We start from the raw sequence: 48344 nt of genomic DNA, 5'->3' as shown, positions 1-48344 counted from the left end.
GGGGGGGGGCGCGCCCCGCCCCCCCCGCGACCTCACCCCGCCGCGCCGTCTGCGGCCCGGCGCCCCCGCCCGGCCCACTTCGGAATACAGGTCGACGCCGTTGATCCGGTGATAAGTCATGTGGTCCTGCCGTGGGGTTGGTGCTGGAAGTTTGGGGCGGTCATCGACGGGAGGTTTGGTCGCGACACTGCCGCAAGGCACGACAGCGGCCCAACGCAATCACCAGTGCAACAGAGGACCCAAGGACAGGGACCACCACAGACGCGCCAAACACCAGCATTAGTCGGTGATTCGCCCATCCTAGATCACGGCCTGCCAACCACGGACGACGGCGTGAGACCGTGCGTTTACCGCGGCTGTTCAGGTGCCGGTTCCTGCCAGCCGCCGCGGTGCGTCATGGACGGCGGCACCGGCTCCGGTGCCCGCCAGAGGACGATGAGCAGGGTCGCGATCGGGCCCAGCAGGATCGAGATGAGGAACCAGTTCCAGCGTGAGCGGTTCTTCTGTTCCGCCAGGCCTGCGTTAATCAGGGCGAGGGTAAACCAGAATGTACCGGAGCTGACGTAGTTATCCATCGGGCTACCCAATCACACGTGGCGGCGGAACGCCTCGAATAGCGTCCGGCCGTTCACGCGGACAACGACGCCGGCACCTGGCTCGGTGCGCAGCCGAACCGCTGCCGGAAGGCCCGGGCGAACGTGCCGGGGTCCAGGAACCCGGAAGCAAGGCACGCTGTCTGCACGGCATGGCCCCGCACCAGGAGCTCACGGGCGTGCTCCAGCCGGACCCGCCGGATTTCTGCTGCCGGGGACGTTCCGGTTTCAGCGAACAGCGCCTGGACGGACCGGACCGAGAGGTGCGCAGCGGCGGCAAGCTCCGCCGTCGTGAACTGCGGGTCAGTGAAGCGGGTGCTGATGGTGCGGCACAGCGACTCGCGCAGTTCCGCACGGGCCTGCGCCGGCGACGTGCGCACCCCGGGGCCCCGGCGGCGCAGTTCCCGGACTATCCTGGCCTCCGCTCGCGGCTCGGGACTGAAACTCAGCAGGGTGGCGTGGCCTTCTGAGATGCTGCGTGTGGACCAGCGGACCGGACGGGTGTCCCCCTCGCGGGTGACAAACCACTCTGTTGCAGGTTCCGATCCGGCGGATCCGACAATCGGGCACTCGTGTTCGGGGTACGGGGTTCCGTCCGGACGGCGGCAGTGCAGCAGGTCATGGCTGGGACCGCCAACGACGTCGTCGTCTCCCCGGTAGCCGAGGAACCGGATCGCTTCACGGTTGGCGAGCGCCACGAGACCGTGTGAATCAATGACCCACAGCGGTACGGGTGCTTCGCGGACCACCTGCGCCAGCAGATCCATTTCCTGCCCTTTCCCTCGGCTCTCACACGGCCCCCAGTTCAACACCCTAGGAACCCTGAAAGGCGGTTCCGTTGCCTGGTTGTTTCAGGCAGGTAAAAGGCCGTGCTGGCTGCGTTTTTTGCTGGATGGGCTGCGCAAAAAGCCTGACGCGCCGCTTCCGGGCGCTCCTAGTTTGGGTTCAAGGCAAGTGCCTGCAGAACCACGTACGAGGAGATCGAACATGACGAACTGGAACACCAACCGCGACCAGGCCACGCTGAAGGTCCGCACCGCCGTCGCCCGTTCGGAGTCTTCCTGGGCGCAGCTTGCAGAGCAGCTGGACCGGCCGCTGCTGTGGACCATTGCAGCGCTTCTCGGCTCGCATCCCGTACCGGCCGAACTGGCTGAAAAGGCCGGTGAACTGCTGGACCTCGATGAGGAAACCGTCCTTGCCCTGCAGGAACAGCCGTACCGGATTGCCGGGGACTCACTCAAGGACGACCCCACGATCTACCGCTTCTACGAACTGCTGGCCGTCTACGGCCCGGCGCTGAAGGAAGCCATCCACGAGGAATTCGGCGACGGCATCATGAGCGCCATTAACTGCAACGTGGAGCTGACCCGCCGCGAGGATCCCGAAGGGGACCGCGTGCGCGTGATCATCGACGGCAAGTTCCTGAAGTACCAGTGGTAGGGGGCCCGCTATGAGCTATGTGATTCCCAAGGACTTCGCGGTCCGGATGATCGACGCCGGACACTCCAAGGTGATGCTCTCCACCCGGGACACCCTGATCCGCAGCTATATGGCCGGCGCCATCCTGGCCCTGGCGGCGGCATTTGCCGTCACGGTCAGTACGCAGACCGGGTCGCCGCTGCTGGGTGCGGTGCTGTTCCCCATCGGTTTCTGCATGCTCTACCTGATGGGCTTTGACCTGCTGACCGGTGTGTTCACCCTGGTGCCGCTGGCCTGGCTGGACAAGCGGCCGGGCGTCACCTGGAATTCGATGCTGCGCAACTGGGGGCTCGTGTTCGTCGGGAATTTCGCCGGTGCACTGACCACTGCCCTCCTGATGGCGATCGTCTGGACCTACGGGTTTTCGTCCGAGGTCAGCGAGGTGGGCCAGGCGATCGGGCACCTCGGCGAAGGACGGACCGTGGGCTACGCGGAGCACGGAGCGGCCGGCATGCTCACCCTGTTTGTGCGCGGCGTGCTGTGCAACTGGATGGTCTCCACCGGCGTCGTCGGTGCCATGATGTCCGACAGCCTGCCCGGCAAGGTAATCGCCATGTGGATGCCGATCATGCTCTTCTTCTACATGGGCTTTGAGCACTCGGTGGTGAACATGTTCCTGTTCCCGATCGGCCTGATGCTTGGCGGCGAATTCACCCTGATGGACTACCTGATCTGGAACGAGATCCCCACCGTGCTCGGCAACCTGGTGGGCGGCCTGACGTTCGTTGGCCTGATGATCTACGGGACACACGCCCGAACCGCGCCGGGACGCCAGTTCGCGGCAAAGATGAAGGTCTAGGTTCGCTGGAACGACGACGGCGGCGGGGGGGGCGGGGGGGGGGGGGGCTGGGGGGGGGCGGGCGGGGCCCGCCCCCGCTTTTCCCGGCGCCCGCAGAATCGGAGCTTAGCCCCTGACATGGGCGTATATACCAAGGGGGCTTTGCATCCGGACCGGTGCTGGGGTTGGATTGTGGGACCGCCCGCCCGTTTATCCGGAGGACAGCACCGTGACACAGCCCAGCACTGAAACAAGTACTGAAACTGAGGAAGACGCCGCCCCGGGGATGCTTGCCCCTGCCGAAGACCGGCGGGTGCTGCTGCGAAAACGTATTGGGCTGGGGCTCGGCGTCCTGCTGGCAGCAGTGATCTACCTGATCATGCCGCAGGATGTACCCCAGCCCGCCCGAGCGACAGCAGCCATCGCCGTGCTGATGGCGGTCTGGTGGATGACCGAAGCCATTCCGCTGGCAGCGACGGCGCTTCTTCCGCTCCTGCTGTTTCCGGCCCTGGGCGTGTCCACCATCAAGGAAACGGCCCCTCCCTACGCCGATCCGATCATCTTCCTGTTCATGGGCGGCTTCTTCCTCGCCCTGGCCCTGCAGCGGTGGAACCTTCACCGCCGGATAGCGCTGGCCACGGTGCTGCTGGTGGGCACCAAACCCAAACAGCTGATTGCCGGCTTTATGATCGCCACCGGCTTCCTGAGCATGTGGGTATCCAACACGGCAACGGCAGTAATGATGCTGCCCATCGGCATTTCCGTGCTGACCCTGGTAGCCAACCTCAACGAAGAGAAAAAGGCGCCGCGGAATTTCAGCATTGCGCTGATGCTCGGCATCGCATATTCAGCATCGATCGGCTCTCTCGGCACGATTATCGGCACCCCGCCCAACGCCCTGATGGTCGGCTACATGGCGGACGCGCATGATGTGAACATCGGCTTCGGGCAGTGGATGCTGGTCGGCGTGCCGCTGGCCGTCATCTTCATGACGCTGGCCTGGTATCTGCTGACCTTTGTCATCTTCAAACCGGAAATCACGGAGATTCCCGGCGGCAAGGAAATGATCCGCGGCGAGTACAAGCGCCTGGGCCGGATGTCAGTGGGCGAAAAGCAGGTGCTTGCCATCTTCGTCCTCGCCGCCGCCTCCTGGATCACGGTTCCGCTGCTGTGGCCGGATTCCTACTTCGCGGACGCTGTGATCGCCATGGGAGTGGCCATTCTGCTCTTTGTCATCCCGGCAAACATAAAGAAGGGTGTTCCCCTGCTGGACTGGTCCAGCGCCAAGGAGCTTCCGTGGGACATCCTGATCCTTTTCGGCGGCGGCCTGGCCCTGTCTTCCCGCTTCACCGCCAGCGGCCTCAGCGAATGGATCGGAACCAAGGTGTCCGGGCTGGAAACCCTTCCACTCGTGCTGATCGTGCTGGCCATAGCGGCACTGGTGCTGGGACTGACCGAACTCACCAGCAACACCGCGACGGCGGCAACCTTCCTGCCGCTGATCGGCGGCGTCGCGCTTGGCCTGGGCATCGATCCGCTGCTCCTGGTCATTCCCGTTGCCATCGCTGCCACCTGCGCGTTTATGCTGCCGGTCGCCACCCCGCCGAACGCCATTGCTTTCTCCTCCGGCCACGTTCAAATAGCAGACATGGTCAAGGCAGGCGTCTGGCTGAACCTCATCGCCCTGGTGCTAACCACCCTGGTGACCTTCACTCTGGCCGTCTGGGTCTTCGGGATCGTGTACTAGGAAGAACACTGACACCCATAAACGCCCGGAAAGAGTCCGCGGCAAGGAGGGCGGCAGCTTCGCTGCACCTGTAAATGCCGCCGACGCCGGTGCTAGCGTGGGGCACGGATTGATTCGCTGTGGGGCCGCAGGCCCTGCGGAAGGAGATCGTCATGACCCGGAAACTCCACGAATTTGCTGACCTGTACCGGCGCAGCGGCCCCTGGTGCGTCGCTTACATCGACGCTTCCGCAGGGAATGTGGACAGCCTGGAAGCCGCCGAGGTCCGCCCCGGCGACGTCAGGAAAGCGCTGGCTCAACAGGGTGCACCACCGGAGGACCAGGAAGCGGCGGAAACCGCGGTGCTTCCCGCTGAGGGGTTTCCTTCCCCCGTCTCCCGCTACCTCCTCGTCCAGCAGGGCACGGTGGCGTTAAACGAACTCCTGCCCGGAGAGCTGGTACTGCCGGAGCGGGTCTCGGTGGATCCGATTCCCGATCTGCTGCCGCTGCTCAAGCACCGCCCCGAGGAACTGCCCTACATTGTTGCGGAAGTCTCGCGGGAGGACGCGGAGATCCGCCTGCTCTTCGTCGGCCGCGAAGAGTCCTCCGTCGAGGATGTGGAGGGCGAGAAGGAAGACATCACCAAGTTGCCCGCCGGCGGCTGGTCACAGGACAAGTTCCAGCGGCAGACCGAGCAGGTCTGGAAGCGCAACGCGGACCAGGTCGCGGAGCAGATCGACCGGGTTGTGGACAGCAGCGGAGCCAGGCTGATCGTGCTTGCCGGCGACGTCCGGGCGCGGGGACTGGTGCGGGACCAGCTCACCGAAGCCCACAAGCCGCTGGTCAGCATGATCGATTCCCATATGCCGGTGGCCGGTGCCGGCCGCAGGGCTTTCGAGGACAAAGTCCAGGAGCGCATTGCCCTGCTGTGGGCTACAGAGCAGGAACAGATCATGGATCGGCTGGCTCAGCAGCAGGGACAGGCCAACCCGGAGTCTGTCACCGGTTTAGGAGGGGTGCTGACTGCCCTCCAGCAAGCCCAGGTGGAACTCCTGATCCTCAATGACACAGCGCTGGCAGACCACCATCTGCTGGCACTCGGAGCCGAACCCTGGGTGGCCAGCGCCCCGGAGCAGTCCCTCGGCGCTGAGGTCCTGGGCCAGGTCCCTGCCCCGGCAGCTATGATCCGTGCGGCTGCCCTGACCGATGCCAGTCTTCTGCTGGTGCCCGACGGCGTCCTCCCCCACGGTGTCGACGCTGCTGCCCTGCTGCGCTGGCCCACCGGCCCTGAGGCGCCGGGGAGCTGACCGGGTGTTCACCTTGGTGGGAGGCGTGATCTGGAACGAGATCCCCACTGTGCTTGGCAAGCTGGTGGGCGGGCCTGGCGAGAGCACTGCCAGTGCTGGAGGGACGGGGTTTGCCGTTACGCCTGCAGGGCAGCACGGGCGAAGTCCCGTTCCTGCGGGGTAGTGTCCGTTGCCGGCAGTCCCACATAGCCGCCAAAGAACCCGAGGTTCAGCAGGATCTGCCGGGGCCCGCGGAGAAGTTCCTGGACGGATGTGCGCGGCAGCCTGGTTCCGGCGCTGGTGGCCCAGCCGAGCATGCTCAGGCCGAATGAGACCGCTTCCACCACGTTGCTCCATGCAGTCCTCTTTCCTGCCGCGGCCTCAAGGAGGAGCAGCAGGGCAGCGTCCAGTTCGGCCTCGTGCCGGTGCCGGTGTGGCAGGGACCGGGCTAGGAAGAGCCACAGGCCAACCGGGTCATCAAGCAGTCGTTTGCCGGCAGCCGTGAGGACAAGCCGGCCCTTGAACTTGCGGATCAGGCCAAGCTCCTGAGCGCTCTCGCGCAGCTTAAGGACGGGTACGGTTTGCACCTCACGGTTGGCCTTGCCGATCCAGCTCCGGTCCCACCCGAGATCCGTCATCGCTGATTGGACCAGAGACGGAGGCAGCCAGCCTGCCGACGTCAGGGAAACGCCGTCGTTCCCTATGCGCCGGATGAGCCAGAGATACGCAGCGGTCATCGCTTCGGCGGTATCCGGGTCCACCAGAGCTGGTTGGTCGACGCCGGCACTGGCCACGTAGGCCAGGAACTCACGCCGGGCGCCCGGAAGCACCCGATGCGCCAACCCCTGGATCGCCGACGCTTCCGGCCCCACGAACAGCTCCTCTGCGAACAGGTGCCGCAAAGCATCATTGCCGGCGTCGAGGCCCGGTTCTTCCGGGTCGAAGCCGTTCCACGGACCGATTACCCCAGCCACCCACTCTTTGGCCTCGTGGTGATCGCCGCGTCCCGGGTCGGCCAGCGCCGTGAGGAGATCCTGGTAACCGTGAATCCCGCCGGAGTCTTCAAGGGGTGCCCTCCGCGAGCCTTCGACCAGGCGGGCCACGGGATCGCCGGCCAGGGCGGGGCGGCTTCCGGTGAGTTCGAGGCGATGAGTCCAGCCGTCTCCGAAATCGTATTCGTAAAACAAGTGCCTGTTCCCGGCAGTGAGCACGTCGCCCAAAACCCACTCAGACTCGGGGAGGGCGTCCTCGTGGTCTTCCACGATGGCCTCCGGGACCCAGCGCCGCGGTTCGCGCCGCGTCCCCTTGAGCGCGGACGGCGGAATGTTGGGGTCCGTGTCAGTGAAGTAATGCAAGTGGGTATCCTGCCAGCCCACGGCGGCTTGGATCACTTGGTGGAAACTGCCCAGGGTCAGTGATGAGTCGACTTCCAGGAGCCGCCAGATGCTCGGCTCACTGTCCGCGACCGTGACTCTCACCTGCAGCAAGCTCCGGTCACGGCCCTCAGTTTCTCGTGTCATCACAGCACCATCCTGCCAGTAGCCGCACCTCATCCCGGGCAATGGACGGTATGGACTGCCCGCGCCCTTCACACCTGAACTCCATGTTTGCGGGGCCAGCCGACGCCGCCCGGCCCCTTCCGGTGCGAACGGTTCAGCTGGTGGCGGCCGCCCTGGAAATGACCTCGGCGAGGTCGCGGGGACGGCTCCACATCGGCCAGTGCCCGGTGGGGAGGTCGAGGATCTCCACGTCCGTGAGCTCCGCGGTTTCGGCGAACATGGGGTGTCCCGAGCGGGCCAGCTCCATCATCTGCGCGCCCGGAATCGAGCAGCACACCAGCGTGGTGGGGATCTGGCGGCGGGCATCGTTGGACAGGTCGAGCCGCTCGCGCAGCACGGGACCGGGCTCCGGAACGGCCCGAGTGCGGAACCGGTCGAGGACCTCATCGCTCAGCCCCTCCAGGCTCGCCTGCTGTCCCAACTCATCGAAGGCCGGCAGCGGCAGCTCGGCTGCATCTTCCGGGAAGCCGGGCAGGAAGACGCTTCCCGGCCCTACCGGCCCGGAGTCGACCCACACCATCCGGTGGATCAGCTCGGGGTGCCGGTCCAGCACCAGGCTGACCGGGAAGTTGGCGCCGCTGTGCGCCACAAGGGTGACCGGCTCACCGAGGCGGGTGACGACGTCGGTAATCGCCGCTGCCTGCTCCTCGAGGGTCCGTGTTGTGCGGGCGGGATCTTCGGGGTCGAGTCCGGGCAGGGTCAGCGCGGTCGCCGCGGCGTTCCCAGCAGTGAGGTGTTCGAGGACTTCGTCCCAGGCCCAGGCGCTCAGCCAGTGGCCGGCGATCAGGACGATGGGGCTCTTCGTAGTGTTCATGTTCCTACCTTCACCCCTCGGATGGGCAGGAGTATGTCACTATTTATGTCATGAATTTTCAGGCGACCGCATGAAGCGGACCGAGCGGCTTGTAGCCCTCTCCGAGACGCTGCGGCGCAGCGGCAACCGGGGCTGCTCAGCGGAGAAACTGGCCCAAGAGTTCGGAGTCTCCGTGCGGACGGTCAAGCGGGACCTCGACGCGCTGGAGAACAGCGGGGCACCCATCTGGTCCCGCCCGGGTCCCGGCGGAGGCTACGGTCTGGCGAGTGGCGGCGCCCTTCCTCCGGTCACCCTCTCCCCTTCCCAGGCGGTGGCCCTGATGGCCGCTGTCTCGGCGGCGTCGGACGCTCCCTACGCTGACCTGGCGGCAGCCGGCGTCCGGAAAATCCTGGACGTCCTGGACCCGCGCACCCGGGCCCGGGCCGATGAACTGGCTTCCCGCGTCTGGGTCAACGCCCCGCCCGCTTCCTCCCGGGCGATCCGGTCCGCCCTGGAGGAAGCGATGGCAGACCAGCGGGTGGTGCGCATCCGCTACACCGCCAAGGACGGCGCGGTGACCACGCGCGACGTCGAACCCATCCTGTTCGCTTCCACCAGCGGCCGGTGGTTCCTGGTGGGATGGTGCAGGCTGCGGAACGGCATCCGGTGGTTCACCGTCTCCAGCATCGAACGGGCGAGTGTCACTGCTATGGCATGCACCGGGCACACCGTCGAGGAGGTCGGCGAACCTCCGGCTAATGCGCGGCCGGTGCACGGGCGGTAGGTTGGTCCTAAGCACCAGCGGTCAGGACTGCAGGATCCATGCCGCACTGTCCGGCGGCAGCATCCCGTCCGGGGTCAGCAGTTCAGACGCCAGCAGGACGTTCCCTTCAGGAAGCCGGCAGGGCTCATCACCCATGGCCACGGCAAGCAGAACATGCTCCCCCCGCGCGCAGATGAGCAGGCCGTTGTCTTCGACGCGCCAGTCGCAGGCATCGCCCGGTGTGAAGATTTCCTTGTCGATCAGCTGTCCGCGCAGTCTCAGCGCATCTCGGACGAAGTGCAGCGTTGACTGCGGATCCTTCCGGTGCGCCTCGACCGACAGCGTTCCCCAGGAGGGCGGTGTCGGCAGCCAGGGGTCTGACGCGGAGTCGGGGGAAAAACCGTAGGAGCCATCGGGTTTCATGGTCCAGGGCAGCGGCACGCGGGCGCCGTCGCGGGACACCCCGCCGCGGGCCCACATGGGGTCGGCCCGGGCGCCGAGCGGCACCTCGACGTCGGGCAGATTCAGTTCCTGGCCCTGGTAGATGTACGCGCCGCCGGGCAGTCCCAGGATGGTGAGCAGACCGGCACGCGCGCGGCGGGCCCCGCGTTCGCCCCCGCCGAACCGGGTCACGGAGCGGCTGATGTCATGGTTCTCCAGTGCCCAGGTAGGCGGCGCGCCGTGGGACCGGCGGGCAGCTTCAAGCTCACGGCCGACGGCGGCCCACGCAGCGGCGTCCCAGTCCAGCTTCACGAAGGCGAATGCGAAGGCCTGATGCATCTCGTCCGGCCGGGTGTAGCGGGCGGCCCGGTCCGGTTCCAGGTTCACCTCGCCGACGAGAATCCGGTCCGGGGTATAGGAGTCCGTCAGGCGGCGCCACCGGCGGTAGACCTCGTGCACTTCCTCCTGGTCGGAGACCTGCGGGTTGGAACGCAGGCCGTTGACCACGGTGCCGGTGCTCGCCGTGTCGGGCAGGCCCTCGGCCTTGAACAGTGCGTGCGCGACGTCGATCCGCAGGCCGTCCACACCCTTGTCCAGCCAGAACCGGAGCACGTCCTCGAAGTAGTCCCCTACCGCCGGGTTGCGCCAGTTCCAGTCCGGCTGCTCCGGTGAAAAGAGATGCAGATACCACTGGCGGTCCGTATCAGAGCCGGGGTTCGCGCGGCTCCAGGCGGCACCGCCGAAGACGCTTTGCCAGTTGTTCGGCGGGGCGCCGCCGTCGTGCCCGTCCTCGAAGTGGAACATGGCCCGCTCAGGCGACCCCGGCCCGGCTGCCAGGGCTGCCTGGAACAGCGGATGCTCCGAGGAGCAGTGGTTGGGCACCACGTCCAGGATGATCCGCAGTCCCAGCCCGTGGGCAGATTCGAGCAGTTGATCGAACTGTTCCATCGTGCCGAACAGCGGATCGACGCCGCAGTAGTCGCTGACGTCATACCCCTGGTCGATCTGGGGGGACGGCTGGAACGGGGTGATCCAGATGCCGTCCACGCCCAGTGAGGCAATGTACGGCAGCCGTTCCAGCAGGCCGGCCAGGTCGCCGACGCCGTCGCCGTCGCCGTCGGCGAAGGACCGCGGGTACACCTGGTAGATGACGGCGTCCTGCCACCAGCCGGGGCGCGGCCCGGGTGCTGCGGAATGGGTCATTTGGTGCCTCCGGAGGTGAGTCCCTCAACGATGCGGCGCTGGAAGATCAGGACCATGATCACCAGCGGAACGGTGACGATCACACCCGCTGCCATCTGCTCGCCGAAGGGCGCCTGGAACTCCGTGGCGCCGGTGAACTTGGAGATGGCAACGGTGGCGGTCTGCAGTTCCGGGTCGTTGATCATGGACAAGGCGATGATGAATTCGTTCCAGCTGTGGATGAAGGTGAGGATCGCCGTCGTGAAGACCCCGGGGGCTGCCAGCGGCAGAAGGATCTTCCGGAACGCCTGCCACTTGGTACAGCCGTCAATCATTGCTGCTTCCTCCAGATCGAAGGGCAGCGCCTTCATAAAGGTCGTGAGGTTCCAGACGGCCAGGGGAATGGCAAAGGACAGGTTGGGCACGATCATCGCCTGGTAGGTGTTGATCCATCCTATGTCCGTGAACAGGCGCAGCAGCGGCACGACCACGGAGATGCCCGGGAACATTGAGGTCGCTATGACCAGGCCAAGGATCACGGACTTGAACCTGAAATTCAGCCGGGAGATGGCATACGCCGCGAAGATCCCCAGGACCAGGGCCAGCGTCGTGGTGATCCCGGCGACGATCAGGCTGTTCAGGAGGGCCCGGCCGAACAGCGTGGACCCGTCGAAGACCTTGAGGTAGTTCTCCATGGAGAACGGCTGGGGAAGAAGGGAGTTGTCGAAGATGTCCGAGGTGCGGCGGAGGCTGGAGACGAGCATCCAGTAGAACGGCGAGAGGCAGTACACGAAGATCGCTGCAAGCCCGGCGTATGTGAGGTAGCTCTGCCAGCCGCGTTTTTTCGGTGTCCGCTGCGGCGCTTTGTCCGGGGTGTCAGTGCGGGTGAGGACGGGAATCTGGGTCATGAGCGTGCCTTTGCCTTCCGGGAGGCCTTGCGGAGGTTGCGCATCTCCTTGGTGCCCGCGACGTCCGCGCCGAGCAGTTTCACGAAGACGATCGCGACCAGGGCCACGTAGAGGAACAGGATGATGGCGAATGCCGACGCCGAGCCGTAGCGCAGCTGGTTTGACTCATCCCAGGCGAGCATGGACAGCGTTTCCACGGATTGCTTGCCCGGGCCTATCAGCACGAACGGCAGGTCAAACATCCGCAGGGCATCGAGGAGCCGGAACAGGACGGCGACCAGCAGCGTGGGTTTCACAAGCGGCAGGGTGATCGAGCCGAGCTGCCGCCACCAGCCGGCGCCGTCGATGCGGGCAGCCTCGTAGACCTCGCCCGGTATGACCTGCATTCCGGCCAGGACAAGCAGTCCGATGAACGGCGCTGTCTTCCACACTTCGGCGATGATCACTGCGGCCTTTGCCTGGAAACCCTCGGCGGTCCAGAGGATTTCCGTGCCGATCAGGGTGTTGGCGATGCCGTCCGACTGGAAGATCCAGCGCCACAGCAGGCCGGAGACGGCAGTGGGCACGGCCCAGGGAATGAGGATGCTTGCGCGCAGAATTCCCCTGCCGCGGAAAGCGCGGTTCATGGCAAGCGCCAGGGCCAGGCCCAGGACGGTTTCAAGCGCCACGGTGGTGAAGGTGAAGAAGGTGGTGTTGGCGAGGGCGTTCAGGAACCGCTGTCCTGACTCCCCGGCGAGGAGATCGGTGTAGTTGGCCAGCCCGACGAAGCTCTCGCCTTCAGCGACGAAGCCGTCCTCATCCAGTCCGGATTCCTCCCGGAAGAGCGACTGGTAGAGGGCGGAGACGAGCGGGTAGGCGATGACCAGGGCCAGGACCAACAGGGTTGGGGAGAGCAGCAGCGCCGCCATCCTGCCTTCCCCGGCGGTGCGGGTGCCGGGCTTGCGTTTTTCGGGGGGCTGGCCGTCGGGACGGCGCGGAGGCGCAGCAGTGCTGGTACTCATGGCGTTCCTCACTGGGCGGGGTCTGGGAGTTTTGGCTGCGGAGGCGGGGGGGGGGGCGGGGGGCGCGCCCCCCCCCCCCCCCCCCCCCCCCCCCCCCGTCGTGCCTAGTCGGCTGCGAGCGCTTCGAGCTTGGCCTGCATATCGGCGAGGGCGGTCTCCGGGTCCTTCTCCCCGGTGAGCGCTGCGTATGCCTCTTCCTGAATGGCCGTCGTCGTGGCGCCGTATTGGACCACCTGGGGACGTGCCTGCGCGTTCTCCAGCGATTCCAGCAGCGTCGGGTAGAACGGGCGGTTTTCGACGACGGCGGGATCTTCCAGCAGCGAGGGGTAGACGGGAGCGCGGGAGCTCTTGTCCAGGCGGGCCTTTGACTCTTCCTCACTGGTGAAGAACTGAATGAACTCCAGGGCGGTGGCCTTGTTTTCGGTGAACGGCGAGACGGCGAGGTTCCGGCCGCCCAGTGTGGAGACGCCGGGGTTGTCGCCGATGCCGGGAACCGAACTCATGCCGAATTTGTCCACGACGGCGCTGGAACCGTCCGTGGCGGTCAGCGAGGAGTAGACGAACGGCCAGTTGCGCAGGAACACCAGGTCGCCTTCCTGGAAAGCGCGGCGGCCCTGTTCCTCGAGGTAGGTGATGGCGTCGCTGGGAACGAGGCCGTCGTTGAACGCCTCGGTGAGCTGGCTGAGGCCCGCGAGGGCTTCCGGGGTGTCCACCGTCGGGGCGCCGTCGTCGTCGAAAAGCTGGCCGCCGGCCGAGCCGACGGCTTCGGTGAAGTTCACCGTCAGGGCCTCGTTCTTGTCGAACTGTCCCGCGTAGCAGGACATTCCTTCCGCCTCGGGAAGGGCCAGCACCTTCTCGCACGCCGCCGTCATCTCTTCCCAGGTGGTGGGCGGAGCTTCGATGCCCGCCGCCTGCAGCAGATCCGTGCGGTAGTAGAGGAGAGCGCCGTCCGTGTAATACGGGGCTCCGTAGAGGGTGTCGCGGTAGGTTGCCGTCTCCACGGCCGCAGGCACCATCGAGTCCGTGGGCAGTGCATCCTCCGGCAGCGGCAGGATCCATCGGTTCGCGGCGAATTCGGAGGTCCAGACGACGTCGAGATTCAGCACGCTGAAGGTGTCCGACTCGATCTGGGCGTTCTGCACCAGCTGCTGGCGCTGCTGGTCTGCCGAATCGGGGAGCTCGATGAACGTCACCTGTTCATCCGGGTGCTCGGCGTTCCATTTGTCGATGGTGTCCTGGGCGGCGCCGGACGCGTCCCGGGAGGAGACGTAGTTGATGGGTCCCCGGCCCTCGAACGCGGCGGCTGCGTCCTGCTGCGCTTCGGGTTCCTCGCTGCTGCCGCCGCAGCCGGTGACGGCGAGGGCGGAGATGGTCAGTACTGCCGTTCCGAGAAGAATCCGTCGATTGTGGCGTCGTTGCCTCATGCTGTGCTCCTTGTAGTGGCGAGTGGTGCTTGGCTAGTTCGGGTGCTGGCTGGGCTGGTTCCGGCTGCCGGGCGGGCCGGTAGATCCGCGGGCAATGATGGAGTGCGGGAGAATCCGGGGGCCGAGGTCGCGGGCGCGCATGATTTTGCCAACGGCCGTCCTGCCCATCTCCTCCAGCGGCTGGGCGACGGTGCTGAGCGGCGGGTGGACGTGCTGGGCCGTGGAGGTGTTGTCGAAGCCGAGCACCGAGACGTCCTCCGGAACGCGCTGGCCGCGCTCCTGCAGTTCATTGACGGCAGCGGCGGCCATTTCGTCGCTGACGGCGAAGACGGCAGTGAGATCCGGCTCCTGCCGGAGCAGCTCTTCCAGGGCGGGTGCGCCGCTGTCATAGAAGAACGTGCCGTGGGCGATGACGGGTGCCTGTCGAGCCTCGGCCATGGCCCGCTCGTAGCCGCGCTGCCGGGGGTGGGCAACAAATACCGACGACGGGTCCCCGGCGAGCAGGCCGATGCGCCGGTGCCCGAGGGAGAGCAGGTACCGGGTTGCGTCGTAGGCCGCCCGCTCGTCGTCGATGGAGACGCTGGGTGACCCTGACTTGTCGCTGATGGCGACGGAGATCAATGGAATGTTCGGACCGAGCGACTGCCGCATTTCATCCGTGATGACGGCGGAAATCAGGATCACGCCCGCTGCCCGGTAGGTTCGGAGCGTCCGCAGGTAGCCGTCAATGAAGACTGATTTCAGTCCGGTGCGGCCGAGCATCACGGCGTATCCCTGTTCACGTGCTGCTTCCTCGACGCCGCGCATGACCTGAGATGCCAGCGCATCGGACACCATGGGTGCGAGCAGCCCGATTACGGAGGTCTGTCGCGTCTTCAGTCCGCGGGCCATGAAGTCGGTCTCGTAGTTGAGCTGGCGTACGGCCTCTTCGACGCGGCGCCGTGTCTCGTCGGAATAGCCCACCAGACCGTTGACGACACGCGAAACGGTTGCCGGAGACACTCCGGCATGCTTCGCGACGTCCCTGATCGTTGCCATGCCCCTTCTCTCTGCGTTGACTGCGTGGGCGCAAACGGTTTACGTAAACGGTTGCGCGATCTGCGTCACACCCTAGAGGGAGATTTCCGGGATCCATGATGTTTCGTAAACGCCGTGTGAAAGCCGGCGGACATGGCGACATAAGGCAGAACCGGGCTGGCGGTTCAGCCCGCCCATTCAGTCCAGCCCTTCGAAGACATCACCCAGCACGGGCGCTCCAAGCGGTCTGGGCGGCCAGGCCTGAACCAGCGATTCGACGCCGACCATGCGGTTCCAGCGGGCGTCCTCCTCCGCATCCGGCGGCACCCCGGGCGAGATCACGTGGCGCTGCGTCCGGTGCTGCAGCAGTCCCGCCACAATCCGGTCCGCGACGCTGCTGACATCCACCTCGATGCCAATCTCTTCGTCCGGAACGGGGTTCACGTCATACATCCGGCCAGCTTCCCACGGCTTCAGGCCGCGCCGGATCCGTCCGCTGTTCCAGCGTTCCCAGGTGGAGCGGCGGACGCAGCCGTGCAGCAGGCGCTGCAGGCCCGGACCGCCGCCGGCACGCAGACGGGTAAACGCGGCGTCGGTAGCGGCTCCCACGGAAATGTGGTCGGGATGCGCGGTGAGTCCTTCCGGACCAAAGGTGGCGACGACGTCGGGCCGTTCCTGCGCCAGGATTCCGCCGATGCGTTCCACCAGCTCGGCAAACGGCACCCGGTCCACACCGCCGTCGTCGTAGTCCAGCCATTCGTGCCGGTCCGGCGGCCGGCCGTGCGCGATCCACGCAGCGTCCATCTCCCGACGGCGGATACTGCCGAGATCCTCGGTGACCGGCGGATAGGCGGGATCGATAAGTCCGGCGCAGCCGTCGGTCGCGTGGATCAGGACGAACCGGAAGCCGGGATCGTGCTCGTGCAGGGCCACGGTTCCGGCGAGGCCGTAGGCGTCGTCATCTGGGTGGGCAACGATCAGGGCCAGGCTGCGGGCCATACCGGCACCTGTGCTCCGGCGTCCGGGCGTCAGGTCAGATCGGTGATCTTCGCACCGGCGTTGGAGCGGACGGATTCCACTCCCTTCAGCGCCGAGGCCTTCGATTTATAGCTTTCGGATGAAGCGATAATCTCTCCGTTGCCAGCCTTCAGACGGAGCCTGAATCCGCCGGCCTTGTCCTGATAGACCTCGAATTTGCCTGCCATGGCTGCCTCGCTTGGGTTTGGTCCGGTACGTCCATTCAGCGATTGCCGTTCGGGGAAGTCAACCCGTCCCGGAAAGTTCTCGATGCGCCGAGCCCCGCGGTGCGGGGCATCACCCGGACCCTCCCTTTCCAACACTCCCGACGATAGAGTGAGATGCAGGAAACGTCGGGAGCCGCCGCAGGAGGAGAGCCATGACAGTCCCTTCAGTCCCGGACCGGGACGCCCTGGTCCACCTCATCGAATCGTCCCTGGACGAGACCGAGGCCGGCGTCGATCTGTTGCTGGAGGTCCTCGCGCGCCGCACCCACACGGCCGCCCCCGCTCTAGGAGCCGTCATCAACGCGCAGCGCAGCCTGGAGGCACTCCGCCCGGCGCTTGCCTCCCTGCCCGCCGGGGCAAGCGCGGAGCTGGTCCAAGGTGCCATGGCTACGGAGAATGCCTGGCGTTCAATGGAGCAGGAGTTTGGCCTGCTCAGCGCCCAAGAGGCGTCCCGGACACTCGGCTCCCGGGCGAAAGGCCGCAGCACGCTCGCTCACGACCGCCGTGAGACCGGACAGCTGCTCGGGGTCCGCCGCGGCAACGCCGTCCTGTATCCCGGATTCCAGTTCAACAGCCACGGGGAAGTCCATGACGTGATTCCCGCACTGATTCAGGTGGCCCGCCAGGCGCGGCGCAGCGATGAGGACCTGGCCCAGTGGATTTGCCTGCCCTCGGGGTACCTGGACGGAGACCGGCCCGTGGAGCGGCTGCAGGATGCCGATGAGGTGCTGGCAGCGGCCCGGGGGCACTTCGGAGTGCAGTGGTGACCGGTCCTTCCGGGCCGCTGACAGCTGACACGTACACCCTGGAGACAGGAACACACCTCTACCGGTTGTTCACCAACACTCCGGGCAGGCACGCGGGAACCTTCAACCCAGGGCTCGGAGCTCCCACCCGGTTCGCGTTCTTTGGAGATCCGGCAGTTCCTGTCCTGCATGCCGGCGAATCAGAAATCGCTGAGATCTCCGAGACGCTGCTGCATGAAACTCCTGTTGGTGGCGGGGCGCTGCTGCCGGGTGACTACGTCAACAAGGTGATGGGGCGTCTGGTCCTTCAGCGTCCGCTCCGGCTGGCATCGTTCATGGGCACGGGATTCCGGGTCATGGGCGCCTCCGCGGAAGACATCACCCGGACGCCGGCGAGCCGCTACGCAGAGACGGTCCGGTGGGCCGAAGCCGCTCACGATGCCGGTTTGGAGGGCATCGCCTGGATGAGCCGGCAGTGTGACACGGAGAAGGCTTACGTGTTCTTCGGGGACCGCGCGAATGAGGATGATTTCGAAGTGGACCCTGCCTACGGGCGGGCGTTCGCACTGCCGAACGACGCCGACTGGCTCACTCGGCTCTGCTCCCCGCTGAGGATTGAGGTGCGCCGGTAGATTAACCCCATGACTTTCCCGGGGGCCGTGCTCGATATTTCCAACCTGTCCGTAGGCTACGGCGGAATGCCGGTCTGCGGTCCGATCACGGCACGCGCCGACGCAGGCGAGATCCTCGGCGTCGTTGGCTTCAACGGTGCCGGCAAGTCCACGGCCGCCCGCACCATCGCCGGGAAGCAGCAGATGCTCGACGGCGAGGTCCGGGTCCACGGGCTGCCGGTCAACGAGGACGCGGTCCCGTTCCGCCGGCAGGTCGCCGCACTGTTCGATGAGGACGCGTTCTTCCCTTCCCTGTCCCTGCGCGAGCACCTGCAGCTGGTCGCCCGCGGCCATTCGGTCCCGGATCCGGACGCCGCCGTCGACGCCGAGCTGGACTTCTTCGCCCTGCAGGAGAGGGCCGACGCCGTCCCCGCCTCCGTCTCCTCCGGCCAGCGCCGCCGGCTGTTGCTGGCATCCGCGCTGATCCGGCCATCATCGCTGCTGATTCTCGATGAACCGGAGCAGCGTCTGGACCCCGCCATGCGCGAACGTGTGGGGGAACGCATCCAGGCCTATGCCGACGACGGCGGGACGGTCCTGCTGGTCACCCACGATCCGGCGCTGCTGCTGGCCACCGCGCAGCGGTGCCTGCTGATTGACGACGACGTCCGGGAGATCGCGCCCGAGCGCGCCGCCGCGGAAATCGCCGGACGCTGACCCATGACCGCCGACACCGTCCAGGCCCATCCCTCCTTCGACCCGGTCCGCTACACCCGGCAGGCCTCCCGGGCCTTTTCCCGCGGCCGGACCCGGTTCCGGGATGCTTTCGTCGACGTCTACACCGCCCTACTGGCGCTGGGAACCATCGCCGCGCTGGCTGCCGGGCTCGTCCTGGCCCTGCGCGAGCAGGTCGCCCAGGCCTGGAACGTCGGTTCCGGACGCACCCTGGTAGCGCCGCCGTCGTTCGCCCTGCCCGACGGCACGGCAGCGACCGTGCTGGTGTTCGCGGCCCTGGCGGCGGTGATGGTGATCGCCCGGAAACTGGGTCCCGCGGCGGTCAGCGGTCCCGAAGGGTACTGGTGGCTGGGCCTGCCGCTGGAGCGGCGGCCGATGGTGGCCGGCCGGCTGGTCCGGCGCCTGCTGCTGGTGTGGGCGGGTGCGTCCGTGCTGTATCTGCCGTTCGGGTTTTTGATGGACCTGGAGACCAGTGTTCGGGGACAAGTCCTGGCGGCTGCGACGTTTGGGGTGGCTGCTGTCTGTGCCGTGCTGCTCGCGGGTTTGCAGCAGGCCCGGCCGGCTCCGCAGTCGGCGGCTGAGCGGCGCAGCGGCAGCCTTCCCGGCCTGCTGGTGCTGGCGCTCCTGAGCCTGGTCACGGTGCGGGTTGCCGCGGGGTCCTGGGTGCTGGCGGTCGGCAGCCTGGGTGTCACCGTTGCGCTCGGACTGCTCGTGTTCGCCCGGCTGGACCGGATCCCGGGCCGGGAGCTGATCCGCGGCGGCGCGGTGTCCGGGCACACCGGTGCCGCGGTGTACCTGATGGATCTCAATGAGGTGGGCCGCGCGCTTTCGACAGAGCCCGACGGCGTTGCTTCCGCCCGTGCTGCGCGCTGGTATGCGCGGGGCGGGCGGACGCCGTTTGGTGCCCTGCTGCGCGCGGATACGGCGGCGTTCCTGCGGACCCGCGGCCTGTGGGTCCGTCCGGTGCTGGTGCTGGCGGTGTTCGTGGTCGTGTTGCTGGCCGGCGGGGCGCAGCCTCCGCTGGTGCAGCTGGGGATGATTGCAGCGGCTGTGTTTGCGGCGGTTCCGGCGCTGGGTGCGGTGGCGCGGCGGACGGCGATCATGCCGGGCCTGGACATGCTGCTGCCGCTGTCGGTGTCCGTCGTGCTTCTGAGCCGCATGGCCCTGCCTGCCGCCGCGCTGACGCTGTGGACGGCGGTGTTGTGTGCGGTGCTGGTGCTGCTCGGTGCGGGTAGCCCGGCGCTGATTGCTCTGGGTGCTCTGGCTGGTGTGGGTTTTGGTGCGTCGGCGGTGCGGGGCGCCTACCGGCCGCAACCCGACTGGACCGTCCCTCCGATCGACACCCCGTTCGGTCCGATGCCCCGCGCGCAGGCCGGGACGATGATCCGCGGTTTCGACACGACGCTGCTGGCGCTGGTTCCGCTGTTGCTCGGACTGTTCCTGGGGTATGTGCCCGGAGTGCTGTTGCTGGCGCAGGCTGGTTTCTCGGCCGTTTGTGTTCTTGTGGTGATGTATTCACAGCCCAGATAAAACCCGGATAGGTTCCCTTTGGCAATCAATGTCGCCGCGATGTAGCTGGCGGATTCACGCAAATTGCCGTTGCTTGATATTCGGTCCACCTGCCTCACAGACGGAGTTGAGCAGGCTTCTGCTGATGCCGCAGGTGTCCTGTTGTCCGGATGCGACTCGCGGGCGACTCCCACTCAGGATGCCGTGATCACGGGGCTGGCGGTATTACCCAGACACTCCGGCCAACGATCAAGGGAGCGCAACTAGCCGGGTTCAACGCCATCATCAAATTGAACGAAGCTTTGCTCACCGCCGTACAACACCGGCTAGCGGACGTACTCAGATCGTTCCAAAATTTCCACGCCATGTCGCAGAAGCCTTCGAAGCTGAGTATGCAACTATATGGTCTAGCAATCTCTAACGCAGCACCGAGGACCACCGAAAATAAAGACAGGAATGGCATGTCCAAGGATCTTATGTCGGGTGCCGGGAATCTGGTTTGGCACTACTGTGACGGTGCGGCCCTCAAGAACGCCTTAAACAGTAGAGTGCTTTGGGCAAGTTCAGCCGCCTATATGAACGACTCGAAAGAACTGATGAGCGGTAATGAGGTATTGGCTGACCGCCTCCGGGAGGTTCAGACCGAATTTCCGGAACTCCAGGCTCAGGCTCTCTTGGATACTGTGGGGACGTACTCTTCCTCACGCGAAAGCAAGTTCATCCTGTCCGCTTCAAACGACCCTGACAGCCTCACGCTGTGGCGCTACTACGGCAGGGAACAAGTGAGTTTTGCAATCGGACTCGACAGAGACGTAGACCTGCATGTTCAGCCCCAGAACCTCAGGGACGCCCATCCGTTCCCCCCTTCTGGCTATTACGATGGACCCAGGAACCCGGACGGGACCCTGGAACTTGATCCCGATCGGGAGTCTGAAAACGCAGACCCATGGGTCGATGTTATCTATGACCCTTCCGATCAGGAAGCGTTCATCAAAGAGAAGCTAGATCGCATTATCGACGAGCTTCAGACCCCGAACGGTGGTCAGCAAAAGTTCCGGTTCCGCCGGTTCTTTGCACATATGGCCCTTCAGTCCGCCCTGAGCACGATCAAAGACAGCGGATTCCGAGATGAAAAAGAGGCTCGAATAATAGCGGAGGTAACTCCGTCATGGAAATATGTTCTCCATCGTCCAGGCCGCTTTGGAATGATCCCGTACGTTGAACTTGCCGCGAGTACGCCGCCTCCGCGTTCCAAAGCCGAAACAGACGAAGGAGACGGGCTCCCGGCAAGGCTTCCCATTCGGCAGATAAACATTGGTCCGACGCCTTACCCGGAGGAAGCCAAGTTTGGGCTGGAGCAGTTGCTCTCATTCCTGGGATATCACGATGTCAAGGTTGCGGTTAGCGAGATCCCTTACCGCTAGTTGGGCCTCTTGGACGAGCGGGGATGGCTCAGACTGCAACCGCATTGACGGCATCCCTCACGAGAAAGTGCTGCTCAGACTGTGAGTATGCCACGAGGTCGGGCACTTCCTTCCAAACCTCTTTGGCTATCTCCAGCGCAGGCCTCGCTGACTCTTGTCGCGGCTCCTCATATACAACCCGCAGCTGGACATCAGGAGAAATAGACAGGGGCGGCTGCCCTCTCGATTCGAGTATTCCTCCGCGCCGTCGTAGGCGGTCCATATGCGCCACCCAGGCTTGTATTTCCGTCGACACCTTGTCAACGTCAGACAAGTTGAAAGACCAAGCATTCGTAATCTGTTCTACCGCGTTATCGGTAATCGCAAAGTTGGCGGTTCGAGGGATTGTGCCAACACGTATTTGTGGGCGCGAACGTAGGGCCACGCCACTGTCTGGCAACACGCGCCGCAGTTCGGTCGAAACGAAATTGCTTACCCGCGTGCCAAAAAGCTCTCGAGGCTTTACCTGCGGATCTGCAATTAAGTGCTCGAATAACATCGAAAGTCCAGCCGCAGCTGAGTCAGCTTCCATTGGGTAGGGAGCAGATATCTGCACTGCGTTGTTTAGCCGAGAGGCTATCCGGGAGATGGCTGCTGCACTTAAGCTGTGCTCAGAGTCGGCCAGAAGCACCAATGAGGGTTCAGAACGAGGGGCTCCTCCTGCCCGGAGAGTTCCGACCATTTTTTCGAGCTCTCCGAGCCAATATTTCGCGATCGTGGGGTCACCCCCGAGGCGGCTGGCTCGCTGCAGGTTGCTAACAGGGCGAAACGCCCAGTCATGCCCATCTTTACCGACGAGCAAAGCAATGTTTACGAATTCACCGCGTATAGGGTCCGGCACGTACCGGACGACCCAATATTGGTAGAACATCACTTCACCCCTTCCTCATTACTAAGCTTTGGCTGCCCTTGCTGCTTCCGTCGCAAGTGCGCGCATTCTGGTAACGACGTGTTTTCTTCGGTAGTGGAGCCACCACGCTAGTGTCTCCAAAAGGCTATCCGGAACGCCCCATGCTACGGGCACACTGGCAACGGCGTCTATGAAGTCGGTTACTGATAACAACGCAAGATCGTCCGCAACACCGAGAAAAGCTCCTGGATCCATTCCGCGAACAGACCCATACCATGGCCTCTTCTGGTTGACGGTGACTTCCAAGTCGGCAGGCGTCAGGGGCGCCGGCTCTCCTCCCGTAATCCAGTATCCGTGATCGAAGGACCAGACTTGCTCTTCTCCCGAGCGGTCATACAACCACTGGCCGTCTTCGCCGTAACAGAGTTCCCATAAGGCGATAAACCGGGGTTGTCGGGCGGCGTTGCCATCTCTGGCCGCTGAGTCCAACACTGTTCTTTCCTGGCATGTGCCAAGGAGAAGCGAGCCGTGCGCCACGCCAGCCTGAATGCCGGAGGACAGCAATTCTGGGTGACGAAGCAGAGATGGGGGAACCTCAACCAGCATGGACGGCCGCATCGGTGCGGAAAGTTTTCTGGCCAGCGCCTCAACCACTCGCTCGGCGATTAGAGAATCGATGCCGTGAGCGTTGCCTAGATACTTGACCCAGTATGAGTTCCCGTCGGTCGCAAGGCCCAAAAATGGAAGTGATCCTGTGTCCGCCACTTTTGCGACGGCGAAGATTTGCGTCTCGACGGATGGTCTCGGGTGACCCGACAAAAGGCCTGACCAACTCTCTTTCAGCAAGTAGCTGCTCTGTCCCCCAACGCCCATCTCTCCGTGCCTTTTCTTCGTATAGTCGATGTCCGAGCTTCGTTCCCCCTCAAGGAATGGTTTCCCGGGTAGGTAATCGTCGCACGGGTGTAGATGCTTGTCAGATCACACACCGCTCAGCACAGCACAGCATCGAAACCTATTGTGCACGCTCATAGTTCTTTTTTACCGTCACTCACGCGCATCTCCAGCCCCTTGACGTGACCCACTCCACAAGGCACACTGGATCGTATACGATTTCGTACTTGATCCAGGAGTGAGATGTCCACGAGCAGCACCGCCACATCGGAGACACTGGCACAGACCGGCAAGGTCATCGCCGTCCACATCAACTACCCCAGCCGGGCAGCAGAGCGCGGACGCACCCCGGAACAGCCCTCCTACTTCCTGAAGCCCAGCTCCTCCCTCGCCCTCACCGGCGGCACCGTGGAGCGCCCGGCCGGCTGCGAACTGCTCGGCTTCGAAGGCGAAATCGCCCTGATCATCGGCACGACCGCCCGCCGCGTCTCCGTCGAAGACGCCTGGAGCTACGTCAGCGGCGTCACCGCCAGCAACGACCTCGGCGTGTACGACCTCCGCTGGGCAGACAAGGGATCCAACCTCCGCTCCAAGGGCGGCGACGGCTTCACCCCCGTAGGCCCGGCCATCCTCGACGCCGCCTCCGTAGACCCCGCAGCCCTGCGCGTCCGCACCTGGGTCAACGGCGAACTCGCGCAGGATGACACCACCGCAGACCTGCTCTTCCCCTTCGCGCAGCTGGTCGCCGACCTCTCCCAGCTGCTCACCCTCGAACCCGGGGACATGATCCTCACCGGCACCCCCGCCGGCGCCTCCGTGGCCGTCCCGGGCGACGTCGTCGAAATCGAGGTGGACTCCCCCTCCACAGGGCAGACCACCGGGCGCCTGACCACCACCGTCACCGAAGGCACGACGCCGCTGGCTGCCTTCGGCGCGCAGCCCAAGATCGATGACAAGCAGCGCGAAGAAGCGTGGGGCTCCGCCGAGAAGGCGGGCCTCGCGCCCGCGGAGGAACCGACGCCGGCCCTCACCCCGGAGCTGAAGGCCAAGCTTGAATCCGTCGCCACCGCCACGCTCAGCTCGCAGATGCGCGCCCGCGGCCTGAACAACGTCTCCATCGACGGCCTCACCGGCACCAAGACCGGCCGCAAGGTTGTCGGCACCGCCCGCACCCTGCGCTACGTGCCCAACCGCGAAGACCTCTTCAAGACCCACGGCGGCGGCTACAACGCCCAGAAACGCGCCATCGACTCCGTCCGCGAAGGTGAAGTCCTGGTCATGGAAGCACGCGGCGAAAAGGGCACCGGCACCCTGGGCGACATCCTCGCCCTGCGCGCCATGCACAACGGCGCCGCCGCCATCATCACCGACGGCGGCGTCCGCGACTACTCCACAGTCGCCAGCTTCGACCTGCCCGTCTACTGCGCCAACCCGCACCCGGCAGTGCTCGGCCGCCGGCACATCCCCTGGGACACGGACATCACCATCGCCTGCGGCGGCTCCACCGTCCAGCCCGGAGACATCATCGTGGCCGACGACGACGGCATCCTGGTCATCCCGCCGGCCATCGCCGAGGAACTGGTGGAAGCCTGCATTAAGCAGGAACACCAGGAAGAGTTCATCGCCGAAATGGTCAAGGCCGGCCACGGCGTCGACGGCCTCTACCCGATGAACGCGGCGTGGAAGGAAAAGTACCAGGCCTGGGCGGCGGAACAGGCGTGAGCACTCAGTCCAAAGACGGGACAGTCAGCAAGGCCGAACAGGCCTACCAGACCGTCCAGTCGAAGATCGCCTCCGGTGAATACGGCCCCGGGTACCGCCTGGTACTCGGCCGGATCGCCGCGGACCTGGGCTGCTCCGCCGTCCCGGTCCGGGAGGCAATCCGCCGGCTGGAGGCCGAAGGGCTGGTCCGGTTCGAGCGGAACGTCGGCGCCACCGTCACCGGCATCGACCCCACCGAGTACCTCTACACCATGCAGACCCTGAGCCTGGTGGAAGGGTACGCGACGGCGCTCTCCGCACCGCTCGTCACGGCAGAGGACCTGGCGCGGGCCAAGGCAATCAACGCAGAAATGCGCGACTGCCTGGAGCACTTCGATCCGGTCCGGTTCACCGCCCTGAACCGGGACTTCCACTCCGCCCTGTTCACCAACTGCCCCAATCCGCACATCCTGGACCTGGTCCACCGCGGCTGGAACCGGCTGGGAGCCCTGCGCTCCTCCACCTTCAGCTACGTTCCCGGCCGGGCCCAGGACTCCGTTGCCGAGCACGAGCGCCTGCTCGAACTGATCGAGGCAAAGGCCGACGCCGGCACCATCGAGGCCGCGGCCCGCGCCCACCGGGTCGCCACGCTCGAGGCCTACCTGAAGCACACCCCCAACACCACCAGCTAACCCCCAACCCCCTCAATGACCGCAGCATCAAAGGAGAAGCCCATGGCTGAGCACAACATTCCGGAAAACCTGCCCACGCACCTCCAGCACTTCATCAACGGTGAGTTCGTGGATTCGGTCAACGGTGCCACGTTCGACGTGCAGGAACCGGTATCGAATGAAAACTACGCCACGGTTGCTTCAGCGCAGCCGGAAGACGTCGACCGCGCGGTGGCCTCCGCCAAGGACGCCTTCAAGAACGGCCCGTGGTCCACCATGCTGCCGCGGGAGCGGTCCCGGGTGCTGCACAAGATCGCCGACATCGTCGAATCACGAGATGAAGAACTCGCCCTCCTTGAGAGCTACGACTCCGGCCTGCCCATCACCCAGGCCAAGGGCCAGGCCCGCCGTGCAGCCGAGAACTTCCGCTTCTTCGCAGACCTCATCGTTTCGCAGGAAGACAACGCGTTCAAGGTGCCGGGACGCCAGATCAACTACGTGAACCGCAAGCCGATCGGCGTCGCCGGCCTGATCACCCCCTGGAACGTTCCGTTTATGCAGGAATCCTGGAAGCTTGCCCCGGCCATCGCCACCGGCAACACCGTAGTCATGAAGCCGGCCAGCTACACCCCGCTCTCCGCTGTGCTGTGGCCGGAGATCTTCCGTGAGGCAGGCCTGCCGGACGGCGTCTTCAACCTGATCTTCGGGTCCGGCAGCGTCGCCGGCGACTACCTCGTGAAGCACCCCGATGTGCCGATCATTTCCTTCACCGGCGACAGCTCCACCGGCGCCACCATCTCCACTGCAGCCGCGCCCCAGTTCAAGAGCCTCTCGCTCGAGCTCGGCGGCAAGAGCCCGGCCGTCGTCTTCGCCGACGCGGACCTCGAGGCTGCCCTTGATGCCACCGTCTTCGGAGTGTTCAGCCTGAACGGCGAACGCTGCACCGCCGGCAGCCGTGTGCTCGTCCAGCGTGAGATCTACGACGACTTCGTGGCCGCCTTCGCCGAGCGCGCGAAGAACATCCGGGTGGGGCTTCCGAGCGACCCCGCCACCGAGGTTGGTTCACTCGTGCACCCGAACCACTTTGACAAGGTCATGAGCTACATCGAGATCGGCAAGACCGAAGGCCGTCTCCTGGCCGGCGGCGGCCGGGCCGAGGGCTTCCCCACCGGCAACTACGTGGCACCGACCGTCTTCGCCGACGTGAAGCCGGACGCGCGGATCTTCCAGGAGGAAATCTTCGGCCCCGTCGTGGCGATCACCCCCTTCGACACCGACGAAGAGGCGCTTCAGCTCGCGAACGACACCAAGTACGGGCTCGCCGCCTACGTCTGGACCTCGAACCTGAAGCGCGCACACAACTTCGCACACGCGATCGAGTCCGGCATGGTGTGGCTGAACTCCAACAACGTGCGCGACCTCCGCACCCCGTTCGGCGGCGTCAAAGCCTCCGGCCTCGGACGCGAGGGCGGTTACCGCTCTGTTGACTTCTACACCACGCAGCAGTCGATCCAGATCACCCTCAACGAGGCCCACTCCCCGCGCTTCGGCGCAGACGACGCCGCCAAGATCGACGCCTAGATCCCCCCGCACTCTGTTCGAAGGAGAACCCATGAACGCCAACCCCATTCCCAAGCCGTCCATCAACCCGCCGGACATCGTCCGCTGCGCCTACATGGAACTGGTGGTCACCGACCTGGCCAAGTCCCGCGAGTTCTACGTGGACGTCCTGGGCCTGCACGTGACCGAAGAAGATGAGAACGCCATCTACCTGCGCTCCCTCGAGGAGTTCATCCACCACAACCTGGTGCTGCGCAAGGGACCCGTCGCCGCCGTCGCGTCCTTCGCCTACCGCGTGCGCACCCCGGAAGACGTGGACATCGCTGAGGCCTACTACAAGGAAATGGGCTGCCGCACCGAGCGCCGCGCCAACGGCTTCACCAAGGGCGTGGGCGACTCCGTCCGCGTGGAAGACCCGCTGGGCTTCCCGTACGAGTTCTTCTACCACGTTGACCACGTGGAGCGCCTGACCCAGCGCTACGACCTCTACTCGGCCGGCGAGCTCGTCCGCCTGGACCACTTCAACCAGGTCACCCCGGATGTCCCCCGCGGCCGCGCCTACCTGGAGAACCTGGGCTTCCGCGTCTCCGAGGACATCAAGGATTCCGACGGCGTGACCTACGCTGCGTGGATGCACCGCAAGCACACCGTGCATGACACCGCCCTCACCGGCGGCGACGGCCCCCGCATGCACCACGTCGCGTTCGCGACGCATGAGAAGCACAACATCATCCAGATCTGCGACAAGATGGGCGCCCTGCGCATCTCCGACCGGATCGAGCGCGGCCCCGGACGCCACGGCGTCTCCAACGCGTTCTACCTCTACATCCTGGATCCGGACGACCACCGCATCGAGATCTACACCCAGGACTACTACACCGGCGACCCGGACAACCCCACCATCACCTGGGACGTGCACGACAACCAGCGCCGCGATTGGTGGGGCAACCCCGTGGTTCCGTCCTGGTACACCGAGGCCTCCCTGGTCCTGGACCTGGATGGCAACCCGCAGGAAGTCATTGCCCGCACCGAGTCCTCCGAAATGGAAGTGACCATCGGCGCTGACGGCTTCTCCTACACCCGCGGCGACGCCACGGACTTCAAGGTCGGTTCGCAGCTCTAGGGTTTCGCGTTCGAAGTAAGCACCGCGTACGACGGCGGGAGGGACAGCTTTAGCTGTCCCTCCCGTTTTCGTTGGGCTGCGGCCCCCGGGCCTGCCCGCCCTTCCCACGTTCTGTTACTGCTGTCACCGGGTGTGACCACTCCTGGCAACAACTGTCACGGAGAGTGGGAAGGGCGGGCACGGTAGCCGCGCGTGGCGGGCCATCCCGCTCCTGGTATCAGGATCCGGGGGTAACCGCAGCGACGCAGAAAGGCCAAGCTGACCGGCCCAGTGTTTTTATTCCATCACCGGTTCCGCTCCGTTTTGTGGCATTCGCTCCGGTTTGCGGGGCCGAATCTGTCCCAAACCGGAGCGAACCCGGAGTCCCGCGCCCGCCCTTCCCACGTTCTGTTACTGCTGTCACCGGGTGGGACCACTCCTGGTAACAACTGTCACGGAGAGTGGGAAGGGTGGGCACGACACCGTCATCGCGGCGGCCGGAGCTGGCGAACGACGGCGGGAGGGACGGCTTTTGGCTGTCCCTCCCGTTTTCGTTAAGGTTCGGGGTGCGGCAGGCCCCAGCCTCAGCGAGCGTTGAAGCCCGCATCCACGGGGAGGGTAACACCGGTGATGTACCGGGCGTCGTCGCTCACCAGGAAAGCAACCGCGTTGGAGATATCCCTCGCCTCGACCCAGGGAACAGGAATAAGGTTCTGAACGGCGTCGCCGCTTCCCGGGTTGTCGGCGAACAGTTTCTCGATGATCGGATTCTGGATCATTTTGGTCGCCACTCCCGTCGGGTGGATCGAGTTGACGCGGATGTTCTGCGGGCTCAGCCAGTTGGCGAACGATCTCATGAGCCCCACGACTCCGTGTTTGGCGGCGGCATAACCGGTTCCGCCGGCACCACCGTTGCCTCCGGTTCCCTTGAGTCCCTGGGTGGAACTTGTCAGCACGATGGACCCCGCCTGCTTGGTGATGAGGCTTGGCACAGCAGCCATCACCGTGTTGTAGACACCTGTGAGGTTGACATCGACTACATCGGCAAAAGGCTGCTCACGATCGCCGCTCAGTCCCAGGGGAGCGATGCCCGCATTAGCCAGGATGATGTCGATGGGTCCGATAGCAACTTCGCCTTCCTTCACCGCCTTCTCGAGGGCGGCGAGATCACGGACGTCAGCCTGCTGGGCGAAGATGCGGCGGTCGAGAGCTTCGACGAGGCGCACTGTTTCGTCCAGGTCTTCGGGGGTGGCCATGTCATATTCGACTGACGCGATCTGGCTGCAGATGTCGACAGCAATGATGTCGGCACCCTCCTCCGCCAGCTTGAGAGCGTGGCTTCGGCCCTGGCCCCGTGCCGCACCGGTGATGAACGCAACTTTTCCGTCGAGCTTGCCCATGAGGGACTCCTTCATCCGTCGTCTGGTCAAGAAACACCATTGATTCCTGACTGCGGCTCACAAGCTACATGCGTTGTCCCCCAGTTGGGAGAGTAGTTTCGACGCCGGGGCAGCGCGGCAAACCGGGGTGCACCGCCACCCCGGGCACGGCCCACCGCGGGGCTGGTCCGCCCGGCCCACATCGGCCATACTTACGGCCTGGCTTCCCTCCACCATCTCCAGGAGCACCCATGGGCAAGGTCGTTCTGAACAGCACGGTGTCACTCGACGGGTTTATCGCTGATGCGCAGGACCAGCCCGGATCGCTGTTCGAGTGGCTGCTCGGCGGGGACGTGCCGCTGGATGAGAGCGGACTCCTGAAGGTTTCGCAGGTGTCCTTCGACCACACCCGGCCATACTGGGATTCAATCGGCGCGACCGTCGTCGGGCGGCACGTGTTCGACCTGACAGAAGGCTGGGGCGGACAGCCTCCGGGCGGCGTTCCGCATGTGGTGGTCGTTACGCATCGGCCGCCGCCCGACGGCTGGGACCGGGAAGCGCCGTTCACCTTCGCCGGCAGCATCCAGGAGGCCATGAAACGGGCGCAGGACCTCGCCGGAGACCGGGTGGTGGAGGTGGCAGCGGGCGACGTCGGCGGGCAGGTGTTCGCTGCAGGGCTGGTGGACGAGGTGCGGATGGACATGGTCCCCGTGGTCCTCGGCGCCGGGAAACGCTACTTCGGCGCGGTGCACGCCGAACACCTGCTGCGGGACCCGGACGTGGTGCTGCAGGGCAGCCGGGTGCTGCACCTGTGCTACCCGGTGCGCCGCTAGCGCCGCCGGTGCCGTTCGAGGTCTTAGCGTCTGGGTGCAGCAGGGCCGGTGGTGGAGCGGACAACAAGCCGGGGCGGGTGCACCAGTCCGGACGGTTCACGGTTCTCCAGGCGTGCCGCGGCGCAGGCGACGGCAGCTTCGGCCAGCAGCGGCGCCTGCTGGCTGACGCTGGTCAGCTGCACGTGGCTCAGGCGGGCAAGCTGGCTGTCGTCATAACCGGTCAGCGAGAACTCTTCGGGAACACTGAGCCCGGAGCGGCGCACTGCCTCCAGCACACCCAGGGCGCAGCGGTCATTGAACACCACGACGGCGCTCGGCAGCTCTCCTGCCAGCAGTTCCCCGCCGGCGCGCAGGCCGTCCTCTTCACCGGCTCCGCCGCGGAGGACACGGATGTCGGCGGCTAACCCATGCGCTGCCATCGCGTCCCGGTAGGCGCTGCTGCGCTCGGCAGCGGACACGGCGCCGGACCCGTCAATGTGGACAATCCTCCGGTGCCCCAGGCCCACGAGATGATCAACGGCGGCCCGGATCCCGGCGCCGTCGTCGCTCCGGACCCGGTCAACGCCGTTCACCTCCGCCGGGCTGAGCAAGGTCACCACCGGCAGCCGGCGGGCGTGGCCGGCCAGCCCGTCAGCCGGCGTTGACGGGGCAATCATCAGCAGCGCTTCCACCCCCAGGTCCAGAAGGGATTCGACCGCCCGGGCTTCGGACCGCTGCGGGCTGACAGCGCTGAGCGCCAGCTCAAACCCGGCGTCCTCTGCCGCGGCATACACCGATTCCACTACCTCGGCATGGAACGGTTCGGCCAGCGTGAAGGTCACGCCCAGCAGCCGGGTGCGGCTGCTCCGCAGCAGGCGTGCCCGGGAATCGGGGCGGTATCCCAATGAGCGGGCCACTTCCTGCACACGGTCCCGGGTGGCTTCGCTTGCCCCCGGGGCGCCGCGCATCACGATGGACGCCAGGGCGCGGGACACTCCTGCCTCGGCCGCGACGTCGGCGAGCGTCACCCTGCGCCCGGGCCGGGCGGCTGCTTCCGGCATGCTGTGTCCTCCGTACGTCAGACCTGGCTAGCAGGCGTCTTATAACTGCCGGCTACCTGTCCGGCTGAACCCATACTAGAACGATCTAGACACAGCCGCCTGCACGTGCCAGAGTATGGTCAACGATCCCCCTAGATCGATCTAGTCCCCACAAAACCGACTGCCCAATCCACTTCGCAGGAGCACCCATGGCCTACGTTCCCCAACGCACCGAAGAGTCCACACCGGTGCGGCTCGCCCTGATCGGCTCCGGCTGGATGGGCGCTTTCCACGCCGAGACCGCCGCCACGAGGCTTGGCGGGGTGCAGCTCGAAGCCATCGCGGATCCGGCTCTGGCCTCCGCCGTCGAACTTGCAGAGCGCCTGGGCGTCGCAAAGGTGACGGCGGATCCCACCGATGTGCTGGCTGATCCGGCGGTCGACGGCGTTATCATCGCAGCGCCGGCACGGTTCCACGCATCCCTTATCTCCGCCGCAGCAGCGGCAGGAAAGCACGTGTTCTGCGAGAAGCCCGCTGCTACCAGCCTGGCCGAGCTCGACTCGGCGCTGGCCGCGGTCCGGGATGCCGGCGTCGAACTCCAGATCGGCTTCAACCGCCGGTTCGCACCCGACTTTGCCGCCGCCAAAAACGCGTTGGACGCGGGCACCGTAGGGACACCGCGCCTGCTGCGCTCCCTTACCCGGGACCCCAACAACGCCGATGCCCTGCCCGGCGCAGAGCGGACTCCGCCGTGGACGATCTTCCTCGAGACACTGATCCACGACTTCGACACCCTGAACTGGTTCAACGAAGGCGCCGTGGCCGAAGAGGTCCAGGTGATGGCCGATGCCCTGGTGGAACCCTCCCTCAGGGACACCGGCTTTCTGGACACCGCGGTGGTGACCATCCGGTACAGCAACGGAGCCATTGCCGTGGCCGAGGCGAACTTCAGCGCCCTCTATGGCTATGACGTGCGGGGCGAAGTCTTCGGCTCCGCCGGGATGGTCCAGGCCGGTTCACTGCAGCAAACTGCCGCCACCAGCTACACGGCCGCCGGCTACGGCGGGGCCACGCCGCGGCTGAACGTTGAGCTGTTCGCCGGGGCCTACACCACGGAGATTGCAGCGTTTGCGGACACCATCCGCAGCCGCCGGAACGGCATCCAGGCGCCGGGACCGGCTGCCCCCGGCGGTGCCGACGCCCGTGCTGCACTGGCCCTGGCGCTGGCCTGCATCGAAGCGGTGAAGACGGGCGCACCCGTGAGGCTGGAATCCTCCCGGCCTGCCGCCGTCGCCGCCGGGGAGGGGACGCGGTGAGCGCGCCTGAACCGCAGGAAACCGCCGGATTCCGGCTGGCCGTATGCGCGGAGATGGTGTTCCTTGACCTGCCGATGGCCGAGCGGGTCCGGCGGATCACCGATGCCGGCTTCGACGTCGAGCTCTGGGATACGCGCACGCACGACGTCGCCGGGCTGGCTGCCAGCGGAGCCGTTTTCTCCTCCATGACCGGCTATTCGGCCGGCAGCCTGATTGATCCGGACACTTCCGCCGATGTTGTCCGCACGGCGGAGGAGCTGATTCCCACTGCGCTGGAACTGGGGGTCAGCCGCATGGTGGTCCACCCCGCCCGGCTGATCGACGGAAAGGCGGCCACCCCTGCCTACCGGGCCTCCGGAGCCATGTGGCTTACCGCGGTACGGACGCTCGAGAAACTCGGTGACCTGGGAGCCCGGCACGGCATTGTGTTTGCGCTCGAGAACCTGAACACCATCGTCGACCATCCCGGGATTCCGCTGGCCCGCGCGAAGGACACCCTGGCACTGGTCGAAGCCGCAGCGCATCCGAACATCAAGATGATGCTGGATCTGTACCACGCGCAGATTGGGGAGGGGAACCTGATCGATTTGCTCGGCCGCGCCCTTCCGCATGTCGGCGAGATCCAGGTGGCGGACGTGCCGGGACGCTGCGAACCCGGCACCGGAGAAATCAACTACCCCAACATCGCCCGGATGCTGGAGTCGTCCGGCTACACGGGGACGGTCGGGATGGAGGCGTGGGCCGAATCGGACAGCGCGCTGGCCCTGGACCGTTTCCGTGAGGCATTTACGGTCCGGCGGACCGTTTCCCCGGCGCTGGCCTAACCCGGCCCGCTAACCCGGGGCCGCAGGCACCGGCTATACCTCCACCTTCACCGGTGCCCCGGTCTCCAGTGAAAGCTGCGCGGCGTCGGCCACCCGGGAGGCAGCAACAGCGTCCTCGGGCGGGCACGGATTCTCCCGCTCCCCCAGGATCAGTTCCACGAACGCGAGCATCTCGGCGCGGTAGGCCGCATCAAACCGCTCAGCGAAGGCGGCGTGCGGCGGTCCGGCGGGAAGCACCACGCCGGACTCGGCCGAACGCATGGCCAGCCGGTCATCCAGGCCCACCATCACGGAGGACCGCGACCCCTGAAGCTCCAGCCGCACATCATGCCCGGCCCCGTTGTAACGGGTGGCCGCCACCGTGCCCACCGTGCCGTCGTCGAGCGTCACGACGGCGAGCGCTGTGTCCACATCCCCCACCGCCCCGATGGCGGGGTCGCCGTTGTTTGACCCGCGTGCGTAGACCTCGGTGATTTCCCGGCCGGTGAGCCAGCGCAGCACGTCGAAGTCGTGCACGGAGCAGTCGCGGAACAGGCCGCCGGACGTCGCCAGGAATCCCACCGGCGGCGGAGCCATGTCCGCAGTGACTGCCCGGAAGGAATGCAGCCAGCCCAGTTCCCCTGCCTCGAACTGCCGCTTGGCTTCCAGGTAGCCGGCGTCGAACCGGCGCTGGTGTCCCACCTGCACCACCCCGCCGCGGTCCCGGATGAACTCCAGTACCGGCAGGGCCCCGGCAACGCTGGCGGCCACCGGTTTCTCTACGAACACCGGGATGCCGGCGTCCACCCCGGCCCGGATGAGATCCGGATGTGTCGCTGTTCCGGTCGCGATCACCAGCCCGTCGATGCCGGCCCCGAACATCGCGCGGAGATCAGGCAGGAACCCGGCCCCGGCGGAAGCTGCCACTGCTCGCCCGTGCTCGGCCGCGACGTCGGTAATAAGCAGCCGGACGTCCAGGCTTTTATGCCGCAGCGAGGCGATGTTCGCGGCATGCATGGCACCGATCCTGCCGGCACCGGCCAGGCCCAGGGTCAGCGTACCCACGTTCAGCCGCGGGTGGTTTCGGCCTGCGCGACCTCGGCCTCGACTTCCGCCAGCACGTCGCTGTGGCTGCCGAGGGCTTCGAGTTCATGTGCGAGTTCGCTCAGTTCCGCGCCGCCGGCCATCTGCCCGGTGAGCTCTTCCAGCGTGATGTCCTTCTTGTTGTAGTACCCAATGGACTTGCCGCGCTTGAGCAGGAGGAACCGGTCCCCCACCGGATACGCGTGGTGCGGGTTGTGGGTAATGAAGATGACTCCCAGCCCGCGGTCCCGGGCCTGCAGGATGTAGCGGAGCACCACACCGGACTGCTTCACGCCCAGCGCCGCGGTGGGCTCATCCAGGATCAGCACCTTGGCCCCGAAGTACACGGCGCGCGCAATGGCAACACACTGCCGCTCACCGCCGGAGAGCTGGCCAATGGGCTGTTCGACGTCGCGCAGGTCGATCCCCATCTCCTGCAGCTCATGCTTGGTGATCCGCTTCATCTCTTCCACATCCAGCCGCCGGAACGGCCCGGATCCCTTGGTCAGTTCCGAGCCGAGGAAGAAATTGCGCCAGATAGGCATCAGGGACACCACGGCCAGGTCCTGGTACACCGCGGCGATACCGGCGTCCAGTGCCTCCCGCGGGGAGCTGAGGTGCCTGGGTTCGCCGAAGATGCTGAACGTGCCTTCGTCGTGCTTGTGCAGCCCGGCGATGATCTTGATCAGCGTCGACTTCCCGGCACCGTTGTCCCCCAGCACGCAGGTGACCCGGCCGGCGTCGACCGCCATGGTCACATCCCGCAGGGCGATGATGTTGCCGTAGTGCTTGCCCACGCCGTCCAGTTCCAGAAGGTGCACCGGAGTGCTGGTCAGCGGGTCCTTCTGGTCCTTCAGCAGCGCGTCCTGGCTGATCCCGTTGTTTTCCATGGCTTTTCCGTCCTAAAAATTGCGGGAAGTTGCGGTTACTGCTGCTCGGCGCGGCGCTTGACCATCAGGTTCACGATTGTGGCCAGCAGCAGCATCAGGCCCAGGAAGAACTTGAACCAGTCCGGGTTCCATTCGGCATAGACAATGCCCTTGTTCGCCATGCCGAAGATGAACGCGCCGATCGCTCCGCCAATTGCAGAGCCGTAGCCGCCGGTTAGCAGGCATCCGCCAATCACAGCGGCAATGATGTAGAGGAATTCGTTGCCCACGCCTTCACCGGACTGCACCGTGGAGAAGGCGAACAGGTTGTGCATGCCCAGGACCCAGGCGCAGAAGCCGACCCCCATGAACAGCCCGATCTTGGTGCGCACCACCGGAACGCCGACGGCGCGGGCTGCGTTGGCGTCACCGCCGGCGGCGAAGATCCAGTTCCCTACCCGTGTGCGCAGCAGGATCCAGGAGGCAACGGCCACCATGGCAATCCAGATGAACACGGTGATCTTCACGTCGATGCCGCCGATGTTCACGGAGGAGGCGAAGATGGCGCGCGCTGACTCGAAGCCGTCCATGCTGGCGATCGACGGCGTGGAGACGCTGCCGCCGATGGCACGGGTCAGGCCGAGGTTCAGTCCGGTCAGCATGAGGAAGGTGGCCAGCGTGACGATGAAGGAGGGGAGCTTGGTCTTGATCAGGATCCAGCCGTTGATGAACCCGACGCCCAGGGACATGGCCAGCGCCAGCACCACGCCCACCCACACGTTGGTGGAGAAGTACCAGCTGAAGAGCGAGGCCATCAGGGCGGAGCTGATCACGGCGACGCCGGTGGAGAGATCGAATTCACCGCCGATCATCAGCAGCGAGACGCCCACGGCCATAATGCCGATGGTGGATGCGCCGTACAGGACCGTCGCGATCGAGCCCGGCTGCAGGAACACCGGTGCCACGGCGGAGAAGAATACGAAGAGTGCGACGGCGCCGACCAGGGCCCCGATTTCGGGGCGGCCGAGCAGCCGGCTCAGGGTGCTTTTTTTGCCTACCCGTTCATCCGCGGCGGGAGGAGTTGCCGTAAGGGTCATGTCAGTTCTCCTTGGCGCTGCGGCGGAGCACACAGTCCTCCGCCGCAGCTTGGGGGTGGATTAGCGTACGCCCTGCTCGGCGAACTCCAGCACGTCGGTGGCGCTCTGCTGGTCAACGATGGTGGGCCCGGTCAGCACCGGCTGCCCGCCGCCGATCTTGAAGCCGCCGCGCACGCTCTGCCAGAGGGCATCGATCGATCCGTAGCCCTGCAGCCACGGCTGCTGGTCGACGGTGAAGATCACTTCACCGTCCGCGATTTTCTGCGCCATCTCCGAGTTCATATCGAAGGACGCAACCTTTGCATCGCTGCCGGCTGTTTCGACGGCCTGCAGGATGGTCAGGGTGTACGGGGCGCCGAGGCCAATAACGACGTCGGCGGCGTCCGTGGCCTGCAGCTTGGCAGTGACGGTGGACTGGACCTGGGTCATGTCGGTGCCCTGCACGTACAGGATTTCCGTTGCCGGGATGATGGACTTCACACCCGCACAGCGGTTCTCCAGGCCCACGTGGCCCTGCTCCTGGATGACGCAAATGGGGTTCGTGTACCCGTCAGCCGAGAGCCGTTCGCCGACAGCCTCGCCGGCCAGGACCTCATTGGAACCAAAGTGAGTGAAGGCACCGAGTTCGGCGGAACGGTCTTCGCCGGCGTTCAGGCTCACCACCGGGATGCCGGCGTCCGCTGCCTTCTTCAGGGCCGATGCCAGGGCATCCGGCTTGGCGAGGGTAACGGCAATGCCGTCCACACCCTGATCCACGGCCTGCTCGATCAGCTGGGCCTGGCGGCCGCCTTCCGGGTCGGAGAGGTACTGCAGCTCAACGTTGTCCTTGGCGGCTGCCTCTTCGGCGCCCTTGCGGACAATGTCCCAGAAGGTGTCCCCGGGTGCTGCGTGGGTGATCAGTGCGATGTTCATGCGTTCGGTCCCGGCAACCTCGCCGCCGGCCTCGGAATCAGCTTCGGGTTCACGCCCTCCGCTGCTGGAGCAGGCAGCCAGTGCCAGCATGGGAACCAATACTGACGCAGCGGCAAATCTTCGCCAGGAATGCTTGTGTGACACGAGAATCTCCTTTGTCTTCCGTGAACCGGCCCCGGCGAGGCCGGTGGGCGTCCCGGGCACCATCGCCCGTAACTGCCCCTCGGGCATAAGCATGGTGACGGGCATCACAAAAGTCAACAGTATGTCAGGACATATTCACAATAGGACGCCCTGGGGCCCTTTCGGTGGACCCGGAATCCGGCAAACCGCAAAACCCCTCCGCGATTCGGGCCGCCACTGCTACGATCAACCAAAAGACAGATTGTCCTGTCATTTAGACCAGCCCGGCGCTATATAAACCGACCGGCAAAGGAGGAACTGCCGTGGAACTCAACATCCCCATCGACAGGTCCTCCCCCGTGCCCCTCTACCACCAGGTGGTACAGGGCATTGAAGCCGCCATCCGCAGCGGAACCCTGGAATCCGGCTCGCGGCTGGAGAATGAAATCGAGCTGGCCAGCCGGCTGAACCTCTCCCGCCCCACCATGCGCAAGGCCATGGATGAACTGGTCCGCTCCGGGCTGCTGGTCCGCAAGCGCGGCGTTGGAACGCAGGTGGTTTCCAGCCAGGTCCGGCGCAACCTGGAGCTTTCCAGCCTCTTTGACGACCTGCAGCGCACCGGCCAGAAACCAGCCACGGAGGTCCTGGAGTTCCGGCACGGCAAGGCGGACACCGCCGTCGCCCGCTCCCTGGACCTGCCCGCCGGGGTGAACGTCTACCACTTCACGCGGCTGCGCAGTGTTGACGGCAAGCCGCTGGCGCTGATGGAGAACTGGGTCCGGGACGACATCACCGAGATAACCGAAGACGGGCTCCGCCGCCACGGCCTTTACCAGCTCCTGCGCGACGCCGGCGTGAACTTTCGGCTGGCCAGCCAGCGCATCGGCGCCGTCGTCGCCGATGAACGGCAGGCCAGGCTGCTGACTGCCGAGCCGGGGTCGGCTTTGGTGACCATGGAACGCACCGCAGTCGACGACGCCGGACGCAGCGTGGAAACCGGGCACCACGTGTACCGCGCCGATTCCTACAGCTTCGAAATGACACTCGTTCAGCGCTAAGGATCCTCAGCTCCAGCGGAAGGAAAGCAGCATGGCCGAATCATCACAGTGGGTCTATCCGCTGGGCAGCGCCGGAGACGGCACCTGGGACATCTCGCTCGGAGCCGGGGACACCGCCGTCCGCCCGGCCGGCTGGGAGCACACGGGCCTCAAGACAGCCCGGCTGCAACCCGGGGAAGCCGTGAAACTCAGCGCTGAAGCCGAGGAACGGATCATCATTCCGCTCGAAGGCGCTCTTTCGGTGAGCGTGGACGGCACCGAGTACCAGCTGCGCGGCCGCTCCTCTGTCTTCGCCGGCCCGTCGGACGTGCTCTACACCGGCGTGGACACCGCCGTCGTGGTTTCCGCACCGGAAGGCGGGCGCGTAGCCGTGGCCCTGGCACCGGCCCGTGCCGGTTACCCGGTGCGCCTGATCCGGTCCGAAGATACCCCGGTGGAGCTGCGCGGGGCCGGGAACTGCTCCCGCCAGGTGCACAACTTCGGCACACCGGCAGCTCTGGAGGCCGACCGCTTTATTGTCTGCGAAGTCCTCACCCCGGCCGGGAACTGGTCCTCCTATCCCCCGCACAAGCACGACGAGGAGAAGGACGGCGAAACCAGCCTCGAGGAGATCTACTACTTCGAGACCCGCCCCTCCGCCGGCGCGCCGGACGGCACGGATCCGGTGGGTTACGCCCGCGTCTATGCCTCCGATGAACGCCCCATCGATGTCACCGCCGAGGTCCGCACCGGCGACGTGGTCCTGGTGCCCTACGGCTGGCACGGTCCGGCCATGGCTGCGCCGGGCTACGACCTGTACTACCTGAACGTGATGGCCGGACCGGGCCGGGTGCGCGAATGGCTGATCAGCGATGACCCGCACCACGGCTGGGTCCGCAGCACCTGGGAGAACACGCAGATCGATCCGCGGCTGCCCTTCTAGGGTTCAGTGCGCCGCCACGGTCCCGCCGCGGGGGGGGCGCAGTTCTGCGGGGTCCCCGCGGCGGAACTGCTCTTCGAGCTCTTCGAGTGACTTGCCGCGGGTTTCAGGAAGGTAGAGCTTCACAAAGATCACGGCCAGCACACCAATCGAGGCGAACATAAAGAACGTCGCGGAGATCCCGATCCCCTGAGTGAGAATCGGGAAGCTGAACCCCACGGCGAAATTCACCATCCACAGCACGAACGCCGTTGACCCCATGCCGAGGCCGCGGATCTTCAGCGGGAAGATCTCCGAAAGCATCAGCCAGGTTACCGGCGAAATCGCACCCTGCTGGAAGGCCAGGAAACTGACCGTGAGGGCCAGGATTACAAAGCCGCGGCCGGTGCCTTCGGGCAGGATCAGTGAGAACAGTCCGATCAGGGCGAGGGCTACGATGGTTCCGATCTGCCCGACCATCAGCATGGGACGGCGCCCCACGCGGCCCAGCAGCCAGATGCCCACGAACGTGGCAAGGACTGAGATAACACCGTTGGCTATGTTGGCCGTAAGGGCCGCTTCAGTCCCGAACCCGGACTGCTTCAGGATCTCCGTGCCGTAGTACATGATCGAGTTCACGCCGGTGACCTGCTGGCAAATGGCCACTCCGACGCCGATCAGGAAAATGCGCCGCATCCACGGCACACCCAGATCCCGGAAGGAGCCCTTCTTTGCTTCATAGTCTTCCCGGGCCAGCTGCCGGACTTCATCAAACTCCTTGCGTGCCACTGCGGCCGTGCGGATCTTCTTCAACACCTCGAAGGCCTCGGGGAAACTGCCGATCGACGCGAGCCAGCGCGGACTTTCGGGCACCCGCAGCATTCCCAGCCACAGCGCAATCGCCGGCAGGGTGGCGAGGAAGAGCATCCAGCGCCAGATGTGCAGTTCATCGGACCAGACGTTGCCAAGTACAGCGTTGACGATAAACGCCAGCAGCTGGCCGCTGACAATCATCAGCTCGTTCCGGGTCACCATCTGGCCGCGGCGGTCTGCCGGGGACATCTCGGCCAGGAAGACCGGCACCATTGCAGACGCGCCGCCCACGGCCAGGCCGAGCACAAACCGGAACGGAACCATCACCTCCACGTTCGGCGCGAAGGAGACACCCAGGGTGCCGATGAGGAACACGGCCGCAAGAGCCATGATCATCCGCCGCCGTCCGTAGCGGTCCGAGAGCCGCCCGCCAGCGAGCGCCCCGAAGGCCGCTCCAAAGAGCAGTGCGCTCGTGACCATGCCGGTGGTCAGGGGGGTCAGTCCCAGGTCATCTTCCATAAACGGAAGCGCGCCGTTGATGACGCCGGTGTCGTAGCCAAACAGCAGCCCGCCCAGGGTGCTGACCGCCGTGATCCGCTTGAGTGCCTTCTCTGACTTGCCGTCAGCCCCGGCTGCGGAAGACGCGGCGTCGTCTGCCTTCAAAGTGCCCATGATGTGTCCTCTCCGTTACCGGCCTCAGGCGAAACTGCCGGCAAATTCCTTCATGGTCTGCAGCTGGTAGCGCGAGACTTCCAAGGCGTTCTCATCCTCGCCAAACACGCTGGAGACCATCACGGTCTCCGGGCGGTCCAGGAACCCGTTCTCCGCCAGGCCGCCGAAGAACTCCTGCCAGTCCACGTCGCCGTCGCCTATCTTCAGGTGCTGGTGCACCCGCACGGCGTTGCCCGGCGGGTTGGTGATGTAGCGCAGCCCGTGGGAAGCGTGGTGGTCCATGGTGTCCGCGACGTGCACTACGCGCAGCCGGTCTCCCGCTGCGGCCATGATCCGGGCCGGGTCGTCTTTCATATGGAAGGTATGGGCTGCGACGTAGACGAATCCGAGGTTCGGGGAGTTCACCCCGCGGATAACCCGCAAGGCTTCCAGCCCTTCCTCAACGAAGTCGTCCGGGTGCGGGTCGATGGCCACGTGGATGCCTTCGCGCTCAAAGACCGGCACCAGTTCCTCCATGGAGCGGTAAAACGCCGCTTCGGATTCCTCCGGCTGTTCCGGCCGGCCGCTGAATTCGGTGTTCATCTGCTCCACGCCAAGGTCGACGGCGATCTGCACGGCACGCTTCCAGTACCGTACGGCTGCCTCCCGGAGGTTCTCATCCGGAGAGGACCAGCGCAGGACCGGCAGGATGGAAGCGACCTCGACGTCGGCCTCAGCGCAGGCCTTTCGAAGGTCAGCAACCAGTGCGTCGTCAGCTTTGGGGTGCCGGAAGAACGGCAGCACGTCCGGGTGCGGGGTGAGCTGAAGATACTTGTAACCCAGCTCGGCGGCGAGCTGGGGGAACTCCAGCACGGAGTGGCTGGAGTGGAAGGGTGTGGGGTCCAGGGCAATCTTCATTGATGGGTCCTTCGCGGGGGTTTAGCTGTACAGGGCGGGCTTGGTGTTCAGCTGCACCGGGACCTTGGCTCCGGTGCGCTGCGCTTCGACGCCTGCTTCGCAGCACGCCGCCGTGGCGTACCCGTCCCAGGCGCTGGGCCCGCCAATCCGGTCCTGGAGCGCTGCATCCACCCAGGCCTGGATTTCGACGTCGTACGCGGCGGCGAACCGTTCTTCGAAGCCCGGGGCGACCTTTCCTCCCCACCGCCCCTGTGTGCGGACGCTGGGACCGGAATCCCCGCCGATGCTGACAACCCCTGACTCAAAGGACGCCTGCGTGGCAACCTCGTACCCGTACTGGGCATTGACGTAGATTTCCACGTCGGCGAGCACCCCTGATTCGGTTTCGAGGAGGACATGCTGCGGGTCGTGCTGCCCTGCCGGGGCATTGCGGGTCGGCTTGCCCATCCGTACCTGGACGGAGGTGATCTCTTCCCCGGTGAAGAACCGGACGGCGTCGAATTCGTGCACCACGGAGTCATTGATGAGCATCTCGTTGGTGAATCCGGCGGGGGTGGAGGGGTTGCGGTGCTGGTGGTGGAGCACCAGCAGCTCGCCGAGCTCTCCGCTGCGGATGAGTTCCCCCAGCTGCGCGTATTCGGCGTCGAACCGGCGCATGAACCCTACCTGGATCCGCTGCCGGCCCAGCTTTTCCTCGGCCTGGACCACTTTCCACGCTGACTCTGCGTCCGGGGTCAGCGGCTTCTCGCACAGGATCGGCACATCCCTGGCCAGAGCGGCGTGGAGGATGTCCTCGTGCAGGAAACCCGGCGTGGCGATGAGCACCGCGTTGATGTCCGGATTCTCAAGCGCTTCCCGGGCATCGGCGAGCGCCACGGCGCCCGGAATCCCGGCGATCGCTGCGTTGGCCCGGTCCAGCGCAATGTCAACGACGGCTGCCACCTCGGCACCGTGGATACGCCGGTGGATGCGCTGGATGTGGTCAATTCCCATGCGGCCGGCACCGATGACGGCAACGCGGAGGTTCTGGCTCATTGTCTGTCTCTCTCTAACTAGTGAACGCGGGTCCGGGACCCGCAGGAAAGCAGGTAGCTGCGTGTGCGTTTGGCGATGGGAAGCGGGATGCCGAAGTCCGCCACCGGGTACATGTCCTGTTCCACAATCCCGAACACCGGCCGGTCCAGGCCTTCGACGGCGCTGATGACCTGCGCCAGGTCGGGCAGGCCATTCGGCGGTTCGGTCATAACCCCGGCGAGGTTCGCTGCAGCCCAGGTGAGGTTCTGCTCCCGGACGGCCTGCAGCACGGCAGGGTCGATCTGCTTCAGGTGCAGATAGCCAATGCGTTCGGGGTACTTGGCGATCAGCTCCAGACTGCTGGCGCCGCCGTATTCCGCGTGACCTGTGTCCAGGCAGAGGGTGACCAGCTGGGGGTCTGTGTTCTGCAGGAACCGTTCGATGTCCGCCTGGCCGCAGACATGTGAGTCTGCGTGTGAGTGGAACTGCTGCTGCAGTCCGTACTCCTCGGCCAGGACCTTGCCCAGGCGGTTGTGCCCGTCAAACAGGTCATTCCACTGGTCCGGGCTGAGCTGGCCGTTCTCCACCGGTTCGCCGGTGACATCGTCGCGCCACATGGCCGGGATGACCACAATATGCTCGCCGCCGATCGCCGCGGTCAGTTCAGCGACTTTCCGCGCAGGTTCCCAGGCGATGTCCCACTGGTCAACACCGCGGTGGAAGGCAGTGAACACCGTTCCAGCGGAGACCGAGAGGCCGCGGGCTTTCAGCTCGTCGGCGAGCCGGGACGGGTCGGTGGGCAGGTAGCCGTAGGGGCCAAGTTCGATCCAGCGGTATCCGGCTTCGGCAACCTCGTCCAGGAAACGCTGCCAGGGAATCTGCTTCGGGTCCTCGGGAAACCAGACACCCCATGAGTCGGGGGCGGTGCCGATGATCAGTTTGTTTTCAACGTCGCTCACGTTCGAAGTCCTTTCAGCCGAGGAACGGCTTTTGCTCTTTCTTATGGCTGGCATAGGTCTCGTAAGCGGCCTGCGTCGATTCCAGGCTGGAGACCCCGGAGACGGGAACGTCCCACCAGGATTCAGAATCCGGCGCGTCCAGCAGCGGATCAGACTCAACGTGGATCAGCACGGGACCGGTCCCTTCCGGCTCGGCCTTGGCTTTGGCGACGGCCGCTTCGAGGTCCTCGATGACACCTTGTCCGGGTTCCACACGGATTACACGAACACCCAGGGATTCGGCATTCGCAGCGAGATCCACGGGCAGCACCTCGCCGTCGTCAAACGTGTGCCGTTTTTTGTCCAGCGTCCGGTATTTGGTGCCGAACCGCTGAGAGCCGAGAGACTCGGACAACGCTCCGATGGAGGCGTAGCCGTGGTTCTGGATCAGCACCACAATGAGCTTGAGGCCCTCAGCCACAGCGGTGACCAGTTCGGTGTGCATCATCAGGTAGGACCCGTCCCCCACCATGACTACGACGTCGCGCGGCTGGCTTCCTGCTGTTCCCTCCTGCGCACGGTGAGCCTCGTCCACGGCCGCGCGTTTTACGCCCAGCCCGCCGGGGATTTCGTAGCCCATGCAGGAATAGGCATACTCCACGTGGTAGCCGAACGGGTCCCTGACCCGCCACATCTTGTGCAGGTCACCCGGGAGCGATCCCGCCGCGCAGACCACCACGTCCCGGGGATCCATGGCCCGGTTGACCGCGCCGATGATCTCATTCTGGCTGGGCAGCGGCGTGTGTCCGGATCCAAATGCGTCGTCGACGGTCTGGTTCCAGCGCTTCTTCTCTGCAGCCATCCGGTTCGCCAGGTCTCCGGACACCCGGTACCCGGAGAGGCTTTGGCTGAGTTTCACCAGCGCTTTCCGGGCATCGGCCACGATGGGCAGGCTGGTTCCCTGCTTGTACGCGTCGAGTGCGGCCACGTTGATGTTGATGAACCGCACGTCCGGGTGCTGGAACGCGGTGCGCGACGCGGTGGTGAAGTCCTCGTACCGGGTCCCGATCCCGATGATCAGGTCAGCGTCGCGGGCGAGGGCGTTAGCCGCAGTGGTGCCGGTGGAGCCCACCGCACCGAGGCAGTACGGGGCATCCCAGGGAAGGGACCCCACGCCGGCCTGGGTGTAGGCCACCGGAATACCGGTGAGCTCCGCGAACTCTGCCAGCGCGCTTCCCGCGAAGGCGTACAGGACACCGCCGCCGGCGATGATCAGCGGGCGCTCCGCGGAGCGGATGAGCTGTGCCGCGCGGCGGATGTCTGCATCTTCGGGTTCCGGCCGCCGGATCCGCCATTCCCGTTCAGCGAGGAATTCGCCGGGAACATCCAGGACTTCGGCCTGCACGTCCTGCGGCAGCGAAATGGTCACTGCTCCGGTCTCGGCCGGGTCGGTGAGCACCCGCAGTCCGTGGAACAGTGCAGAAAAAAGCTGCTCCGGCCTGCTGACCCGGTCAAAGTACTTCGAGAGCGGGCGGAAGGCATCATTGACGGTGACGTCGTAGGCCTCGGGGCGTTCAAGCTGCTGCAGCACGGGATCCGCTGCCCGGGTGGCGAAGGTGTCCGACGGCAGCAGCAGCACCGGAAGCCGGTTGGTGGTGGCAAGTGCGGCTCCGGTGAGCATGTTGGTAGCTCCGGGGCCGATCGAGCTGGAGACTGCGAAGGCAGCACGCCGCCGGGAGTGGCGGGCGTAGCCCACGGACTGGTGAACCTGGGCCTGTTCGTTCCGGCCCTGGTAATACGGCATAAGGGTGGGATCCTGGACCTGCCACTGCTTCAGGGCCTGTCCCACTCCGGCAACGTTGCCGTGGCCGAAAATCCCGAACATTCCGGGGATCAGCCGTTCGCGGTACTCACCCTCACCGGCGTCGTCGGTGGTGTACTGCCTGCCCAGGAACTCTACGACCGCCTGGGCCACGGTCATTCTGCGGTGGGACATCAGCTGGGGATCTCCTGTCGGGTGCGGGTTTTCAGCAGGGATGCGGCGGCGGCCACGGCTTCGCGGACGGTGCCTTCCCTGGGGTAAAGCAGCGTGCGGCCAACGGTCAGGCCCTGCACTCCGGGCAGGCGCAGCGCAGCGCCCCAGGTCGCGTAGATTTCCTCCGGGCTGCCGGCGGGATCTCCGCCCAGCAGCACGGTGGGCATGGTGGTGGCGGCCATGACCCGTTCCATGTCCTGGACCACGGGCAGTTTCATCCAGGTGTAGGCGCTGGTGGATCCCAGACCTGACGCGACCGCGACTGACTTCACCACGGCGTCGGTGCTGAGGTCATTGCGGATGCTGCCCTTGTTCCAAACTGAGATGAACGGCTCCACCATGGCTATCAGCCGGCGTTCGGCCAGGGAATCGATGGCCTTGGCGGCTGACTCCAGGGCTCCGGCGGTTGCGGGGTCGCCCAGGCAAATCCGCAGCAGCAGCTTCCCGCCGGTGGCACCCAGCTCCGACAGCGCCTCGGCAGTGTGGCCGGTAAACCTGTCATCCACCTCGTTGACGTAACCCGCCAGGCCTCCGCGGTTCATCGAGCCGAACAGCAGCTTCCCGTCCAGCGCTCCGAGCAGGAGCAGATCGTCCATAATGTCCGGGCTGGCCAGGACACCGTCCACGGCGGGGTTGGCCAGTGCTTCGCGCAGCCGGTCCAGCAGGTCGCGGCGGTCCGCCATCGCCGTCGGGTTCTCCCCTACGGCAAGGGCACCGCGCGCCGGATGGTCCGCAGCGACAATGAAGTTCTGTTCCCCGAGCTTGATGCCCGGGTGCGGACGGCGGGCCGCTGCTGCACGGGCCACGGCTCCGGGATCTTCCAGCCGCAGCCGGGAGAGGTGCTGGTAGCGGTGCGGGTTGTCATCGAAGCCGTTCACCGGGCTGCCTCCGCTGCTTCTGGCAGACTGCGGCCGCGCTCGGTGAGCAGCGAGAGAACTTCCTCCGGCGTGGGCATGGCATCGGCGCAGGAAAGGCGGGAGGCCACAATCGCACCCGACGCGTTGGCGTAGTCCAGTACGGCTTCCAGCGGCCAGCCGGAGAGCAGTCCGTGGCAGAACGCTCCGCCGAACGCATCTCCGGCTCCCAGGCCGTTCAGTGTCTGCACCGGCACCGGCGCCGAAACAGCCCGCCCGGTGCGGGTCTTGGCCATCACGCCGTCGGCACCAAGCTTGACGACGGCGATCTCGACTCCCGCCTCCAGCAGCCTGTCCGCCTGTTCATCCGGGGTACCTGGTCCCACGGCGACGGCGCATTCGGCCTCATTGCCGATCGCCACAGTGACGTGCGGGAGGATCCGGGCAACCTGGGCGCGGGCTTCCGCTTCCGAATCCCAGAACATGGGGCGGTAGTCCAGATCCAGCACCGTGTACTGGCCCGGCTTCAGTCCCTGGCGCGGGCGCGCCTCGTGGGCTGCCACGTGGGCGGAGCGGCTGGGCTCCTGGCACAGACCGGTCACCGTGGTCCAGAAGATGCCGGCATCTTTGATGGCCTGCAGGTCGAGTTCCCCGGCGGAGATCTGCAGGTCGGGTGCAGTGGGGAACCGCCCGTAGAAGTAGAGGGGGAAGTCGTCCGGGGGCTGAATGGAACAGAACGTAGCCGGGGTCTGCAGTCCCGGGACCGAGGCAACGAATCCGGCGTCGACCCCGAACTTTGCGAGCTCCCGGCGCAGGTAGGCTCCGAACGGGTCCTCCCCGGTCCGCGTGATGACCGCACTGCTGCGGCCGTGCCGCGCCGCGGCCACTGCAACGTTGGAGGGTGAACCTCCAAGGTACTTTCCGAATGTCTTTACGTCGGCCAGTCCCACCCCGACGTCGTCGGGGTAAATGTCGACGCTGATCCGTCCCATGGTAAGCAAATCGTGAGCCACAACAGGTCCTCAGCCTTTCTGTTCGGGGCGGTATGCGGCCTGCTCGTCCCCACGGAACCCAGCCTGCCTGTGAGCCATAACACATCCCAACTCTGCCCGAGGCGCCATGTCCTGTCAATGCTTTGTACTGACATACTTACATTTGCCTTTCTTCAGTATCGAGAGGGTGCGGAGCCGCACTGGAGAAGTGGACCCTGTACGCAGCCCGCCGCAGGTGCTCTGCTGGAAAGCACCCCACCGTCGAAGGAGAATCCCATGCGCGGCGTAGTAATGCATGCACCCGGAGATGTCCGGGTGGAAAACCGGCCCGATCCCACCATCGAAGAACCCACCGACGCCGTCATCCGGCTCGCGGCCACCTGCATCTGCGGATCGGACCTCTGGCCGTACCGCGGGGTCGAAGACGTCAGCAAGTCCTCCCCCATGGGCCATGAGTACATCGGCTGGGTGGAGGAGGTCGGCTCCGGGGTGCGGACCCTCAAGCCCGGGGACTTCGTTGTCGGGTCCTTCTGGGCATCGGACAACACCTGTGAAATCTGCCGGGCCGGTTACCAGAGCCGCTGCGTCAACGCCGTTCCCATGGGAATGCTGGGGACTCAGGCACAGTTCGCCCGGATTCCGCTGGCCGACGGCCCCTTGGTCCCCCCACGGCCCCCCCCCCCCCCCCCCCCCCGCGCCCCGGGGG

45 protein-coding genes are annotated in these 48344 nt (G+C 65.6%); 20 read left to right on the top strand and 25 right to left on the bottom strand.

Annotated features, from left to right (window positions below; all coding sequences use genetic code 11):
* Positions 1–347: 347 nt before the first annotated feature.
* Both TVC13_RS09310 and TVC13_RS09305 read right to left on the bottom strand, forming a co-directional pair.
* Entirely contained in the window at positions 348–575 is a 228-nt protein-coding gene (locus tag TVC13_RS09310; protein WP_422400931.1) for a hypothetical protein, read from the bottom strand.
* Positions 576–628: 53 nt separating this feature from the next.
* Positions 629–1360: a helix-turn-helix domain-containing protein gene (locus TVC13_RS09305; protein WP_422400930.1), complete on the bottom strand. Its 732-nt coding sequence runs from the start codon at positions 1358–1360 to the stop codon at positions 629–631.
* A 220-nt stretch (positions 1361–1580) separates the two neighbouring features.
* On the opposite strand from TVC13_RS09305, the gene cynS reads away from it, so the two are divergent.
* The 4 genes from cynS to TVC13_RS09285 all read left to right on the top strand — a co-directional run bounded on the left by cynS (position 1581) and on the right by TVC13_RS09285 (position 5883).
* Complete coding sequence (gene cynS, locus TVC13_RS09300) at positions 1581–2033, top strand: cyanase (protein WP_422400929.1); 453 nt, start codon at positions 1581–1583, stop codon at positions 2031–2033.
* Between the two features lie 10 nt (positions 2034–2043).
* Positions 2044–2871: a formate/nitrite transporter family protein gene (locus TVC13_RS09295; protein WP_422400928.1), complete on the top strand. Its 828-nt coding sequence runs from the start codon at positions 2044–2046 to the stop codon at positions 2869–2871.
* Between the two features lie 265 nt (positions 2872–3136).
* Complete coding sequence (locus TVC13_RS09290; RefSeq protein ID WP_422400935.1) at positions 3137–4597, top strand: SLC13 family permease; 1461 nt, start codon at positions 3137–3139, stop codon at positions 4595–4597.
* A 152-nt stretch (positions 4598–4749) separates the two neighbouring features.
* Positions 4750–5883 carry a Vms1/Ankzf1 family peptidyl-tRNA hydrolase gene (locus tag TVC13_RS09285; RefSeq protein WP_422400927.1) on the top strand — a complete coding sequence of 378 codons (1134 nt, stop codon included), beginning with the start codon at positions 4750–4752 and terminating at the stop codon, positions 5881–5883.
* Positions 5884–5999: 116 nt separating this feature from the next.
* Here the strand turns inward: TVC13_RS09285 and TVC13_RS09280 are convergent, their stop codons facing one another.
* Together TVC13_RS09280 and TVC13_RS09275 are read right to left on the bottom strand one after the other, a co-directional pair.
* Positions 6000–7382, bottom strand: coding sequence for a plasmid pRiA4b ORF-3 family protein (locus tag TVC13_RS09280; RefSeq protein WP_422400926.1), 1383 nt, complete (start codon positions 7380–7382; stop codon positions 6000–6002).
* A gap of 133 nt (positions 7383–7515) precedes the next feature.
* Entirely contained in the window at positions 7516–8235 is a 720-nt protein-coding gene (locus TVC13_RS09275; RefSeq protein WP_422400925.1) for an alpha/beta fold hydrolase, read from the bottom strand.
* A gap of 70 nt (positions 8236–8305) precedes the next feature.
* Here TVC13_RS09275 and TVC13_RS09270 point away from each other — a divergent pair, with 70 nt between their 5' ends.
* The gene (locus TVC13_RS09270) at positions 8306–8998 is read left to right on the top strand and encodes a helix-turn-helix transcriptional regulator (RefSeq protein WP_422400924.1); all 693 of its coding nucleotides are present in this window, start codon (positions 8306–8308) and stop codon (positions 8996–8998) included.
* A 21-nt stretch (positions 8999–9019) separates the two neighbouring features.
* Here TVC13_RS09270 and TVC13_RS09265 read toward each other — a convergent pair whose 3' ends face one another.
* From TVC13_RS09265 to TVC13_RS09235, 7 genes are all read right to left on the bottom strand, one after another.
* Positions 9020–10621, bottom strand: a complete 1602-nt coding sequence (locus TVC13_RS09265) for an alpha-amylase family glycosyl hydrolase (RefSeq protein WP_422400923.1) — start codon at positions 10619–10621, stop codon at positions 9020–9022.
* On the bottom strand, positions 10618–11508 hold the full coding sequence (locus tag TVC13_RS09260) for a carbohydrate ABC transporter permease (RefSeq protein WP_422400922.1): 891 nt from the start codon (positions 11506–11508) through the stop codon (positions 10618–10620). Before TVC13_RS09260 ends, TVC13_RS09265 begins: the two co-directional genes overlap by 4 nt.
* Entirely contained in the window at positions 11505–12509 is a 1005-nt protein-coding gene (locus tag TVC13_RS09255) for a carbohydrate ABC transporter permease (RefSeq protein WP_422400921.1), read from the bottom strand. The genes TVC13_RS09260 and TVC13_RS09255 overlap by 4 nt, the downstream gene beginning before the upstream one ends.
* Positions 12510–12613: 104 nt before the next feature.
* Complete coding sequence (locus TVC13_RS09250; RefSeq protein ID WP_422400920.1) at positions 12614–13933, bottom strand: ABC transporter substrate-binding protein; 1320 nt, start codon at positions 13931–13933, stop codon at positions 12614–12616.
* A 33-nt stretch (positions 13934–13966) separates the two neighbouring features.
* Entirely contained in the window at positions 13967–14971 is a 1005-nt protein-coding gene (locus TVC13_RS09245) for a LacI family DNA-binding transcriptional regulator (RefSeq protein ID WP_422400919.1), read from the bottom strand.
* 177 nt (positions 14972–15148) lie between these two features.
* Complete coding sequence (locus TVC13_RS09240; protein WP_422400918.1) at positions 15149–15949, bottom strand: PIG-L deacetylase family protein; 801 nt, start codon at positions 15947–15949, stop codon at positions 15149–15151.
* 29 nt (positions 15950–15978) lie between these two features.
* A complete protein-coding gene (locus TVC13_RS09235) occupies positions 15979–16155 on the bottom strand; it encodes a YegP family protein (protein ID WP_422400917.1) in 177 nt (58 codons plus the stop codon).
* Positions 16156–16346: 191 nt separating this feature from the next.
* On the opposite strand from TVC13_RS09235, the gene TVC13_RS09230 reads away from it, so the two are divergent.
* From TVC13_RS09230 to TVC13_RS09210, 5 genes are all read left to right on the top strand, one after another.
* Positions 16347–16961, top strand: a complete 615-nt coding sequence (locus TVC13_RS09230) for a hypothetical protein (RefSeq protein ID WP_422400916.1) — start codon at positions 16347–16349, stop codon at positions 16959–16961.
* Positions 16958–17572 carry an RES family NAD+ phosphorylase gene (locus tag TVC13_RS09225; protein ID WP_422400915.1) on the top strand — a complete coding sequence of 205 codons (615 nt, stop codon included), beginning with the start codon at positions 16958–16960 and terminating at the stop codon, positions 17570–17572. Before TVC13_RS09230 ends, TVC13_RS09225 begins: the two co-directional genes overlap by 4 nt.
* A gap of 9 nt (positions 17573–17581) precedes the next feature.
* On the top strand, positions 17582–18268 hold the full coding sequence (locus TVC13_RS09220) for an ABC transporter ATP-binding protein (RefSeq protein ID WP_422400914.1): 687 nt from the start codon (positions 17582–17584) through the stop codon (positions 18266–18268).
* A gap of 3 nt (positions 18269–18271) precedes the next feature.
* The gene (locus TVC13_RS09215; protein ID WP_422400913.1) at positions 18272–19816 is read left to right on the top strand and encodes a DUF6297 family protein; all 1545 of its coding nucleotides are present in this window, start codon (positions 18272–18274) and stop codon (positions 19814–19816) included.
* Positions 19817–20256: 440 nt separating this feature from the next.
* Positions 20257–21219 (top strand): DUF2971 domain-containing protein, encoded by a 963-nt coding sequence (locus tag TVC13_RS09210; protein ID WP_170287701.1) that lies wholly within the window; start codon positions 20257–20259, stop codon positions 21217–21219.
* A 931-nt stretch (positions 21220–22150) separates the two neighbouring features.
* Here TVC13_RS09210 and TVC13_RS09205 read toward each other — a convergent pair.
* Positions 22151–22981 (bottom strand): HipA family kinase, encoded by an 831-nt coding sequence (locus TVC13_RS09205; protein WP_338079122.1) that lies wholly within the window; start codon positions 22979–22981, stop codon positions 22151–22153.
* A gap of 261 nt (positions 22982–23242) precedes the next feature.
* Here TVC13_RS09205 and TVC13_RS09200 point away from each other — a divergent pair, with 261 nt between their 5' ends.
* The 4 genes from TVC13_RS09200 to hpaD are packed head-to-tail and all read left to right on the top strand — an operon-like array spanning position 23243 to position 28054.
* Complete coding sequence (locus TVC13_RS09200) at positions 23243–24721, top strand: fumarylacetoacetate hydrolase family protein (protein ID WP_422400912.1); 1479 nt, start codon at positions 23243–23245, stop codon at positions 24719–24721.
* Positions 24718–25392 carry a GntR family transcriptional regulator gene (locus tag TVC13_RS09195; protein ID WP_422400911.1) on the top strand — a complete coding sequence of 225 codons (675 nt, stop codon included), beginning with the start codon at positions 24718–24720 and terminating at the stop codon, positions 25390–25392. Before TVC13_RS09200 ends, TVC13_RS09195 begins: the two co-directional genes overlap by 4 nt.
* Before the next feature lie 42 nt (positions 25393–25434).
* Positions 25435–26952 carry a 5-carboxymethyl-2-hydroxymuconate semialdehyde dehydrogenase gene (gene hpaE, locus TVC13_RS09190; RefSeq protein ID WP_422400910.1) on the top strand — a complete coding sequence of 506 codons (1518 nt, stop codon included), beginning with the start codon at positions 25435–25437 and terminating at the stop codon, positions 26950–26952.
* 31 nt (positions 26953–26983) lie between these two features.
* Positions 26984–28054 (top strand): 3,4-dihydroxyphenylacetate 2,3-dioxygenase, encoded by a 1071-nt coding sequence (gene hpaD / locus TVC13_RS09185; protein WP_422400909.1) that lies wholly within the window; start codon positions 26984–26986, stop codon positions 28052–28054.
* 563 nt (positions 28055–28617) lie between these two features.
* Here hpaD and TVC13_RS09180 read toward each other — a convergent pair.
* On the bottom strand, positions 28618–29433 hold the full coding sequence (locus tag TVC13_RS09180) for a mycofactocin-coupled SDR family oxidoreductase (protein ID WP_422400908.1): 816 nt from the start codon (positions 29431–29433) through the stop codon (positions 28618–28620).
* 230 nt (positions 29434–29663) lie between these two features.
* On the opposite strand from TVC13_RS09180, the gene TVC13_RS09175 reads away from it, so the two are divergent.
* Positions 29664–30245 carry a dihydrofolate reductase family protein gene (locus TVC13_RS09175; RefSeq protein WP_422400907.1) on the top strand — a complete coding sequence of 194 codons (582 nt, stop codon included), beginning with the start codon at positions 29664–29666 and terminating at the stop codon, positions 30243–30245.
* Positions 30246–30268: 23 nt separating this feature from the next.
* Here the strand turns inward: TVC13_RS09175 and TVC13_RS09170 are convergent, their stop codons facing one another.
* The gene (locus TVC13_RS09170; protein WP_422400906.1) at positions 30269–31285 is read right to left on the bottom strand and encodes a LacI family DNA-binding transcriptional regulator; all 1017 of its coding nucleotides are present in this window, start codon (positions 31283–31285) and stop codon (positions 30269–30271) included.
* Positions 31286–31473: 188 nt separating this feature from the next.
* Between TVC13_RS09170 and TVC13_RS09165 the strand changes: the two genes are divergently transcribed.
* A complete protein-coding gene (locus TVC13_RS09165) occupies positions 31474–32580 on the top strand; it encodes a Gfo/Idh/MocA family oxidoreductase (protein WP_422400905.1) in 1107 nt (368 codons plus the stop codon).
* A gap of 53 nt (positions 32581–32633) precedes the next feature.
* Entirely contained in the window at positions 32634–33404 is a 771-nt protein-coding gene (locus TVC13_RS09160; protein WP_422400934.1) for a TIM barrel protein, read from the top strand.
* 33 nt (positions 33405–33437) lie between these two features.
* Here TVC13_RS09160 and TVC13_RS09155 read toward each other — a convergent pair whose 3' ends face one another.
* The 4 genes from TVC13_RS09155 to TVC13_RS09140 are packed head-to-tail and all read right to left on the bottom strand — an operon-like array spanning position 33438 to position 37434.
* The gene (locus tag TVC13_RS09155; RefSeq protein WP_422400904.1) at positions 33438–34448 is read right to left on the bottom strand and encodes a Gfo/Idh/MocA family oxidoreductase; all 1011 of its coding nucleotides are present in this window, start codon (positions 34446–34448) and stop codon (positions 33438–33440) included.
* Positions 34449–34450: 2 nt separating this feature from the next.
* Positions 34451–35356: an ATP-binding cassette domain-containing protein gene (locus TVC13_RS09150; protein ID WP_422400903.1), complete on the bottom strand. Its 906-nt coding sequence runs from the start codon at positions 35354–35356 to the stop codon at positions 34451–34453.
* Positions 35357–35391: 35 nt separating this feature from the next.
* A complete protein-coding gene (locus TVC13_RS09145; protein WP_154579664.1) occupies positions 35392–36432 on the bottom strand; it encodes an ABC transporter permease in 1041 nt (346 codons plus the stop codon).
* A 60-nt stretch (positions 36433–36492) separates the two neighbouring features.
* The gene (locus TVC13_RS09140; RefSeq protein WP_422400933.1) at positions 36493–37434 is read right to left on the bottom strand and encodes a substrate-binding domain-containing protein; all 942 of its coding nucleotides are present in this window, start codon (positions 37432–37434) and stop codon (positions 36493–36495) included.
* Between the two features lie 356 nt (positions 37435–37790).
* Here TVC13_RS09140 and TVC13_RS09135 point away from each other — a divergent pair, with 356 nt between their 5' ends.
* Both TVC13_RS09135 and iolB read left to right on the top strand, forming a co-directional pair.
* Positions 37791–38525: a GntR family transcriptional regulator gene (locus tag TVC13_RS09135; RefSeq protein WP_326831724.1), complete on the top strand. Its 735-nt coding sequence runs from the start codon at positions 37791–37793 to the stop codon at positions 38523–38525.
* Between the two features lie 31 nt (positions 38526–38556).
* Entirely contained in the window at positions 38557–39447 is an 891-nt protein-coding gene (gene iolB, locus TVC13_RS09130; RefSeq protein ID WP_422400902.1) for a 5-deoxy-glucuronate isomerase, read from the top strand.
* A gap of 3 nt (positions 39448–39450) precedes the next feature.
* Here iolB and TVC13_RS09125 read toward each other — a convergent pair whose 3' ends face one another.
* From TVC13_RS09125 to iolC, 7 genes are read right to left on the bottom strand one after another with little or no spacing between them, the layout of a single operon-like run.
* Positions 39451–40908 carry a sugar porter family MFS transporter gene (locus TVC13_RS09125; protein WP_422400901.1) on the bottom strand — a complete coding sequence of 486 codons (1458 nt, stop codon included), beginning with the start codon at positions 40906–40908 and terminating at the stop codon, positions 39451–39453.
* Positions 40909–40932: 24 nt separating this feature from the next.
* A complete protein-coding gene (locus tag TVC13_RS09120) occupies positions 40933–41805 on the bottom strand; it encodes a sugar phosphate isomerase/epimerase family protein (protein WP_422400900.1) in 873 nt (290 codons plus the stop codon).
* A gap of 21 nt (positions 41806–41826) precedes the next feature.
* A complete protein-coding gene (locus TVC13_RS09115; protein ID WP_154579668.1) occupies positions 41827–42840 on the bottom strand; it encodes a Gfo/Idh/MocA family protein in 1014 nt (337 codons plus the stop codon).
* A 17-nt stretch (positions 42841–42857) separates the two neighbouring features.
* Positions 42858–43778, bottom strand: a complete 921-nt coding sequence (locus TVC13_RS09110; RefSeq protein WP_422400899.1) for a sugar phosphate isomerase/epimerase family protein — start codon at positions 43776–43778, stop codon at positions 42858–42860.
* 13 nt (positions 43779–43791) lie between these two features.
* A complete protein-coding gene (iolD, locus tag TVC13_RS09105) occupies positions 43792–45738 on the bottom strand; it encodes a 3D-(3,5/4)-trihydroxycyclohexane-1,2-dione acylhydrolase (decyclizing) (RefSeq protein WP_422400932.1) in 1947 nt (648 codons plus the stop codon).
* Positions 45739–45752: 14 nt separating this feature from the next.
* Positions 45753–46670 (bottom strand): Cgl0159 family (beta/alpha)8-fold protein, encoded by a 918-nt coding sequence (locus TVC13_RS09100; protein WP_422400898.1) that lies wholly within the window; start codon positions 46668–46670, stop codon positions 45753–45755.
* Positions 46667–47659: a 5-dehydro-2-deoxygluconokinase gene (iolC, locus tag TVC13_RS09095; protein WP_422400897.1), complete on the bottom strand. Its 993-nt coding sequence runs from the start codon at positions 47657–47659 to the stop codon at positions 46667–46669. The genes TVC13_RS09100 and iolC overlap by 4 nt, the downstream gene beginning before the upstream one ends.
* 255 nt (positions 47660–47914) lie before the next feature.
* On the opposite strand from iolC, the gene TVC13_RS09090 reads away from it, so the two are divergent.
* Positions 47915–48344: alcohol dehydrogenase catalytic domain-containing protein (locus TVC13_RS09090; RefSeq protein ID WP_422400896.1), on the top strand; the 430-nt coding region annotated here is incomplete at its 3' end.

This window comes from Arthrobacter sp. 3Tela_A, from assembly GCF_049311025.1.
Lineage (GTDB): Bacteria > Actinomycetota > Actinomycetes > Actinomycetales > Micrococcaceae > Arthrobacter_B.
The sequence above is the reverse complement of the archived record's forward strand: the minus strand, read 5'-3'. Positions and strand labels throughout refer to the sequence as shown.

Coding starts and splice junctions, on each gene's coding strand:
- cynS (WP_422400929.1), top strand. CDS start 1,581: ATGACGAACTGGAACACCAACCGCGACCAGGCCACGCTGAAGGTCCGC.
- TVC13_RS09260 (WP_422400922.1), bottom strand. CDS start 11,508: ATGACCCAGATTCCCGTCCTCACCCGCACTGACACCCCGGACAAAGCG.
- TVC13_RS09310 (WP_422400931.1), bottom strand. CDS start 575: ATGGATAACTACGTCAGCTCCGGTACATTCTGGTTTACCCTCGCCCTG.
- TVC13_RS09205 (WP_338079122.1), bottom strand. CDS start 22,981: ATGGGCGTTGGGGGACAGAGCAGCTACTTGCTGAAAGAGAGTTGGTCA.
- TVC13_RS09235 (WP_422400917.1), bottom strand. CDS start 16,155: ATGGCAGGCAAATTCGAGGTCTATCAGGACAAGGCCGGCGGATTCAGG.
- TVC13_RS09220 (WP_422400914.1), top strand. CDS start 17,582: ATGACTTTCCCGGGGGCCGTGCTCGATATTTCCAACCTGTCCGTAGGC.
- TVC13_RS09270 (WP_422400924.1), top strand. CDS start 8,306: ATGAAGCGGACCGAGCGGCTTGTAGCCCTCTCCGAGACGCTGCGGCGC.
- TVC13_RS09145 (WP_154579664.1), bottom strand. CDS start 36,432: ATGACCCTTACGGCAACTCCTCCCGCCGCGGATGAACGGGTAGGCAAA.
- TVC13_RS09165 (WP_422400905.1), top strand. CDS start 31,474: ATGGCCTACGTTCCCCAACGCACCGAAGAGTCCACACCGGTGCGGCTC.
- iolD (WP_422400932.1), bottom strand. CDS start 45,738: ATGACCGTGGCCCAGGCGGTCGTAGAGTTCCTGGGCAGGCAGTACACC.
- TVC13_RS09125 (WP_422400901.1), bottom strand. CDS start 40,908: ATGGGCACTTTGAAGGCAGACGACGCCGCGTCTTCCGCAGCCGGGGCT.
- TVC13_RS09250 (WP_422400920.1), bottom strand. CDS start 13,933: ATGAGGCAACGACGCCACAATCGACGGATTCTTCTCGGAACGGCAGTA.
- TVC13_RS09255 (WP_422400921.1), bottom strand. CDS start 12,509: ATGAGTACCAGCACTGCTGCGCCTCCGCGCCGTCCCGACGGCCAGCCC.
- TVC13_RS09245 (WP_422400919.1), bottom strand. CDS start 14,971: ATGGCAACGATCAGGGACGTCGCGAAGCATGCCGGAGTGTCTCCGGCA.
- iolB (WP_422400902.1), top strand. CDS start 38,557: ATGGCCGAATCATCACAGTGGGTCTATCCGCTGGGCAGCGCCGGAGAC.
- TVC13_RS09295 (WP_422400928.1), top strand. CDS start 2,044: ATGAGCTATGTGATTCCCAAGGACTTCGCGGTCCGGATGATCGACGCC.
- TVC13_RS09305 (WP_422400930.1), bottom strand. CDS start 1,360: ATGGATCTGCTGGCGCAGGTGGTCCGCGAAGCACCCGTACCGCTGTGG.
- TVC13_RS09285 (WP_422400927.1), top strand. CDS start 4,750: ATGACCCGGAAACTCCACGAATTTGCTGACCTGTACCGGCGCAGCGGC.
- TVC13_RS09120 (WP_422400900.1), bottom strand. CDS start 41,805: ATGAAGATTGCCCTGGACCCCACACCCTTCCACTCCAGCCACTCCGTG.
- TVC13_RS09290 (WP_422400935.1), top strand. CDS start 3,137: ATGCTTGCCCCTGCCGAAGACCGGCGGGTGCTGCTGCGAAAACGTATT.
- TVC13_RS09115 (WP_154579668.1), bottom strand. CDS start 42,840: ATGAGCCAGAACCTCCGCGTTGCCGTCATCGGTGCCGGCCGCATGGGA.
- TVC13_RS09275 (WP_422400925.1), bottom strand. CDS start 8,235: ATGAACACTACGAAGAGCCCCATCGTCCTGATCGCCGGCCACTGGCTG.
- hpaD (WP_422400909.1), top strand. CDS start 26,984: ATGAACGCCAACCCCATTCCCAAGCCGTCCATCAACCCGCCGGACATC.
- TVC13_RS09215 (WP_422400913.1), top strand. CDS start 18,272: ATGACCGCCGACACCGTCCAGGCCCATCCCTCCTTCGACCCGGTCCGC.
- TVC13_RS09150 (WP_422400903.1), bottom strand. CDS start 35,356: ATGGAAAACAACGGGATCAGCCAGGACGCGCTGCTGAAGGACCAGAAG.
- TVC13_RS09230 (WP_422400916.1), top strand. CDS start 16,347: ATGACAGTCCCTTCAGTCCCGGACCGGGACGCCCTGGTCCACCTCATC.
- TVC13_RS09280 (WP_422400926.1), bottom strand. CDS start 7,382: ATGACACGAGAAACTGAGGGCCGTGACCGGAGCTTGCTGCAGGTGAGA.
- TVC13_RS09140 (WP_422400933.1), bottom strand. CDS start 37,434: ATGCTGGCACTGGCTGCCTGCTCCAGCAGCGGAGGGCGTGAACCCGAA.
- hpaE (WP_422400910.1), top strand. CDS start 25,435: ATGGCTGAGCACAACATTCCGGAAAACCTGCCCACGCACCTCCAGCAC.
- TVC13_RS09265 (WP_422400923.1), bottom strand. CDS start 10,621: ATGACCCATTCCGCAGCACCCGGGCCGCGCCCCGGCTGGTGGCAGGAC.
- TVC13_RS09175 (WP_422400907.1), top strand. CDS start 29,664: ATGGGCAAGGTCGTTCTGAACAGCACGGTGTCACTCGACGGGTTTATC.
- TVC13_RS09180 (WP_422400908.1), bottom strand. CDS start 29,433: ATGGGCAAGCTCGACGGAAAAGTTGCGTTCATCACCGGTGCGGCACGG.
- TVC13_RS09160 (WP_422400934.1), top strand. CDS start 32,634: ATGGTGTTCCTTGACCTGCCGATGGCCGAGCGGGTCCGGCGGATCACC.
- TVC13_RS09170 (WP_422400906.1), bottom strand. CDS start 31,285: ATGCCGGAAGCAGCCGCCCGGCCCGGGCGCAGGGTGACGCTCGCCGAC.
- TVC13_RS09210 (WP_170287701.1), top strand. CDS start 20,257: ATGTCCAAGGATCTTATGTCGGGTGCCGGGAATCTGGTTTGGCACTAC.
- TVC13_RS09240 (WP_422400918.1), bottom strand. CDS start 15,949: ATGGCCCGCAGCCTGGCCCTGATCGTTGCCCACCCAGATGACGACGCC.
- TVC13_RS09200 (WP_422400912.1), top strand. CDS start 23,243: ATGTCCACGAGCAGCACCGCCACATCGGAGACACTGGCACAGACCGGC.